Origin of the sequence: Streptacidiphilus melanogenes (genome assembly GCF_000787835.1) — a bacterium.
Lineage (GTDB): Bacteria > Actinomycetota > Actinomycetes > Streptomycetales > Streptomycetaceae > Streptacidiphilus > Streptacidiphilus melanogenes.
The window spans coordinates 172,252-228,704 of the sequence record NZ_BBPP01000001.1 but is presented as its reverse complement, the minus strand read 5'-3'; the positions used below and the strand labels follow the sequence as shown (position 1 = coordinate 228,704).

Here is a 56,453-nt window from a genome sequence, read left to right as displayed (position 1 = left end):
GCCGTCCGCCGGCAGCGGGAGCACCAGCTTGCCCGACGCGACGGCCACCGGATGCTCCACCGGAGCGCCCCAGGCGCCGCCCGTCCGCATCGACACCGCGACGGTTCCGTCTGCGCCCTGCGGGGTGACGCACAGCCACATCGGCCCGTTCCGCGCCGCACCGCCCGGCACTGCCTCCGTCCCGGCCGGCTCCACCGGCACGTCGGTGTCGGCGCCGGCCGGAATCGGCGGCAGATAGGCCAGCACCGCCTCCTCCGCATACCCGGGCGGGGCCTGCGGCGCGGGAACGGGCGCGGGAACCGGTGCCGGGAGCGGACTCCACCGCCACGCCCCCACCGCCCGCCCGCCCCGCGGGTCCGCGGGATCCGCCGTCGGCGGGCACACCCCGTCCGGGAAGTGCGGCGCGAGATACCCGGTGACATACGGATCCCGCCGCGTGTGCTGGTGTGACCACACCCCGTTCCCCTGGCCGCCGTCCGTCGCCCCGGCCTGAACGGAGTTGCCACCCTTGGTGTAGACGTCCACGGAGTCGAACCCCATCACGATCTCGGTGTGCACGTCCCCACCGAAGATCGTCAGCGCCCCGACCGACGGGTACTCCGACCACTGCCCGTGAGCCTGCGCCCACGACGCCAACTCCGCGACGGCCGCCGTCTTCGGCACGATCGCGTCCATTCCCACGTCATGGAACATGCACCACTCGAAGATCGCGCACCACGGCACGCCGTTCCACCCGTACTCGACGCCGAACGGCGTCATGTTGTCCCACCCCGTCCCGGGCACCCAGTGCTCGTAGACCCGCTCGGGGATCGACGCGACATGGTCGACCAGGCGTCTCCAGTCCGGCGGATTCGACATGGTGATCTCCCGTCAGCGCGCTTCGTACCCGGAGGACTCCATCGTGGCCCACCCCGCGACCCCCTCGCGGCGTCTCCGGCTCCCACTCACTCGGAAGCGTGAGGCTCGGCGCCGCCCCAGGGAAGTGGCCTGCGTCGACCGAACGGGATTCCCGGCGCGTGAGACTCGATGCGGCGCACTCGCCTCCACTCCGTCGCGCGCGAATGCCGGACGGCTCCTGCCTCGCCCCGTCGTTCGCCGCGTGCCCTCCAGCACGCCCTCAGGCCGGCTTGGTGACCGTCGCGTCGACCTCGCCGAGCGCCAGAGCATGGGCTCGCAGTCCCGCGGCGTCGACCACGAGCGCGCCGCCGAGCCTCGCGGGTTGATAGCCCCGCGGCATCGCGTAGACGCGCACAACGTAGTCATCCGTCGCCCCGTCCTGGGGGCAGGGCGGGTAGTAGTGGGCGACGACGCGGCCCGCCGAGGGGCCGCCCTCGGTCAGCCCCGTGGTCCCGGGCGGGATGTCGACGACGTACCAGTGCGTGAAGTCGCTCGCGGTCGGGTCCTCCATGTACAGCGCGATCCATCCGGTCCCGGCGGGGACGCCCGACCAGGCAACGGGGAGGCTGACCCCGGCCCCCTTGCAGGTGTACTTGTCCGGGATCACTCCACCCTGCCGAAAGGCGCTGCTGGTGACCGTCAGCCGGGCCGGCTCGGCCGCCACCGCGCCGGGCTTCGGTGCAGCAGAGCCGCAGCCGCCGAGCAAGGCGGAGGCCGCGGCGGCTCCCAGGACTGTCAAGACGACGGCACGACGCACCTGGCCCCCAGAACGACGGATTGGTCTGGACCAACATCCTAGGGGGTCGGCTCGCCGTCCCGCGGCCGCTTTCGGATGAACCAACAGCAGCCGCGACTTCTACACTCTGGCGCGTGGTCATCTACGCCGGCGGCCCCAGCGCCTATCAGCTCAGCGAGTTTTCAGGACAAGTGGACTTCTTTGTCTGGTTCCTTCTGTTCGTCATATGGGCCGTCGCCACCACCCGACCGAAGTCGACCCGGGCGGCGACGCCCGAGGAGCAGCAGCGCGTGAGGCAGCTCGCCCGCAGGCGGTACTGGCGGATCACAGCAGCTTGCGCGGCGGTCGCCATCCTCTGGCCAGCCCTCGCGTTCTGCATCGTGTACCACGCATGCAGCGCCGGCGCGTGCTCCTGACCCGCCGAACTTGTGAGGCCCTGCCATCCCCCGCAGACGGGGCCTCCCCGTCAGATGGTGCCGCGCAGCTTGGCCAGCGCCTCGTTGAGCAGGATCTCGCCCTCCTCCTGGGTGCGGCGCTGCCGGACGTAGCCCATGTGGGTCATGTAGGGGGCGTGACCCTCGGCCACCGGCGCGTCGTCGCGGTCGCGGCCTGCGGGCAGACCGCATCGGGGGCAGTCCCACGTCTGCGGGACCTCCGCCTCGATCGCGAAGCTGAGCTGGGTGTGGTGGTCCTTGCCGCACCAGAACGAGACCGTCGTGCGCGGAGCGAGGTCACCGCGCTCCGGCTCTCCCAGCGGTCCCGAACCGACCCGCGCACCCCTGATGCCAGAACTTCCCTGCGCCACGCTGCTCTCCTTCGGCCATTTGTCCACGCCTCGGATGTGCATGGGAAGGACCAGCCTACGGGCTCCCTCCGAGAGAGCAGCCCCCGGCCGTCCTCAAGCGGCGTTGTCGGTGCCCCGTCGTAGGCTGCTCGCCTCGGCTGCCCCGAGACGGCGGCCGCAGTGTCTTCCCGCCGGGAAGCACTGCGGCCGCCTTGCCTCGGCGCCCTTGGCGTGGCGCCCACCTCACCCGCCCGCGTCAGGCGCAGGTTCAGGAACGGACCGTCAGCTCTTGGTGGCCAGCGCGCGCAGGAAGAAGGTGAGGTTGGCCGGGCGCTCCGCGAGGCGGCGCATGAAGTAGCCGTACCACTCGTTGCCGTAGGGCAGGTAGACACGCATGGTGTTGCCCTCGGCGGTGAGGCGCTCCTGCTCCTCCGGGCGGATGCCGTAGAGCATCTGGTACTCGAAGGAGTCCGCCGCGCGGCCGTTCGACGCGGCCAGTTCGCCCGCGATGCGGATGAGGCGCGGGTCGTGGGAGGCGATCATCGGGTAGCCCTCGCCCGCCATCAGGACCTTGAGGCAGCGGACGTAGGAGAGGTCGACGTCGGACTTCTTCTGGAAGGCGACCGAGGCCGGCTCCTGGTAGGCGCCCTTGCACAGGCGGACGCGGCTGCCCGGGCCGCTGAACTCGCGGCAGTCGGCCTCGGTGCGGTGCAGGTAGGCCTGGAGGACGACGCCGAGCCAGGGGAAGTCCGCGCGCAGGTCGCGGGCGATGCCCAGGGTGGAGTCGGTGGTGGTGTGGTCCTCCATGTCGAGGGTGACCGTGGTGCCGACCGCGGCGGCCGCCTCGCAGATGCGGCGGGCGTTGTCGAGCGCGACCTTCTCGCCGTCCTGGGGCAGGAACTGGCCGACCGCCGACAGCTTGACCGAGACCTCCGCCCGGTCGGCGAGGCCGCTCTCGGACAGCGCGGCGAGCAGCTTCTCGTAGGCCTCCGCGGTGGCCGCGGCCTGGGTGGCGTCGGAGGTGTCCTCGCCGAGGTGGTCGAGGGTGATCCGGCGGCCGGTGGCGACCAGGTCGCGGGTGACGGAGACGCCGTCGACCAGGGTCTCGCCCGCGACGAAGCGGTTGACGATGGCGCGGGTGGGGGGCAGCTGCTCGATGAGCTTGCGGGAGCGCGGGGAGCGGGACGCCGCCAGCAGGGTGGAACGGAGCATGTCAAGAACTCCAGGGCACGGAGGGGAGGAGAAGCAAGAAGAGGACCTGGATGCCGCGCCCCCTCCACGGGGGGAGTTGAGGGGGCGCGGCGGCTCAGGGCGTCGCCTTCGAGCGACCTGGAACGGTCGACGTCGGGGCAGCGACGATGGGAGGGATGACGCGACGAGGCGTCAGCCCATGTGCGGGTAGCGGTGGTCCGTCGGCGGCACGAACGTCTCCTTGATGGAGCGCGCCGAGGTCCAGCGCAGCAGGTTCTGCGCGGCGCCGGCCTTGTCGTTCGTGCCGGAGGCGCGACCGCCGCCGAAGGGCTGCTGGCCGACGACGGCGCCGGTCGGCTTGTCGTTGACGTAGAAGTTGCCCGCCGCGAAGCGCAGCACCGAGGCGGCCTCCGCGATCGCCGCACGGTCGGTGGCGAAGACGGCGCCGGTCAGGCCGTAGGAGGAGACCGACTCCATCTGCGCGAGCGTCGCCTGCCACGCGTCGTCCTCGTAGACGTGGACGGCGAGGATCGGGCCGAAGTACTCGTCGCGGAAGTACTCCGCCGCCGGGTCGGCGCCGACCAGGACGGTCGGGCGGACGAAGTAGCCCTCGGAGTCGTCGCAGGTGCCGCCGGCGAGGATCTCGACCTGCGGGTCGGCGGCGGCGCGCTCCAGCGCGGCCTTGTTCTTGGCGAACGAGCGCGCGTCGATGACGGCGCCCATGAAGTTGGACAGGTCCGCCACGTCGCCCATGGTCAGGGACTCGGTGGTGGCCTTGACGTCGTCCTTGATCTGCGCCCACAGCGAGGCCGGGACGTAGGCGCGGGACAGCGCCGAGCACTTCTGGCCCTGGAACTCGAACGCGCCGCGGACCAGCGCGGTCGCCAGCGCCGCCGGGTCGGCGGACGGGTGGGCGATCAGGAAGTCCTTGCCGCCGGTCTCTCCGACCAGGCGCGGGTAGGTCCGGTACGAGGCGATGTTCTCGCCGACCGACTTCCACAGGTGCTGGAAGGTCGCGGTCGAGCCGGTGAAGTGGATGCCGGCCAGGTCCTGGTGCTTCAGCACGACCTCGGAGACGGCCAGGCCGTCGCCGGTCACCATGTTGATGACGCCCTTGGGCAGGCCCGCCTCCTCCAGCAGCTGCATCAGCAGGTGCGCGGCGAACTGCTGGGTGGGGGACGGCTTCCAGACCACCGTGTTGCCCATCAGGGCCGGGGCGGTCGGCAGGTTGCCGGCGATCGCGGTGAAGTTGAACGGCGTGATCGCGTAGACGAAGCCCTCGAGCGGGCGGTGGTCGGTGCGGTTCCACACGCCCGGCGAGGAGATCGGCTGCTCGGCCAGGATCTGGCGGGCGAAGTGGACGTTGAAGCGCCAGAAGTCGACGAGCTCGCAGGGGGTGTCGATCTCGGCCTGCTGCGCGGTCTTGGACTGGCCCAGCATGGTCGCCGCGGCCAGCGTCTCGCGCCACGGGCCGGAGAGCAGGTCGGCGGCGCGCAGGAAGACGGCGGCGCGGTCGTCGAAGGAGAGGGCGCGCCAGGCGGGGCCGGCCGCGAGGGCGGCCTCGACGGCGTCGCGGGCGTCGTCCTGGGTCGCGTTGCGCATGGTGCCGAGGACGGCGGCGTGACGGTGCGGCTGGACCACGTCGATCGGCTCGCCGCCGCCGAGGCGCTTGACGCCGCCGATGGTCATGGTGAGCTCGACCGGCGCCTGGCTGCCCAGACGCTTCAGCTCCGCCTCGAGACGGGTCCGCTCGGCGGAGCCCGGTGCGTAACTGTGCACCGGCTCGTTGACCGGCGTCGGAATCTGGGTCACAGCGTCCAACACGCGCGTGCTCCTCGTCGAGTTCTGGAGGGTTCGGGTTGTCCTCAGGATCGGACCGCCGGACGTCCGCCGCATGCAGTCGTGGTGCATGCGGTGGACATCCGCGAACGGATCTGGACGACGCGGTTCTCGCGTCGATGCTCACGCTAGGCCCGGCGGGCACGGCTCCTCTTTGTCCGGTCGCATAGCATCCAGGCATGGAGCATGTCGGATCGGACAACGAGGCCGAGGGCGTCCCACTGCCCGCACCGGCCGCCGTCGGGATCACCCTGCGGCAGCTGCTGATGTCGCTGGGCGAGCCCGTGGTCGAGCTCCAGTGCGCGCCGGCCGGGCTCGACGTGGAGACCGTCGACGTCGGGCTGCTGGATCCGGAGGACCCCCCGGCGGCCCGGCCGGGAGAGCTGGTGCTGGCCATCGGCGTGCGCGGACGTGCCGCGATCCCGGCGCTGCGCGCCGCGGCGTCGGCCGGGGCCGCGGCCGTCGCGGTGCGGATCGACTCCCCCGCCCAGCGCGACACGCTGCGCGACTTCGCCGAGCAGGCGGGCGTCGCCCTGCTGTCGGTGCGCCGCGAGGTCCGCTGGGAGCACCTCGACGCGCTGGCGCGCGCCGCGCTCGGCGGCGGGCGTCCGCTGCCCGCCGAGGGGGGCGCGGAGGAGGGCGACCTGTTCGCCCTCGCGCAGACCACGGCAGTGCTGACCGGCGGCATCGTCAGCATCGAGGACACCGCCAACCGGATCCTCGCCTACTCCCGCTCGGCGGACTCCGACGAGATCGACGACCTGCGCCGGCTCACCATCCTCGGCTGGCAGGGGCCCGAGCCGTACCTGTCGAAGCTGCGCGAGTGGGGCGTCTTCCAGCAGCTGCGGGCGGGCGACTCCGTCGTCTCCATCGACGAGCACCCGGAGCTCGGCCTGCGCCGCCGCCTGGTGGTCGCGATCCGCTCGGGCGAACGGCAGCTCGGCACGATCTGGGTGCAGGAGGGCGCGACCCCGCTCGCCGAACGAGCCGACCAGGCACTGCTGGGCGCGGCGCGCGTCGCGGCGCTGCAGCTGATGCGGCGGCGCCGCTCGGTCAGCTCGGAGCTGCGGCTCACCCAGAGCCTGCTCTCGGGGGTGCTGGAGGGCACCACGGGCGCGCAGTCGCTGGCCGGCCACCTCGGCCTGGACGCAAAGCGTCCGGCGGCCGTCCTGGGCTTCGCCCTCCCGGGCTCCGGGCCCGGCTCGGACGAACTGCACCGCGAGGAGACGCTGAGCCTGATGGCCGTCCACGCCGCCGCCCGTCACCGCAGCGCGCTGACGGCCGCCGTCGACGAGCGGGTCTACGTGCTGCTGCCGGAACTCCCGCGCGGGGTCGCCCCGGCGACGCTGCTCGGCTGGACCCGCGAGCTGGCCGAGGCGGCCACCCGCCACCTCTCCCCCGCGGGCTCCCCGCCCGTGCTGGTCAGCGGCGCGGTCGGCGAGGTGACCCCGGCGCTCTCGGGCACGGCGGCGTCACGCCGCGAGGCGGACCGGATCCTCGACGCCATGGCCTCGGGCCGGGTCGACGCGCAGGTCGCCGACCTCGCGCAGGTCCGCGCGCAGGTGCTGCTCGCGGAGACCCTCGGCCTCCTGGCCACCGCCCCCGCCGTCCGCGACCCGCGCCTCACGGCGCTCCTCGCCCACGACGCCGAGCACGGCGGCCGCCTCGCCCCCTCCGTCCTCGCCTGGCTCGACGCCTTCGGCGACGTCCGCGAGGCGGCCGCGGCGCTCCACATCCACCCCAACACCCTCCGCTACCGCGTCCGCCGCGCCGAACAGCTCACCTCGCTCGACCTCTCCCGCCCGGAGGAACGCCTCCTGGCCATGCTCCAGCTCCGCCTGCCGCCCGAAGCGTGACCAGATCTCCGGCTCAACCTCACAGCTCGCTGAGGGCGTCGCCCGCCCATCCGGACCGGCTCCTACGCGGGCGGCTCCCAGACCGCGCAGTCGTGGGCGAAGAGGACCCGGCGCGGGTCGAAGGAGAGCAGGCGGGGCAGCCAAGGGGAGTACGGCGGGAGCGGCGGCGCTGAGCCCGCTGCCGCGGCTTGGAGGGCGAGGTGGTCGCCGCCGAAGCCCGAGGCGAAGTCGTGGGCCTGACCGGCCAGGATCACCGTCCCGTCGGGGTGCCGGACGACCAGGGACTGGTGACCCGCCGTATGACCCGGGGTCGGGATGATCCACACGCCCGGCAGGATCTCGGCCTCACCGTCCAGCGCCTCGTAGCGCGCACCAGGGAAGTCGACGAGCTCGGGGAAGGTGTACCCGTCGCCTCGCGCCGAGTCGAGCTCCGCCGCCTGCGCCACGATGGGGGTCCGGGCGAACGCCGGATTGCCACCGCAGTGGTCGAAGTGGAGGTGGCAGTTGACGACCAGGGAGATCTCGCCCACGGCGACCCCGGCGTCCGCGAGTGCTTCGGGCAGCGGACGCCGACGCGGCCGGTAGTGGGCCTCGGTCTCCGGATCGGCCGCGCCGAGGCCGGTGTCGAACAGAACCAGCCCGGAGCCTGTGCGCACCAGGTAGGCGAGGACGGGCTCCACCCGCGGGTGCTCCGTTCCCGCCTCTTCGGCCGGGCGGACGAAGTAGCCGAGATCGAGGCGTCGCATCATGCCCACAGCCAAATCCCTGTCCCGACGCAGCGTCAACTGCCGTTCACTGCTGGGCGAGCCACACCCGCCACAGGTCGAGCCAGCTCGCGCGGGCCTGGAGGGTGAGCTCGTGGCGCAGGCGCAGCTCCTCCGGGGTGGCCTGCGGGGAGTCGGGGAAGGGCGGTTCGTCGAGGCGGTGCCACTGGCGGAGCCAGGCCCGCTGGGCCGGGGCGCTGGCGACCTCGCTGGCGAGGGCGGTGAAGCGGATGCTCTCCTCCACGGCGGCCTCCGCCGCGGCGGCCGTGGCCGGGGCGGCGAACCAGTCGGCGGCCTGGGCGAGGGTGACCATCTGGTTGACCAGGGCGGTCACCGACTCCTCCGCCTCCTGGCGCTCCTCCCCGGCGAGGCGCATCTGCTGACGCACCGCCTTGTCCCACAGTGCGCGCCGTTCCGTGCCCGGCGGGCCCGGGCGCGGGACGGGATAGCCGTGGGCGCGCACGTCCGCCTCGAGGCGGAGCGACTCGGCCACGGAGTAGTCGACCAGTCGGCGGTGGTCCGCCAGTCCGAGCGGCTCCTCGACCACGGGGCCGCCGGTGTCGTCCTGCCGCTTCTGCTGCGCCGCACGCCGCAGGGCCATCTCGTTGAGCAGCAGCTGACGCCCCTGCGTGTAGGGCGCGATGTCGGTGACCACGCCGAGCTCGACGTCCTCGGGTGCGACGCCGCGGGCGGTCACCACCAGCACGACCCGGCCTCCCGGCGGGCGCAGCCGCGCCACCCAGAGCCGTCCCTCGAGACGGAGCTCCGCAGGCAGCGGGGCGCCGTCCACGACCAGCTGCGCAGGGCCTGCGACGGGCCCGCCCGGCTCCGCGTCCCAGGTCCGCAGCCGCTCGCGCTCGGCGCCGAGCAGGTGCTCCAGCGGGGCCCACGCGTCCGGCGTCCCAGGGTCGACCGCCCGGATCGTGGCCACCTGGACCACCGGCCCTTCAGCGGCGAACCAGTCGCCCCGGCAGAGCTGGACCTTCACCAACTCACCGTCGGTCAGCTGGAACTCGGTCAGCGCGGCGGTCGAGAGCGCCGGCGCGGAGGGGTGGTAGAGCGGGAACGCGGCCCCCGCCAGCAGCTCCTCGTCCCGCCCGGCGGCCTGACGCCAGAGGTCGTCCGGGCCGTCGACCGGGCCGGATCCGCCGCTGCGATACCTCACCGTGCCTCCCCTTCTGTCCGCGCGGTCCACCCTAGGGACCTTCGGGCCCCGCGCGCACCATGCTCTTCGATACCCCTCCCCCGATCGGCTGACGCGCGTCCCCGGCTCCGCACGTAGACCCCGACGGCGCGTCACCGCGACGGACGGGAGGAGACATGAGGCTCCTTCGCCCCGTCGGTCTGCCCTCGAGCCGGCGTACACACCCGCAGAGGGGCGCCGCCCGGCCGGAGACCGCGGGTGAGGCCGCGCAGGGACCCCTGCCGGCCGAAGGCCGAGGGCGGGCCCCGCCACCGCGCAGCAACGCCGCGCCGAGCCCGAACCCGGCCCGGACCGGCGCACACGCCCACGGCCGAAACACCACCTGGCCGAACGCCGACGATGGGGCCCCGCCACCGCCCAGCAACGAAAGGCCGAGCCCGAACCCGGCCCGGACCGGCGCACACGCCCACGGCCAGAACACCACCCGGACGGAGGCCGGGGTGAGACCGCGCAGGGCCACGAGCCCATGCCACGCAACGGCACCCGCCGGCCGAAGGCCGAACGCTGACGGTGAGCCCCGCCACCGCGCGGCAGCGCCGGGGCCCCGGGGGCGACCACGGAGGGCCCTGCTACCCCGTCCGCGCGGCGACGCCGTCCAGGAGCAGGCGCAGGCCCAGCTCGAAGCCCCGGTCGTCGAGCCCCGCCGCGCCCCCGCCGCGGGCGAAGGACGCGTCCAGGGCGTCGGCCAGCGCCGGGTAGTCCGGACGGTAGACGGCCGGCGCACGGGTGAAGCCCGCGGTGAAGGTCTCCAGGGCGGAGCCGAGGACCAGGTAGTCCAGGGCCGCCGCGACCTCCGCGGCGTCCGCCGCGGGCAGCCCGGCGCCGCCGAGGAGGGCGAGGAGGGCGTCGTAGCCGCGGAGCGCGCGGTCCGCCTCGACACGGCGGCGGGCGAGCAGGGCGATGGTGTTCGGGTGGCGCAGGAAGACCGCGCGATAGCCCCGCGCGTACGCGGCAAGGCCCGCGCGCCAGTCGGGGTCGGCGAGCGGGGTGTGGTCGATCTCCTCGTTGACCAGCTCCGAGACCGCGTCGACCAGCGCGTCCTTGCTCTCGACGTGGTTGTAGAGCGACGCGGCCTTCACCCCGAGCCGCTCGGCGAGGGCCCGCATGGTGAGGCCGTCGGGGCCCTCCTCGTCCACCACCTGGAGCGCCGCCAGTGCGATCCGCTCGCGGGTCAGCAGCGCCCTGCTCGGTCGGCCCACCCCGAAATCCCCTCTTCCGCTCTCCGCTTCCGGCGGCTATCGTCCCACCTCAACACCAGTGACTAACTTAGTTAGTTTTTCGAGGAGGCGCCACGCATGGCCGACCACGTCCCCACCGATGCCGACCGGCTGGCCGCCCTCGGCTACCGCCAGGAGCTGAGACGCAGCCTGAGCGTGCTCGGCAACATCTCCATGGGCTTCGCCGTGGTCTCTCCCGTCGTCGGGCTCTACGCCGCCGCACAGGTCGGGATGAGCGTCGCGGGCGGGGCCTGGATCTGGGCGCTGCCGCTGTGCCTGCTCGGGCAGTGCCTGGTCGTGGCGGTCTACTCGGAGCTCGCCTCGCAGTGGCCGCTGGCGGGCGGCGCCTACCAGTGGAGCCGACGGCTGGCGAGCCCGGCCGTGGCCTGGCTGAGCGGCTGGATGTGGCAGTTCGCGGTGATGTTCGGCAACACCACGGTTGCCTACCTCGCCTCACCCTGGCTGTTCGCGCTCTTCGGAGCCGTCCCGACGCCCACCGAGCAGGTGCTGGCCTCGGTCGGCTTCATGCTCTTCTGCACCTTCGTCAACGCCTACGGCATCGACTTCCTGCGCTGGTTCGTCAGCCTGGGCATCGCCGCCGAGGCGGTGGCGTCCGTCCTGGTCGGCTTCACGCTGCTGCTGGTCTTCCGTCAGCACGGCTTCTCGCTGCTGACCGACTTCCTCCACGCGCCGGCCGCGCTCGGCGTCAGCGACACCGGCGCGCTGCTGGCCGCGGTGGCCGTCGCCGGTTGGGCGTTCATCGGCTTCGACGCCTGCGTGTCGACGGCCGAGGAGACCAAGGACGCCGCCCGGCAGGTGCCCAGGGCGATGTGGTGGTCGCTGCTCAGCGTCGGACTGGTGGTGATCCTCAACGCGATCTCGGTCGAACTGGCGCACCCGAACCCGGCCGACGTCGTCTCCGGCAAGGACCTCGACCCGGTGACCACGGCGGTCACCCATGCCTTCGGCGGCTGGGCCGACAAGCCGTTCGTCGTGGTCGTCCTGGTCAGCTTCACCGCGTGCCTGATGGCCTCCCAGGGCGGCGCCGCGCGCGGGCTGTACTCCCTCGCCCGCGACGACGTCTTCCCGTTCTCACGTCAGGTCCGCCGGGTCAACCGCCACAAGGCGCCGATCGGCGGCCTCGCCGCGGCGACGCTGATCAGCTGCGCCGCACTGCCGTTGGGCCTGAGCACCTCGGCCATGGGCAGCCTGATCACCTTCGGGAGCGCGGCGACCTTCGTGCCGTTCTTCCTGCTCACGCTCGTCTCGCTGGTCGCACGGCTGCGCGGGGCCTGGAAGCCGGCCGGCGCGGTCGGCTACGGGCGTCTGGGCACCCCGCTCAACCTGCTCGCGGTGCTGTGGACCGGCTTCGAGGTGGTCAACATCTGCTGGCCGCGCAGCATCCTCGCGCCGGCGGGCGCGCCCTGGTACCAGATCTGGGCCGCCGTCCTCGGCGTCGGCACGGTCGCCCTGGCGGGCGGCGCCTACCTGCTGCTGCGCCGCCCGGACCGCCGCATGCGCGACGGGGACCAGGACCGCCCCCTGGGCGACGAACTGGCCCCCGCCGTGCTGTAGTCGTGCCGCCCGCTACCGTCGCGTGCCGCAGTGGGGACAGAACGCGGCCCCCTGTGGCAGCTCGCTCTGGCAGGAACCGCAGGCGTCCTGCCCGCCGAGCTTGTGACCGCAGCCCGGACAGAAGTTGGCGCCGTGCGTCTCGGTGTGGCACTGCGGGCAGACGAGCTGGAACGGGCGGTCCAGGTTGTACTGCGCGCCCTGGCTGCCGCCCAGGTCGTACGCGCGCGAGGTGGCCACGTCGTTCAGCCCCCGCTGCTGGGCCGCCGCGACCTCGGCGGCGGTGTCGGGCGCGCAGCCGTGACACAGGCCCTGGGCCGGGTTGAAGCACCGCTCGCAGACGTAACTGGTGCACCGGGCGCAGCGGTTGAAGTGCCCCTGGGCGTCCGCGATCGCCCGCCGGAAGGCGGCGTCCTTCGCGGGCCCCCAGTTGGCGCCGACCAAACCGTCCAGTGCGGCCGACGCCTCGCTGCCCGCCCGGCCGAGCGCGCCCCAGGCGCTGCCGACGGCCTTGTCCAGCCAGCCGGAGACCCGGCCGCTGGCGTAGGGCTGGAACGCGGAACGCCACGTGTCGTGGCAGCGCGAGCAGCCGAACTCGAACTGGAAACCGGCACCGGTGCCGTACTGCTGGCACAGGTCGTGGTAGTTGTTGCTGAAATAGATCTCGCCCGGCGTGTTCTGACCGTTCATCCCTGTTCGCCCCCTCCACAGAACCGGCGCACACTGTGGCACACGCGCTCGGACCGGGGCCAGTTCCGTTCGCGCGGGAACAGCTTCACCCGGGGGTTGACCGAGGTGAGGGGCTCAGGCGGAGCGCGACGCCCCGGAGTCACGCCCGGCGGGGGACGGGCAGCGTGAGCCAGGTCTTGAGGCGGCCGGCGAGGGGCCGCTCCACGAAGCGGTGGACCAGATAGGCGCCGAGCAGCATCAGCAGGATCACACCGGCCAGCAGCTCCGTCGGGGGCACCCGGCCGGCCAGCCGCCCGATGACCAGCCAGCCGAGCTGTTCGTGCAGCAGGTAGAGGGGGTACGTCAGCGCCCCGGCGGTGACCAGCCAGCGGCGGTTGAGAACGTTCAGCCGGCCGAGCGCGATCGCGAGGATCACGGCGTAGCAGGCGGACACCAGCACCACGCCCGCGGTCCAGGACAGGTGTAGGTGGGCGGACCAGCCGCCCTCCTCCTTGAGCAGGGCCAGCAACTGGTGCTGCGCCAGCAGCCAGGACGCGCCCAGCATCAGCCAGAGCAGCGGGCTGGGCCGGAACCGGTGCATCAGGAACATCACGATGCCGCCGACGAAGAAGGGGGCGTACTCCGGCTGGAACAGCGTCACCAGCAGCGGCAGCCCGGAGGCGGGCGCCAGCACCGAGCCGACCAGCCAGATCGCGCAGAAGCCCAGCACCCGCTGGTAGGTCAGGCCCATCAGCACCACGACCGAGAAGATGAGGTAGAACCGCATCTCCGCCCAGAGGGACCAGTAGACCGGGTCCACATGCCCCACTCCGAGCGGCTCGTGAAGCATGGTCAGATTGGTCAGGATCCGCTCCGGGGTCATCGTCCAGTCACCGTTCAGGCGGCACACGACGCCGGTGACCAGCACGCAGCACCAGTACGCCGGGTAGAGGCGCATGACCCGGGAGACCGCGAAGTCCCGGACCGAACGGCCCCAGCAGGACATGCAGATGACGAACCCGCTGAGCAGGAAGAAGAACTCGACGCCGAGCCAGCCGTAGGAGGCGACCCGGTGCAGCGTCGGAAAGACCACACCCGTCGGCTTGTGCCAGGCGCCCTGGTAGCCGAGGTGGTCGTATCCCACGAAGTGGAAGACGACCACCGCCAGCGCCGCCACCAACCGCAGCCCGTCGAGGGCGTAGAGCCGCGGCCGGCGCGACTGCGGGATGATCCGCCCCGACGCGGGCCGCGGCTGAGGCGACGTCAGCTCCCGCAACTGCGCGGTGGGCGACTCGGGGAACGAGGGGCGGGACAAGAGGGCCTCTTTCTGCTCGACCCGCGCACCCTACTATGCAGTAGTCCGTACCCCGACGACCGGCTCCGGCCTGCGGCGCGAAGAGGCTGTGATGATCGTCACCGCCCCTGCGACTTGGCCTTGTACGCCGCCTTCCGTGCCATCTTCGCCACCGACTTGTCCGGGTGGAGCTCCCCCACCGCCTCGAGCACGGCGCGGGTGTAGGTGTGGTCGACCCGCCACAGGTCCTCGAAGAAGCGGTCCGGTCCGTCCGGGCCGGGCAGCATCTCGACGAGTTCGCGCATCGCCTCCGCCTGGCCGCCGGTGTCGATCAGCTGGGCGGCCAGCGCGTCGACGGTGGTCCACAGGACGGTGGCGCGCTCGGGCTGCGGCAGGTCCGTCGCACCCAGCTCGGTGAGCCAGGCCCCGGCGATGCCGACCAGCTCCGGATCTCCCAGCACCTCCCGCACCGCGGGCACCGCGGGCTCGCCGAGGCGACGCAGCGCCACCTGGCAGTACAGCCGGCGGACCGGCGCGACGAGGTCGTCACCGCGCGCCGCGGCCAGCAACTCGGCGGCCGCGGTCTGCGGCTCCTTGCCCTGGAGCCACTCGACGATCTCCTCCTCGGGCAGCACGTTCGCCGACTCGCAGATGCCGCGCAGCAGCTCCGCAGCGTCGCCCTGGGCGTGCGCGCCCACCAGCGGGGCGTCGATGCCGTCCTCCAGCAGCCACTCGCGGACGCCGAAGAGGCCGAGATCGGTCAGCCGGACGTGGCCGAAGCGGTCGACCTCCTCCGGGTCCAACTCCTCCAGCTCCACCCCTTCGGCCGCCGCGCCGTCCTCCTCGCTCTCCTCGAAGAGGCTCGGGTCGATCGGGCGGTAGTCGAGCATGCCCAGGTCGGCCAGCTCCTGGAGCATCGGGTCGAGCAGCACCATCGTCTCGGTGATCTCGCCGAGCAGCTCCTCGGTCGGGTCCTCGCCCTCGGGGACGACGAGAAGCGCGGCCAGCACGCCCAGCGGCAGCGTCTGCTCGACCGGGGTCGGGGCCAGCGCACGCGTCTCGTAGAGCACCTGGAGAGCGTCGTCGAGCAGACCCTGCGCCTCCTCGCGCGCCTCCTCCAGGCGGGCGTACTCCTCCTCCGACTCGTCCTCGGCGTCCAGTTCGGCGGCCGTGCCGGCCGCTTCCGTCGCCCCGGCCGAGGCTTCCGCCCCCGCCTCCTCGCCGTCCGCCTCGTCCTCGTCCTCGTCCTCGCGCTGCGCGGCCTCGATGTCCTCGATCGCGGCCTCGACCGCCGTCTGTGCGATCACCGACGCGGCGGTCAGCCACGCATCGAGAACGGCCTCCGGCTCGCCCGCCTCCAGCCGCGCCAGCTCCGGGCCGGCGAGCGCCCGCTCCGGCGCGTCCTCGGCGGAGTCGGCACCGGACTCCAGCGCGATCAGCTCCAGGTCGACGGCGAGCGCCCAGGCCCGCTCGACCTCGCCGACGTCGTCCGGCTCCACGCCCATCGCGGCAGCCGCCTGGGCGGCGTGCTCCTCGGACAGCTCGCCCCACTCGTCCACGGGCTTGCCGTCGCCGACCCAGCGCGCCAGCTTGAGGGTGTGCCCGACCAGCGGCGCGGCCAGCGCCGCTGCGGCCAGCTCCTCCGAGGGGGCCAGGCGCACCGGCGGCACCAGGACGAGGTCGTCCTCGTCCGTCGCGTCCGGATCCGTCTCGTCGGCGTACTCCGCCACCGCACCCGCGCCGTACAGGGTCTCCAGATCCAGGTCGGCGGGCAGGGGTACGCCCTCGCCGACGGGGCCGTCCTTACGACTGCGCGTTGCCATGTTCCCGACCGTCCTTCGCACCTGGTGACGCACAAACACCGCTCCTGACGCCGAGGGTAGTCCCTGGCGGGGGCGGGCGTCGTTTCCCTTGACGTGTGACCAGCACGTATCCTCCGCTGGGCTGAAGCGCACACCCACGCGCTGACAACCCGCACGCCCCCCGCACACCCGCTCCACCCGGACCGCCCCCGGCACACCCCGCCGGAACGGCCCGGAGCCCTGACGCCAGGAGATCCCTGCCATGGCGGACCTGACCCCGGTCGGCGCACGTCTGACCGAGGCCCTGCTCCCTCTCGAACTCGCCCCGCGCGAGCGCCTGCGCCTCCGTTCGCTGAGCCGCTGGAACGCGCTGCGCGGCGTCCGTGTCGGCCTCACCGTCGCCGTCCTGCTGCTCCTGCTGATCGGCGCGAACCTGGCGACGCCCCTCTACCCCGCGCTCCAGGCCCGCCTCGGCCTGACCCCGGTGGACACGACCGTCCTGTTCACGGTCTACGTCTTCGCGCTCGTCCCCGTCCTCGCCGCCGTCGGCCACTGGTCCGACCAGCTCGGCCGACGCGCCCTGGTACTGCCCGCCGTGGTGCTCGCGTCCGTGGGCGACCTGGTCTTCGCCTCCGCGTCGAACCTCGGCGAGCTGGCACTCGGCCGGGCCGTCCAGGGCATCGCCGTCGGCCTCGCCACCGGCGCGGCGGGCGCGGCCCTGGCCGACCTGCTGCCCGACCGCCCCTCCGTCGCCGCGAAGCTGACGCTGGCCGCGTCCGCCGGCGGCGTCGCCCTCGGCCCACTGCTGGGCGCGGCGCTGGCGAGCGGCAAGGACCCGGTGGTCACCCCGTTCCTGCTGCACGCGATCGCCCTGCTGGCGCTGTGCGTGCCGCTGGCCCTGCTCCACCCCCGCTCCCCCGGCCAGGACGCGGTCGCCGCGCCCGCCCTCACCCGCACCAGCCTGCGCCCGCGCGCGCTGAGCCTGCCGCGGCAGGGCCGCGGCGTCTTCCTGCTGGCCGCGGCGACCGGCTTCGTCTCCTACGCCGTGTTCGGCGTCTACCTCAGCCTGGCCCCCAGCTACGCCGCGTCGCTCCTGCACACCCGCGCGCCGTTGGCGGGCGCGGGCGTCGCCGCGCTGCTGCTCGGCAGCTCGGCCGCTGCGCAGCTGCTCGCCCGCCCCACCCGCGCCCGCGCGGTCCCCGCCCTGGGCATGACGGGCCTGGCCCTCGGCCTCGGCCTGGTCGTCCTGGCGGGCTACGCCCACGTTCCCGCCCTGCTGTTCGCCGGCAGCATGCTCGCTGGCGCGTGCCAGGGCATCGCCTTCCGCGCCCTCTTCACCCGGGCGTCTGCGGCCCTGGAACCGGACCTGCGCGGCTCGCAGCTGAGCACCCTGTGGGTCGTCGTCTACCTGGGCAGCTCCCTGCCGATCATCGCTGTCGGCTTCCTCGCCCGCGCGTACGGCATCCTCCCGGCGTTCGCCACCTTCGCCGCCATCGCCGCCACCGCCTGCCTCACCCTCGGCGCAGCAACCCTGCGCGCGAAGAGGTAGTCGCAGCACGCCGGGGGCACGGGGCTCTGCCCAAGCACGGCTCCCCCAGCCTCCGGCCGGGAGGTGCCCCAACGTGGGCGCGACCGACCCGGGGATGCGCTACCGCAGTTCGTCGCAACCCGCTCAGGGGCGCTGGGAATTGCGCGAGACACCACCGCGTGCGGATGGCCCCGCGCACCCCGGACCATCTGCTCATCGGACGAGGGCACCGCCCGGCCGAAGGCTGAGGGATTCTCGCGCTTTCGCGCGCCCCTGGCGGTGCAACCACAGGCAGCAGCGCCTCCGACCCGTCGCGCCCACGCGGCGGAGCCGCCTGTCGGGCACAGCCGCGCGCCCCTGGCGGTGCAACCACAGACGGCAGCGCCTCGACCCGTCGCGTCCACGCGGCGGCGACTCACCCCTCTGGTCCCGGGCGGTCCTCGCGGCGTTGGAGGACGTCGCCGCGGACGACCCAGGGGCGGTCGTGGCGCCAGGAGAGGCCCGCGCGGCGTTCAGCCGCCATGCGGGCGTGGATGACGAGCAGGTCCACCGCCGCGACCAGTGCGAGCACCGCGCACACCGCGGCGAAGCCGATCCACGTGTTCCGCGCCGCGACGTCGCCCGGTTTCGCGACCGCCGCCATCCAGGCGAACAGCACCGCGCCGGCCAGGTAGACGGGGCCGAAGATGCCCGCCAGCATCCGTCGCGCGGGGAGATCGCTGAGTGCCGTGCTCGGTTCGCTGCCCGTGCGGGCGAGCCAGCGGCGGTGGGTGCGGACGTGGGACCCGCGCGCAGGCGGGGGCTGTACCCCCGCAGGGGTGGTGAGGGCAGGGCGGCCGGGACCGCCGTGGTGGGCTCGGCCGAGAGCGATGTGCATGGCCGCCTCCTGCTGGACCCCCTACCCGCCGGGCCGGGGCTCGAACACGCGGAGGTCAGTACCGCTCGACCGGGCGACGGTCCTGCGGGCGGCGCGGCGGGATGGGCGTGGCCGGGAAGTCGCGCGGGCCGCTCCACAGAGCCGGGACGGCGTCGGTCCAGCGGGCGAGCTCGTAGATGATGCCCTCGTAGTTGATCCGCCAGCCGCGGAAGTGACCCCAGGCCTCCTCGACCGTGCGTTCCTTGGCGAAGCCCGTCGCGACGATCATCGCCACGGCCGCGTCGAACTCGGCGAAGGTGAGCCGGATCGGTGCGGACGGCTCCGGGTCCGGGTCGAACGGGACCCGCATCGTCCGGGCGATGTCGCGCAGCGAGCTGAAGCCCGCGCGGAGCACGAGCCGGGCCTCGGCGGGTGCGGACTTGGGTGCGATGGCGAGCTGGATCGCCGCCGCGTCCATGACCGCCAGCAGCGCGACGACCCAGCTGCGCTGGGCCCTGGGCGAGCGGAAGGAGAGCAGCAGCGGGTAGTTGGAGTGGCTCTCACCGATGTCCGCGGCGAGCCGCTCCCAGTCGCGGTAGAGGGTCGGCAGGGCCGTCTGGGTGTCGACGAGCCACTGGCGCGCCAGCAGCTCGGGGCCCCAGGCGGGCTCGCCGGCGCGGGACTCCAGCAGCGTCACCTCCGTCTCGCGGCGGTTGTACGCGCTGTAGAGGGTGGGCAGGTAAGCGATCTGCAACGCGATGACCAGCGGGCCGGTGGCCGCGGCGAGGAAGTCCAGCCCGGAGAGCTTCAGTCGCGCGCCGCTGGCGAAGCCCAGGGTGAACAGGCTCGACCCGGCCTCGCGCAGGGCCGTGCCGAAGCTCAGGTCGGACAGGCCGTACAGCAGCAGCGAGTAGGCGACGAGCATCCCGCCGAGCCAGGCGGTGAGCATGCCCAGCAGCACCAGCGGCGCGAGCCACGCCTGCGCCCGGTCCATGGCCCGGAAGGTGCCGAGCGGCGCGGCGGTCCAGCGCAGGACGGTGCGCAGCGACTTCGTCAGGCGGAACACGAGCGCCGAGTAGAGGCCGCGCGGGACCACGAGCGTCCGGAGCACGCTGCTGACGACGGTGACGAGCAGCAGGACGCCGAGGGCGACACACAGGAACCTCATGAGTCACATTGTGTTGCAAACGCCACGGGCGCGGGGCTCAGCAGAGCCCCGCGCCCATAACGGTGTGACTACCTCGAGCGAGGTCAGACGTTGAAGCCGAGCGCCCGCAGCTGGTCGCGGCCGTCGTCGGTGATCTTGTCCGGGCCCCACGGCGGCATCCAGACCCAGTTGATCCGCAGGTCCTTCACGAGGCCGTCGGTGGCCGTGCGGGCCTGGTCCTCGATGACGTCGGTCAGCGGGCAGGCCGCGGACGTCAGCGTCATGTCGACGGTGGCGACGTCGCCCTCGTCGATGTGGACGCCGTAGATCAGGCCCAGGTTGACGACGTCGATGCCCAGCTCCGGGTCGACGACGTCCATCAGGGCCTCCATCAGGTCGTCGACCGCGACGGAGCCCTTGCTGACACTCTCGAACTCGGTTGCCTCGGTTGCGGCAGCCTCAGTCGAGGCAGCCTCGGTCTCGCTCATGCGCTCTCCTTGACGGGCGCTCCGGCCAGGGCCTGCGCCGTGGCGTCCTTCCAGGCCATCCAGCTCAGCAGGGCGCACTTGACGCGCGCCGGGTACTTGGAGACGCCGGCGAACGCGATCGCGTCCTCCAGCACCTCCTCGTCGCCCTCCAGCTGCCCCTTGGACTGCATCAGCTCCAGGAAGGCCTCCTGGATCTGCTGGGCCTCGCCCAGCTCCTTGCCGACCAGCAGGTCGTTCAGCACCGACGCGCTGGCCTGGCTGATCGAGCACCCCTGGCCCTCGTAGGAGACGTCGGTGAGGACGTTCCCGTCGAGCTTGACCCGCAGCGTGATCTCGTCGCCGCAGGTCGGGTTGACGTGGTGCACCTCGGCGTCGCCGTCGCGCAGGCCACGGCCGTGTGGGTGCTTGTAGTGGTCCAGGATGATGTCCTGGTACATCGAGTCGAGCTTCATCGACCGCCGCTCCTCATCCGACTGACCAGCCGACTAACCGAAGAAGGCGCGGACGTGGTGCAGCCCGTCGATCAGGGCGTCCACCTCCGCCTCGGTGGAGTACAGATAGAACGACGCCCGCGTGGTCGCCGGAATTCCGTAGCGCAGGCAGACCGGACGCGCGCAGTGGTGGCCGACGCGCACGGCGATGCCCTGCTCGTCCAGCACCTGGCCCACGTCGTGCGGGTGGATGTCGCCCAGGGTGAAGGAGATCGCCGCGGCGCGGTCCTCGGCCGTGGTCGGGCCGATCACCCGGAGGTCCGGGACCTCGGCGAGCCGGCTCAGCGCGTACTCGGTGATCCGGTGCTCGTGGGCCGCGATCGCGTCCATGCCGACGCCGTTGAGGTACTCGATGGCCGCGCCCAGCCCGACCGCCTGCGCGATCGGCGGGGTGCCCGCCTCGAACTTGTGCGGCGCGGGGGCGTAGGTCGAGGACTGCATGGAGACGGTCTCGATCATCTCGCCGCCGCCCAGGAACGGCGGGAGGTCCTCCAGCAGCTCCTGGCGGCCCCACAGCACGCCGATGCCGGTCGGGGCCAGCATCTTGTGCCCGGTGAAGGCGACGAAGTCGGCCTCCAGCGCCTGCACGTCCAGCACCATGTGCGGGGCGGCCTGCGAGGCGTCGATGACGACCAGCGCGCCCACGTCCTGGGCCCGGCGCACGATCGCCTCGACCGGGTTGACGGTGCCCAGGATGTTGGAGACCAGCACGAACGAGACGACCTTGGTCTTCTCGGTGATGATCTCGTCGATGTGGGACAGGTCGAGCCGGCCGTCGTCGGTCAGGCCGAACCACTTCAGCTTCGCGCCGGTGCGCTGCGCCAGCAGCTGCCACGGCACGATGTTGGAGTGGTGCTCCATCTCCGTGATGACGATCTCGGAGTCGGCGTCGACCTTGTACGGCTCCTCGGCCCAGCCGAGCATGTTCGCGACCAGGTTCAGCGACTCGGACGCGTTCTTGGTGAACACGACCTCGTCGCGGCTCGGCGCGTTGATGAAGGACGCGACGGCGTCACGCGCGCCCTCGTACAGCGCCGTGGCCTCCTCGGCGAGCGTGTGCACGCCGCGGTGGACGTTGGCGTTGTGCAGCTCGTAGTAGGCCGTCAGCGCGTCGAGGACCTGCTTGGGCTTCTGCGAGGTGGCCGCGTTGTCCAGGTAGACCAGTGGCTTGCCGTTCGGCAGGATCCGGCCGAGGACGGGGAAGTCCTTGCGGATCGCGTCCACGTCCAGCGTGCGAGAGGTAGGGATCACTCGGCTGCACCGCCCTTCACGTACTGCTCGTAGCCGTTCTCCTCCAGCTGGTCGGCCAGCTCGGGGCCACCGGAGGCGACGATCTTGCCGCCGGCGAAGACGTGGACGAAGTCCGGCTTGATGTAGCGCAGGATGCGCGTGTAGTGGGTGATCAGCAGGGTGCCGACCTCGCCGGTCTCGCGGACGCGGTTGACGCCCTCGGAGACGATGCGCAGCGCGTCGACGTCGAGGCCGGAGTCGGTCTCGTCGAGGATCGCGATCTTCGGCTTGAGCAGCTCCATCTGGAGGATCTCGTGGCGCTTCTTCTCACCGCCGGAGAAACCCTCGTTGACGTTGCGCTCGGCGAACGCCGGGTCCATCTGGAGGTCGGCCATGGCCTCCTTGACCTCCTTGACCCAGGTGCGGAGCTTGGGGGCCTCGCCGCGGATCGCGGTGGCGGAGGTGCGGAGGAAGTTGGAGACCGAGACGCCGGGGACCTCGACCGGGTACTGCATGGCCAGGAAGACGCCGGCACGGGCGCGCTCGTCGACGGACATGGCCAGCACGTCCTCGCCGTCCAGCAGCACCTCGCCGGAGGTGATGGTGTACTTCGGGTGGCCGGCCAGCGAGTAGGCCAGGGTCGACTTGCCGGAGCCGTTCGGGCCCATGATCGCGTGGGTCTCGCCCTGCTTCACGACCAGGTCGACGCCCTTGAGGATCTCGCGCGGGCCGTTCTCGGCGTCGACGGAGACGTGCAGGTCGCGGATTTCAAGCGTTGCCATGGACTCAGGACTCCTGGGTGACGGAGACGAGCACATCGTCCCCTTCGATCTTTACGGGGTACACGGGGACGGGCCGGGTCGCGGGGAGGCCCGAGGGCTTGCCGGTGCGGAGGTCGAAGCGCGAGCCGTGGAGCCAGCACTCGATCATGCAGTCCTCCACCTCGCCCTCGGACAGCGACACGTTCGCGTGCGAGCAGACGTCGTTGATGGCGAAGACCTCGCCCTCGGCGGAGACGATCGACACGGCGACGCCGTCGACCTCGACCCGCTTCGGGGTGTCCTCCTCCAGCTCGCTCAGCGCCGCGACGCGCACGAAACCGGCGGTCATGCGACACCAGCGCCGACGGACGCCTCCAGCTCCGCGTCGATCTTCTCGATCAGGCGGTCCTGGAGCTCCGGGAGGCCGATCTGCTGGACCAGCTCGGCGAAGAAGCCGCGGACCACCAGGCGACGGGCCTCGTCGGCCGGGATGCCGCGCGACTGCAGGTAGAAGAGCTGCTCGTCGTCGAAGCGGCCGGTCGCGGAGGCGTGGCCGGCGCCGACGATCTCGCCGGTCTCGATCTCCAGGTTCGGGACCGAGTCGACCCGCGCGCCGTCGGTGAGCAGCAGGTTGCGGTTGAGCTCGTAGGTGTCGGTGCCCTCGGCCTCGGCGCGGATCAGCACGTCGCCGATCCACACCGCGTGCGCGTCCTGGCCCTGCAGCGCGCCCTTGTAGGCGACGTTGGAGCGGCAGTGCGGCGTGTCGTGGTCGACGAAGAGGCGGTGCTCGAGGTGCTGGCCGGCGTCGGCGAAGTACAGGCCGTAGAGCTCGGCCTCGCCGCCGGTGCCGCCGTAGATCACCCGGGGGTGCAGACGCACCACGTCGCCGCCGAAGGTGACGACGACGGACTTGAAGGTCGCGTCGCGGCCGACCAGCGCGGTGTGCTGGGCGACGTGGACGGCGGTGTCCTCCCAGTCCTGGACCGAGACGACGGTCAGCTTGGCGCCGTCGCCGATCAGGTACTCGACGTTGGCGGCCACCACCGCGTCACCGGTGTGCTCGATCACGACCACGGCCTCGGCGAACGCGCCGACCTCGATCACCTGGTGGCCGTAGCGGACGCCGCCCTGGCCGTGGACGGTGATCCGGATCGGCTCGGTCAGCTGGGTGTCCTTGGGGATGGACACCAGACCGGCCTTGTCGATGCTGCTGAACGCCTGCGCGGCGACGCGGTCGACCGGCTTGCCGGCGGCGCCCACGCGGGCGTCGTCGCGGCCGACGGTGGTGACGAGGACGCCCTCGGGGGCGGTCACGTCGACCTTGACCGCGTCCGAGGTCGCCTCGGCGGTGCCGTCGTGCAGGCCCTTGAGGCGGTGCAGCGGCGTGAAGCGCCAGTTCTCCTCGCGGCCGTGCGGGACCGGGAAGTCGTTCACGTCGTAGGACGCGAGGACCTCGGTACGCGCGTCGCCCGGCTGGGCGGAGAACTCGCCGGGCACACCGGCGACCTGGATCGAGCCGGAGGTGGTGGCCCCTCCGGGGGTGGTGGTGACGTCAGCCATGGCTGTCGTGCTACTCGCTTTCTGGAAAGGACTAAGGGCAGCTGGGGTGGGCGTCGGGCTGTGCGTCAGCCGACAGCACCCTCCATCTGCAGCTCGATCAGCCGGTTGAGCTCCAGCGCGTACTCCATCGGCAGCTCCTTGGCGATCGGCTCCACGAAGCCGCGGACGATCATCGCCATCGCCTCGAACTCCGTCAGGCCGCGGCTCATCAGGTAGAAGAGCTGGTCCTCGGAGACCTTGGAGACCGTCGCCTCGTGACCCATGGAGACGTCGTCCTCACGGACGTCGACGTACGGGTAGGTGTCGGAGCGGGAGATCGTGTCCACCAGCAGGGCGTCGCAGAGCACGTTGGACTTGGCGCCCTTGGAGCCCTCGCCGATCTCGATCAGGCCGCGGTAGGAGGTGCGGCCGCCGCCTCGCGCCACCGACTTGGAGACGATGTTGGAGGAGGTGTTGGGCGCCATGTGCACCATCTTGGCGCCGGCGTCCTGGTGCTGGCCCTCGCCCGCGAACGCGATGGAGAGCGTCTCGCCCTTGGCGTGCTCGCCCATCAGGTACACGGCCGGGTACTTCATGGTGACCTTGGAACCGATGTTGCCGTCGATCCACTCCATGGTCGCGCCCTCGTACGCCACGGCGCGCTTGGTGACCAGGTTGTAGACGTTGTTCGACCAGTTCTGGATCGTCGTGTAGCGGCAGCGGCCGCCCTTCTTGACGATGATCTCGACGACGGCGCTGTGCAGCGAGTCCGAGGAGTAGATCGGGGCGGTGCAGCCCTCGACGTAGTGGACGTAGGCGTCCTCGTCGACGATGATCAGCGTCCGCTCGAACTGGCCCATGTTCTCGGTGTTGATCCGGAAGTAGGCCTGCAGCGGGATCTCGACGTGCACGCCCTTCGGCACGTAGATGAACGATCCGCCGGACCACACGGCCGTGTTCAGCGAGGCGAACTTGTTGTCGCCGACCGGGATCACGGTGCCGAAGTACTCCTGGAACAGCTCCGGGTGCTCCTTCAGCGCGGTGTCGGTGTCCAGGAAGATGACACCCTGCTCCTCCAGGTCCTCGCGGATCTGGTGGTAGACGACCTCCGACTCGTACTGCGCGGCGACACCGGCGACCAGGCGCTGCTTCTCCGCCTCCGGGATGCCGAGCTTGTCGTAGGTGTTCTTGATGTCCTCGGGCAGGTCCTCCCAGGACTCCGCCTGCTTCTCCGTGGAGCGCACGAAGTACTTGATGTTGTCGAAGTCGATGCCGGTGAGGTCCGAGCCCCAGGTCGGCATGGGCTTCTTGCCGAAGAGCTTCAGGCCCTTGAGGCGGAGCTTGAGCATCCACTCGGGCTCGTTCTTCTTCGCCGAGATGTCCCGGACGACGTCCTCGTTCAGACCTCGCTTGGCAGCCGCGCCGGCCGCGTCGGAGTCGGCCCAGCCGTACTCGTACTTGCCCAGGCCTTCGAGCTCCGGGTGAGCGGTGGTGGTCATGCGGGGTTCCTCCCGGATGCGGCGGTTGCGTCGTTCGTAGCGGTCTCGTGGTGGGGCGGCGGAGCCGCCCTGGGGACGAAGGTGGTGCAGACCCCGTCGCCGTGGGCGATGGTGGCCAGCCGTTGCACGTGGGTGCCCAGCAGCTGCGAGAACAGCTCGGTCTCGGCCTCGCAGAACTGCGGGAACTGCTCAGCGATGTGCGCGACCGGGCAGTGGTGCTGGCAGAGCTGCTCCCCGAGCGGCGCGCTGCGCACCGTGGCAGCGTAACCGTCCTCGGTGAGCGCGCCTGCCAGGGCCTGGGCCCTGGCCTCGGCGTCCCCGCAGTCCCCCAGGGTGCTGCGGTAGCGCTCGGCGTCGCGGGCGAGCCGCGCGCGGGCGAAGGCGGCGAGGGCCTCCTTGCCCTTCTCGCCGCCGCCGGCCGCCTCCGCGAGGAAGCCGAGGGCGTCGGCGGCGAGCTGGTCGTAAGCCTGGTAGAAGGTGCTGCGGCCGGAGTCCGTCAGCAGGAACACCCGCGCGGGGCGTCCGCGACCGCGGTGGCCGTACACCTTCTGCTCGCGCGACGTGACGAGGCCGGCCGCGGTCAGCGCGTCCAGGTGCCTGCGGACGGCGGCCTGAGTCAGGCCGAGGCGCTCCGCGAGGTCGGCGGCGCTGGAGGGGCCGTGGTCGAGAATGGACCGGGCCACACGTTCGCGCGACGACGTGACGCGGGCGGTCGCATCGACCGCCTCGTGCCCCTCAGCCATCTCGCGCACGTTTTTCACAACACCATTGTTGCGTAATTCCTTCCGGACAAACAAGCGGCGCTGGTCGGCGCGGAAAGTGCACTCCGTCACTAAGGGTTACCTAATCTGCCGGACGCGGCCCGGTGGTTCGTAGACTCGTCCGCATGCATGACCACGCCCCCGCCGTAGAGATTCGGGGCCTCATCAAGCGCTACGGCGCCAAGACCGCCGTGGACGGGCTGGACCTGACCGTCGGGCGCGGCAGCCTGACCGCGGTGCTGGGTCCCAACGGCGCGGGGAAGACCACGACCATCGAGACCTGCGAGGGTTACCGGCGTCCCGACGCCGGGACGGTGCGGGTGCTCGGGCTGGATCCGGTGGCCCAGGCGGCGGAGCTGAAGCCCCGGATCGGCGTGATGCTCCAGTCGGGTGGCGTCTACCCCGGCGCGCGGGCGATGGAGATGCTGCGGCACACGGCCGCCCTGCACGCGGACCCCCTCGACGTCGACGAGCTCGCCGAGCGCCTCGGCCTCGGCTCCTGCGGGCGGACCGTCTACCGGCGGCTCTCCGGCGGCCAGCAGCAGCGGCTCGCGCTCGCCATGGCCGTCGTCGGACGGCCGGAGCTGGTCTTCCTGGACGAGCCGACCGCGGGGCTGGACCCGCAGGCCAGACGCGCGACCTGGGACCTGGTCCGCGACCTGCGCCGGGACGGCGTCAGCATCGTGCTCACCACGCACCACATGGACGAGGCCGAGCGGCTCGCCGACGACGTCGCGATCGTCGACGGGGGCAAGGTCATCGCGCAGGGCAGCCCGGAGCAGCTCTGCCGCGGCGGCGCCGCGAACACCCTGCGCTTCCAGGGCCGCTCCGGCCTGGACCTCGGGGCGCTGCTGAAGGCGCTGCCGGACGGCTCCTCCGCCGCGGAGCTGACGCCCGGCAGCTACCTCATCGAGGGCCCGGTCGACCCGCAGCTGCTCGCCACGGTGACCAGCTGGTGCGCCCAGGCCGGTGTGCTCCCGGAGAACCTCTCGGTCGAGCGCCGCACCCTCGAAGACGTCTTTCTCGAACTCACCGGACGGGACCTGCGCTCGTGACGACCTACACCCCCGCTCCGGGCGCGGCCCCGCTGGGCCGCATGCTGCGCGCGCAGACCGCGCTGGAGACCAAGCTGCTGCTGCGCAACGGCGAGCAGCTGCTGCTCACCGTCGTCATCCCGAGCGTGCTGCTGGTGCTGTTCAGCGCCGTGGACATCGTGTCCACCACCGGTCCTGGCAAGCGCGTCGACTTCCTCGCGCCGGGCCTGCTGGCGCTGGCCGTGATGTCCACCGCCTTCACCGGCCAGGCCATCGCGACGGGCTTCGAGCGCCGCTACGGCGTCCTGAAGCGCCTCGGCGCCAGCCCCCTGCCGCGCTGGGCGCTGATGACCGCGAAGACCGGCAGCGTGCTCGTCACCGAGGTGCTCCAGGTCGTCCTGCTCACCGTCATCGCCCTCGCCCTCGGCTGGAGCCCGCAGGGCAACCCTCTGGCGGTCCTGCTCCTGCTCGTGGCCGGCACCGCCGCCTTCTCCGGTCTCGGCCTGCTCATGGCCGGGACCCTGAAGGCCGAGGCGACCCTCGCCGCGGCGAACCTGGTCTTCATCCTGCTGCTGCTGGCCGGCGGCGTGATCGTCCCGCTCTCGAAGTTCCCCTCCGCCGTCCGCCCGGTGCTGGAGGCGCTGCCCATCAGCGCCCTCTCGGACGGCCTCCGCGCCGTCCTCCAGCAGGGTGCGGCGATGCCGTGGGGCGACCTCGGCATCCTCGCCGTCTGGGCCGTCCTCGGCCTGGCCGCCGCGGCGCGCTTCTTCCGCTGGGAGTAGGCGCGCGCCGTCACGGTCGGCTGTCGCTCCAGGCGCAGCCGGAGACCGCGACGACCAGGAAGACCACAAAGGCGCCGAGCACGCCCGACTCGTAGGAACCGCGCCGGACGGGACGGCTGCGACCGGGCGGCCGAGCACCGGCGACAGGTACGCCACGACGACCGGCACCACGACCGAGTCCGCGACCACGCCGTCGACGAGCAACGAGCCGGCCACCCTGCACACTCCCCGGAACCGACCGGCAACCCGGGCGGGAGCCGAGACGGTGAGCGCAGGAGGGTCCGGGACGGCAAAAGCCGTGCTCACGTCATGTGGACCCGCGTTGACGGCCGCTGCGGTCACCTGAAAAACTGCCCGCGCCCGGAGCACGTTCAGGAGGGTGGCACCGGTGAAAGAGTCCTCTCACCCGGAGCGCGGTGGCACCCAGGACGGTCCGAGACCGTCGGGTCGGCACGCCTGGTTCCAGCCCTTTCGCGGCAATCCCCGCCGCCGCACGCTGGTGCTGCTGATCGGCACCGGCGTGGCCGTCCTCGGCGTGAACCTCGCCGTCGAGAACCACGGCGACGCCAGCGCCAAGGCCGCGGGACCGCAGGTGCCGACGTACTACGTCAGCGCGAACGGGAGCGACAGCGCGGCGGGCACCACGCCTGCGACGGCGTGGCGCACCCTGTCCCGCGTCGACCAGCACGTCTTCAAGCCCGGCGAGAGGCTGCTGCTGCACGGCGGAGACCGGTTCACGGGCCATCTGACGCTCAGGGCCGGTGAGGCCGGCCAGGCCGCCAAACCGGTGCAGGTCGGCTCGTACGGGAGCGGCCGGGCCACCGTCGTAGGGACGGACACGCCCGCCGTGTCGGTCTTCGACACCGGGGGCGTGGAGATCGACGACCTGGTGCTCACCGGGCCCGGTGTGACCAGGAGCCTCGCGGCCGGCATCGACGTCTACTCGGACCTGACCACCGGAGAACGGCTGGCCCATGTCGCCGTCACCCGCGTCGACGTCTCCGGATTCCGTGACGGGATCGCCGTCAGCGCCGCGGACAACGCGGTCGGCTTCCGCGACGTCGAGGTGAGCGACAGCACCCTGCACGGCAACCGCGACAACGGGATGGTCAGCTACGGCAGCCCGCTGGATCCCGCGGCGCCGCGGTACGCGGTGCAGGACCTGCGGATCACCGGGGTCCAGGCCTACGCGAACCTCGGCGACCCGCACAACAAGACCAGCAACTCCGGCAGCGGGATCGCCGTCGGCAGCACCGACGGCGCCACCGTCCAGAACTGCGTCGCCTACGGCAACGGCACCCACGGGGTGGCCTCCAACGGCCCCGTGGGCATCTGGGCCTACGACGCGACGCGCGTCGTGATGCAGCACAACGTCTCGCACGACAACCACACCGGCGGGAGCGCCGACGGCGGCGGCTTCGACCTGGACCGCAACACCACCGACTCCGTCCTCCAGGCCAACCTGTCGTTCGACAACGACGGCCCCGGGTACATGGACTTCTCGGCGGTGAAGACCCAGCCCTCGCAGCGCAACACGATCCGCTACAACGTGAGCCGGGACGACTCGCGCAAGTTCGCCGGCTACGGCTCCGTCGACCTGTCCGGCTGGCTGAGCGGAATCGACGTCCACCACAACACCGTCGTCCAGACGAAGACCGGCTCCAAGGCGCCGCTGCTCAAGTTCGGCCTGCACATCACGCAGTCCACCGTCCGCGACAACCTGCTCTCCCCGCGAGGCGGTGCGGTCGCCGCGTCGCACCAGGCGTACACCACGGCTGAACTGCTGCTGCAGGGCAACGAGTACGACACCCCCGCCGCGGCCTGGCAGGTCACCTGGGGCGCGCAGACCTACTCCACGCTGACGGCCTGGCGTGCCGTCACCCACCAGGAGCTGGCACAGGGCAAGCCCTCGGCGACGATCGCCCCGGCCAAGCTGCTCTGGACCCGCGCGGCGTCCTGGGATCCGACCCACACCCCGGCCCCGGAACTCCCCGCGGGCTCCGCCCTCGGCACCGCCGGCCTGGACCTCAAGACCCTCTTCGCCCAGGACCCGGGCCCCGCCGACTACTTCGGCACCGCGATCACCGACGGCACCGCCGTGGGCGCCGCCCAGCCGGCGAACTGACGCCCCCCGACGGACGAGCCGGCCGACCGAGGTCGCGGCCGGGTCCGCGAGGCGACGGCCGCCCCTTGGGCGGCGGGAGCCGCCATTCCGGGACTGCCGCCATTCCGGGACTGCCGAAGCCGGGGCGACCATCTCCTCGCCGACGGTTCCCCCGGCGGGAATCGCCGCCTGACAGGCACGGCCCGGCTCCCGCTGCGAGGCGGGGCCGGGCCGAAGCAGTGCTGAGGTGGAGTCAGGAGGCCGGGGCGGGGGCCGGCTTGCCGAGGAGGCGGAGGGTCCAGCCGGCGGCGGCCCAGCGGGGGGCGTCGAGGGCGTTGCGGCCGTCGAGGAGGCGCGGGGCGCGCACCCAGGTCGCGACCTCGGCGGGGTCGAGCTCGCGGTACTGACGCCACGGCGTCAGGTGCAGCAGCAGGTCCGCGCCCGCGCAGGCGTCCTCGACCGACTCGACGCACTCCAGCTCGGGGTGCGCGGACTTGGCGTTGGCCAGCCCCTCGGGGTCGTGCACGCGCACCTCGGCACCCTCGGCCGCGATCATCCGGGCCACGTGCAGGGAGGGCGAGTCGCGGATGTCGTCGCTGTCCGGCTTGAAGGTGACGCCGAGGACCGTGACCCGTCGACCGGCGAACTCTCCGCCCAGCAGCTCGCGGGCGGCCTCGACGGTACGCGTCCGCTGCCGCAGGTTGATCGTGTCGACGTGGGACAGGAAGTCCAGCGCCGAGCCGACGCCGAGCTCCTGCGCCCGGGCGTGGAACGCGCGGATGTCCTTGGGCAGGCAGCCGCCGCCGAAGCCGAGCCCGGCGTCGAGGAAGCGGCGGCCGATGCGGGCGTCGTGGCCGATGGCGTCCGCCAGGGTGGTGACGTTCGCGCCGGTGGCGTCGCAGATCTCCGCCATCGCGTTGATGAAGGAGATCTTCGTGGCCAGGAAGGAGTTGGCGGCGGTCTTGACGAGCTCGGCGGTGGCGAGGTCGGTGCTGATCCACGGCGTGCCCAGGGCCAGGACCGGGGCGTACACCTCGCGCAGCACCGCCTCGGCGTGCTCGCCGGTGACGCCGACCACGAGCCGGTCCGGCCGCAGGGTGTCCTCCACGGCGAAGCCCTCCCGCAGGAACTCCGGGTTCCACGCCAGCTCGGCCTCGGCGCCGACGGGGGCGAGCTCCGCGAGCTTCGCGGCCAGGACCGCGGCCGTGCCGACGGGGACGGTGGACTTGCCGACGACCAGACAGGGCCGGTGCAGGTGCGGGGCGAGCGCCTCCACCGCGGCGTGCAGGTAGCGCAGGTCGGCCGCGTTCGAGCCGGGCTGCTGCGGGGTGCCGACGCACAGGAAGTGCACCTCGCCGAAGGCCGCGGCCTCGGCCGGGTCCGTGGTGAAGGACAGGCGGCCGGAGTCCAGCCCCTCGCCGAGCAGCTCCGGCAGGCCGGGCTCGAAGAAGGGCGCCCGCCCGGCCGACAGCGCGTCGATCTTGGCGGCGTCCATGTCGAGGCCCAGCACCTCGTGACCGGCCTGGGCCATGCAGACCGCGTGCACCGCGCCCAGGTAGCCGGTCCCGATGACGGTGATCCGCATGGTTGTTCTCCTCAGCCGGTGGTTCGGGCAGATGGTTCGGACGGGGGCGGGCGCGGCCCTACGCGCCGTAGCCCATGGGGTTCGCCTGCTGGAAGCGCCAGGCGTCGGCGCACATGTCGTCGAGGGTCCGGGTGGTCCGCCAGCCCCAGGCGGCGGCGACCGCGCCGGGGTCGGCGACCAGGCGGGTGACGTCGCCCTCGCGGCGTCCGACGATCGCGTGCGGGATCGGCTGTCCGCAGGCGCGGCCGACGGCCGCGACCAGCTCCAGCACGGAGGTGCCGACGCCGGTGCCGAGGTTGAGCACGCGCAGGCCGGTCGTCGCGGCGCCCGGCTCGCCGTCCGCTTCGGGGCGGATGCCGAGCTGCTCCAGTGCCACCCGGTGCCCGTCGGCCACGTCCACGACGTGGATGTAGTCGCGCACCGCGGTGCCGTCCTCGGTCGGGTAGTCGCCGCCGAAGACGTTCAGGAGCTCCCGGCGTCCCACCGCCACCTGCATGGCGAAGGGCATGACGTTGTTGGGGACCCCGCGCGGGTCCTCGCCGAGCAGACCGGAGGGATGGGCGCCGACGGGGTTGAAGTAGCGCAGCGCCAGCGCGGACAGCTCCGGCCAGGCGCGGCAGGTGTCGGCGAGCACCTGCTCGCACATCCACTTCGAACGGGCGTAGGGGTTGGTCGGCCGGGCGGGCTCGTTCTCGTCCAGCGGCACCGGCCTGGCGTCGCCGTAGATGGAGCAGGACGAGGAGAAGACCAGCCGCTCCACGCCGTGCTCCCGCATCACCCGCAGCAGGGAGACGGTCGCACCGACGTTGACCTCGTAGTAGTCGAGGGGGATCTGCACCGACTCGCCGACGGCCTTCTTCGCGGCGAAGTGCACCACGGCGTCGATCGGGTGGGCGCGGAAGACCTCGGCGAGGGCCTCGGCGTCCCGCATGTCGAGGATGTGGACCGCGTGCAGGGGCCGTCCGGCGGTCTTCTCGATCCGCAGCAGCGCCTCGGGCGAGCTGTTGGAGTGGTCGTCGACGACGACCACCCGGTAGCCGTGCGCCAGCAGCTCCACACAGGTGTGGCTGCCGATGAAACCGGCGCCGCCGGTGACCAGCACCGTGGGCGCGCCGGACGGGTCGGACGACGGGGAAAGCGTGGACATCTCTGGCCTCTCGGGAGGGCTAGGGCAGGTGCACGTTCAGCACGGCCGCGATGTGGGGCACGTAGTGCGCCACCGCGAAGCCGAGCGGAACCAGGGTGGCGAGGCCGAGGAGGAGCGGCAGCCGGGCCGTGCGCAGCGCCTTGCTCCACCGGGCCCCGGCGGCCTTCGCGGCCTCGCGGATGTGCAGCAGCGGGACCAGGACGCTGACCACGCTGTAGGAGGTCGCGGCGAAGATGCACAGCAGCACGTAGCCGAGGACGTGGCCGCGGTACTCGCCGTAGAGGGCCACCGACGAGAGGAACAGCGTGAAGGCCAGGTAGGGGGTGAGCAGCTTGGCGGGCAGCTCCGGCATCCCGTCGAACCCCTTGGGGGTGACCTTGAAGGTGATCTGCTTCGGCCGGATCACGCTCATCGCCCCGGCCACCACGCCGCGCACCACATAGGGCCAACCGGTCAGCGTGAACAGCCAGTTCTCCCAGCTGAGCACGGGCGCCGAGACCGGACGCAGCAGGCCGCGCCGCCGCAGCAGCCGGACCAGCAGCAGCAGCCAGACCGAGACCGACGCCATGTGCAGCACGAACGACAGGTAGTCGATGTGCACCCACTGGATGCCCGCCAGCACCGCGACCGGCGCCAGCAGCAGGCCGGACGTCAGCACCGTGGCGTTGAGCGGGTAGTAGACCAGCGAGAAGCCGAAGCGCACCTTCAACGGGCCGCGCATCCGCGGCAGATGCCGTGGCAGCAGACCGAACAGCACGGTGGTGAGGCTGCGCGACCACTGGAACTCCTGGGTCAGCGCGTCCGCGAGGGTCAGCGGGCCGTCACCGTGGGCCTCCGCGTCGATGGCGAAGGCGCCCTGCCAGCCGGCCGAGTTGAGCAGGAAGGTGGTGGAGAAGTCCTCGGCGAGCTCGGGGCCGATGCCGCCGATCTCGCGCAGCGCCTGGGTCCGGACGGCGTAGTGGGAGCCGATGCACATCGGCGCCAGCCCGCCGTTGTGACCGAGCTGCACCGGACCGTGCCAGACCGCCTCGCGGTAGAGGCGGCCGCGCGCGGCCCAGGAGACGTCCGCATTGGCGTCGCACATGCTGGGCGCCGCGACGTAGCCGACGGCGGGGTCCGCGAACGGGCGCACCATGGCCGCGAGGTAGCCGCGCTCGGGCACGTGGTCGCAGTCGAGCTGGGCGACCACGTCGTAGTACTCGTAGCCGTAGCCGTCGTAGAAGTAGGCGAGGTTGCCCTCCTTGCAGCGGGTCCGCCGCGGCCAGGTGGTGCGGTGGTACGCCTCGACGCCCTTGCGGGTGGAGATGCCCACGTAGTGGTTGCGGCACCACTCCACCACCTCGTCGGTGGGGTCCTCGTCGCAGAGCCAGACGTGGTAGGCGTGCGGGTAGTCCTGCGCCAGCATGCACTCGAGCGTGCGCCGCGCGGTGTCCCAGGGCTCCGAGGGCGCCTTGGTCACCACGAACGCGACCCGCAGCTCCGGCACCGGCGACTTGGGGTCCGGCTTGCGGAGCCAGGCCACCGACAGCAGGAAGTAGAGCGGGATCGCGGTGACGTAGAGCAGCACGGCGCTGTTCAGCACCATGCCGGTCCAGCTGCTGCGGTTCTGCGGCTCGAGCCACCACTGCCAGAAGAAGACGAAGCAGACCATCCAGCCGACGGACATCAGCGCGATCTGGATCCGGTCGCCGCGCCGCAGCGCGGGCGTCATCAGGCCGGCGTCCAGCGCGCGGAGCTCCAGCTTCTCGCCGAAGGTCGGGCCGCTGGGCCGGATGTCCCTGACGTTGCCGCCGGACAGCTCGTGGATCTCGCGGGCCAGCCGGTCGGGCTCGGACCGCTGGTTCTCGTCCTGTCGCGAAGGAGACGACATCACCACGTACGGCCCCGGTTCAGCCGGCGAGCAGCGCGGCGTGCTGGTCGTGTCCGCCGCGCGCCTCGCCCAGCTGGCCGCCGCGCAGGTCGGCGGCGGCCGCCGCGACCTCCTCGGGGCGGGAGGCGAACCAGGCGGCGGTGCGCCGCAGCCCGTCCTCGATCTCGACCTGCGGGGACCAGCCGAGGCGGGTGCGGGCCAGGGCGATGTCCGGGCGGCGGCGGGTCGGGTCGTCCTGCGGCAGGTCGTGATGCTCCGTCACCACCGGGCAGCCGGCGATCTCGCCGACCAGGCGGGCCAGTTCGGCCACGGTGCGCTCCGCCGGGTTGCCGCAGTTGATCGGGCCGGCCTCGTCGCTCTCCATCATCGCGAGCAGGGCGGTGACCAGGTCTTCGACGTAGCAGAAGCTGCGCGTCTGGCTGCCGTCACCGTAGATGGTCAGCGGCTCGCCGCTGAGCGCCTGCACCAGGAAGCTGGAGACGACGCGGCCGTCGTCGGCCCGCATGCGCGGGCCGTAGGTGTTGAAGATGCGCACGATGCCGGTGTCGACGCCGAGGGTGCGGCGGTAGGCGGAGGTGACCGCCTCGGCGTAGCGCTTCGCCTCGTCGTAGACACTGCGCGGGCCGATGGGGTTGACGTTGCCCCAGTAGTCCTCGCGCTGCGGGTGGATCGCCGGGTCGCCGTAGACCTCGCTGGTGGAGGCGAGCACGAAGCGCGCGCCGTGGCGGCGGGCCAGGCGCAGGGCGTTCTCCGTGCCGCGGCTGCCGACCGCCAGGGTCTCCAGGGGGCGGCGCAGGTAGTCCGGCGGGGAGGCGGGGCTCGCGAGGTGCATCACCGCGTCCACCGGACCGTCGACGTCGAGCCGTTCGGTGATGTCCTGCTTCAGGAACTCGAAGCGGTCCGAGCCGAGCAGGTCGGCGATGTTGTCGTGGCGGCCGGAGGAGAGGTCGTCCACGCAGACCACCTGGTCCCCGCGTGAGATCAGTCGCTCGCAGAGGTGCGAGCCGATGAATCCTGCCCCGCCGGTGACCAGTACGCGCATGACCGCGCCTCCCCATGTCGTGCTCAGGTGCAACGGCGGCCACACGCGCACCACCGCGAACCTGGAACGTAAGGAAGATGTGAACGAAGTGTCAACGTTCTGCGGTGGCAATCGTCAGCCGATATCCCTTTTGTCCGGAAGGATTGAGTCCATTTGTTATCTGCCGAGGTCAGACGGGTCGTCAGATTCGACGCCTTCGGCGGCTGTGTAACAGTTCCTCAGATCGGCCGCCAACGGGCCACGCGAAACCCTCCATTTCACTACGATCCCGGCATCACCGAGAGCGCTGTGACGACCCAGCCGCATCCCGCCGACATTGTCATGTCCAAGAACATCCGGGGCATGGGCGCGGAACGAGCCGCCGGCGCCTCGGGCCGCGCAAGGGGAGAGGGCACGTAACAGATGTTGGGATTCTCGGCCCGTGGAAGGGCGGTCCGCGCCGCAGCGGGCCTGCTGGCCGCGGGAGTCTTCGCGCTCGGTTCGACGCTCGCGGTCGCAGGCACGGCGCTCGCCGACCAGAACGGCGGTGCCACCGCGGTACTGGGCGACTTCCTGCACGCCGGAAGGATCGACGTCGACGGCGGCGTCGCCTACGGCGGCACGGTCGCCCTGCAGGACGACGGCCGACAGCTCGCCGTCTACTGCATCGACCTGCACCACGACACGCATGACGGCGTCCGGTACCAGGAGACCGGTTGGGCCCGGTCGACGCTCTCCCAGAACCCGGACCGCGGCAAGATCCAGTGGATCCTGGAGCACTCCTACCCGGTGGTCACCGCCGCCACGCTGGCCGGGGACATCGGCGCGTCCCACCTGACGGACGACCAGGCCGCCGCCGCGACCCAGGCCGCGATCTGGCACTACTCCGACCACGTCGACGCGCAGCCGGAGAATCCGGCCGCCGCCGAGCTGACCGCCTGGCTGGAGCAGCACGCCCGGGACACCGCCGAGCCGGCTCCCTCGCTCGCCCTCTCCCCCGCCTCCGTCGCCGGCCGCGGCGGCATGCTCGGCCCGGTGACGGTCGCCACCAGCGGCTCCTCCGTCCACGTCTCGCTCACCGGCCCGGCCGGCGTGCGGTTGGTCGACGCCGCGGGCAGGCTGGTCACCGGCGCGGTCGACGGCGAGAAGCTCTACGTCGACGTCCCCAAGGGCGCGGCGGCCGGCTCCGCCGAGGTGGACGCGTCGACCACCACCGCCCTCCCGGTCGGCCGCGCCTTCAAGGCCGTCGACGGCTCCAGCCAGACGATGATCCTCGCGGGCACCGCGCCGGTCTCGGTCAAGGCCGCGGCGCAGGCGCAGTGGGCCCCGCAGGGTCCCGTCCCGGCGGCGGTCGCCAGGGAGGACTGCGGGAGGAGCGGCGTCGACGTGACCCTGACCAACGGCGGCGACCAGCCCTGGACCGCGAAGGTCGGCACCCTCACCGAGACCGTCGCGCCGGGCGCGACGAAGACCGTGCTGGTCAAGGAGAAGGAGGGCCAGACGTACACGATCACCGTCACCGGCCCGAACCTCACCAGGACCTTCACCGGCGCGCTCACCTGCCGGCCCACCGGCGGCAGCCACCTGCCGAGCCCCATGCCGACCCCGTCGGCCTCGTCCTCCCACCCGCCGCTGGCCGAGACCGGCGCCGGCGGCGCCACCCCGGTGATCGCCGCCATCGGTGCAGGCCTCGTCCTGGTCGGCGGCGCGGCGGTCCTCGTGGTGCGCAAGCGCCGCGGTCGCCACACTGCCTGACGCGTCCTCGATGTGACGCGCCCCACGGAGCCTGACGTCGGGTTTCGTGGGACGCGTCACCCCGGGCAAAGTTCAAGAAAAGCGACACCTACGATGGACGTCGTGCGTACCCCCTTCTCCTACCTCGCCGAGCGGGTGACCGTGCCGGACCAGTGGGTCCGCCGCGCGGCGCTGGCCACGCTGGTGTGCAGCGTGCTGATCATCGTGACGGGCGGCGCGGTCCGCCTCACGGGTTCGGGCCTCGGCTGCCCGACGTGGCCGACCTGCACCTCGACGACGCTCGCCCCGACGTCCGCCATGGGCGTGCACGGCGTCATCGAGTTCAGCAACCGCATGCTGACCGACGTCATCTGCATCGTCGTCGGCCTGGCGATCCTCGCCTCGCGGTGCGCCAAGCCGTGGCGCAAGGAGGTCACGCGCCTCGGGTGGTACCAGTTCTGGATCATCGTCGGCGACGCGGTCGTCGGCGGGATCACGGTGCTGACGCACCTGAACCCCTACGTGGTGTCCTGTCACTTCCTGCTGTCGATGCTGCAGATCCTCGCCTCGCTGGCGATGTGGCAGCGCACCCGGGAGGGTGACGGCGAGCCGGTCCGCACCGTCGGCCGCCCGATCATCCACGTGTCCCGCGTCACCGTCGCCATGACGGCCCTGCTGATCGCCGCCGGGACGCTGGTCACCGGCTCCGGTCCGCACCCGGGCGACAGCAGCGACGTCAAGCGCATGCCGTTCAACTGGGACAAGATCACCCAGTTCCACGCCGACTTCGCGATGATCTCCGTCGGCCTGGCCGTCGCCATGATCTTCGTGCTGCTGGCGGTGGACGCCCCGGCCGCGCCGCGCCGCCTGGCCAAGGAGTTCCTGGTCGTACTGCTGGCCCAGGGCGTGCTGGGCTTCGTCCAGTACTTCACGCACGTGCCCGAGCTGCTCGTCGGCATCCACATGCTCGGCGCGGCGCTGTGCTGGGTCGCCGTGCTGCGCCTGCACCTCTCGCTGCGTGTGCGGCCCCAGGTCGGCTCGCTGGACCGCCCGGCCGACATCGAGACGCTGGTCGCGACCGCCTGACCCGCGCGTACGACGGAGCCCCCGGCCAGTGGCCGGGGGCTCCGTCGTACGCGCGGGAGGATCGCTCAGATCTGGATGCCGGCCATCCGCTTCCACTCGTACGCGCCGGTCTTGACCTTCAGGCCCAACTCGCCCTCGAAGTTCTCGTGCCTGGTGACGCCCGCCAGCTCCACCGCACGCTCCGCGACGGCCACGGACGGGGCGACCTGGTCGCCCCACGCGCCGTCCGCGCCGACCAGCGCGATCCGGGTCGCGATCTTGCCGACGTACTCGACGACGCCGTCGGCGCTGCCACCGTGCGCGGCGGCGAAGGCCTTGACGTTCTTGGCGATGCGCTGCGCGCGCTTCTCGTCCTTCGGAGAGAGGACGGCGGTGGTCTCTTCGGTGGTCATAGCAGCAGATTACTCAGCGGTATGGCGACATACGACTGGGCCCCGATGTGCGTTATTGCACATCGGGGCCCAGAGCGAAGAACTACTTCAGGAACGGGTCGATCGCGATCTCGACGAACAGCAGCGTCAGATAGGTGATCGACCAGTGGAACAGCCGCATTTCCTTGAGCTTCGCGCCCACGATCCCGGCCTTGGCGCGGGCCAGCAGACCGTGCGCCTCCTTCAGCCACAGCGCCCCCAGCAGCACCGCCGTGACCGGGTAGACCACGCTGGTGTGGCCCAGCGGCCACAGCGTCAGCGACACCGCGACCATGACCCAGCTGTACGCGACGATCTGCTTGGCCACGGCCTCGTTCGTCGCGAGGACGGGCAGCATCGGCACGCCGGCGTTCGCGTAGTCGTCCTTCACCTTCATCGACAGCGGCCAGTAGTGAGGCGGCGTCCAGAAGAAGATGACAAGGAACAGCACGACCGGCGGCCAGGCCAGCGAGTTGGTGACGGCGGACCAGCCGATGAAGACCGGCATGCAGCCGGCGATCCCGCCCCAGACGATGTTCTGCGCCGTCCGGCGCTTGAGGCCCATCGTGTAGACGACGACGTAGAAGAGCAGCGCCGCCAGCGACAGCGCCGCGCTCAGCGGGTTGACCAGGGCCCAGAACCACAGCGTCGAGCCGATCGCGAGCGCGATGCCGAAGACCAGGGCCTCAGGCGGGGAGACCATGCCGGTCACCAGCGGGCGCCGCTCGGTGCGGGTCATCAGCGCGTCGATGTCGCGGTCGATGTACATGTTGAGCGCGTTGGCGCCACCGGCGGACAGGTAACCGCCGACGACCACCTCCAGCACCAGCAGCAGGTCGGGGACACCCCGCTGCGCCAGGAACATCACCGGAACGGTGGTGATCAGCAGCAGCTCGATGATCCGCGGCTTGGTCAGTGCGATGAAGGCCCCGAGGCGGGCCGTCAGCGGCCGATGCCCGGGGGTCCCCTCGACCAGACCGGCCGGACGGGATTCGACGGCGGTCACGAACACCCCTGGTTGATGAAGCTCAGCAGTACCACGCCACCTTAGACGCTCCATATCTCCGCTATTGCGGCGGGGGGCCGTGTCGGGACAAACGCCGTGTTCAGCAGGGTGAACGCGGAGCGAACAGCGCTCGCGCCCCGTAACCGGTCTGCCATGTTCAGCGGGAACGCACGCATCCATCAGCGGTAGGCTCGCGTCTGTAAAGAGGGTCAACGCACTGTGACAAGTAACCGCCGCCGTTGTCGGACTTGGCGCGAGTCGGAAGACGTTACGGAAGGAGCCCTGATTCAGGGTGAGCACGACGCCGAGTAACACCTTCGAATGGACCGAACTCGACCAGCGCGCGGTGGACACCGTGCGCGTTCTGGCGGCGGACGCGGTCCAGAAGGTCGGAAACGGTCACCCCGGCACGGCGATGAGCCTGGCCCCCGCCGCCTACCTGATCTACCAGCGCTTTCTGCGCCACGACCCGGCGGACGCGCAGTGGGTCGGCCGTGACCGCTTCGTGCTGTCGCCCGGCCACACCTCGCTCACGCTCTACATCCAGCTCTACCTGTCCGGCTACGGCCTGACCCTTGAGGACCTGGAGTCCTTCCGCACCTGGGGCTCGCTGACGCCGGGTCACCCCGAGCACGGTCACACCGTGGGCGTCGAGACCACCACCGGCCCGCTGGGCCAGGGTGTCGGCAACGCGGTCGGCATGGCCATGGCCAGCCGCTACGAGCGCGGCCTGTTCGACCCGGAGGCGCCCGAGGGCGCCTCTCCGTTCGACCAGACCATCTGGGCGATCGTCTCCGACGGCGACCTGGAGGAGGGCATCGCCTCCGAGGCCTCCTCGCTGGCCGGCCACCAGAAGCTGGGCAACCTCGTCTTCCTGTACGACGACAACCACATCTCCATCGAGGGCGACACCGAGACCGCGTTCTCCGAGGACGTCCTTCGGCGCTACGAGGCCTACGACTGGCACGTGCAGCGCATCGAGCCGTCCGCGAGCGGCGACATCGACGTCAAGGCCCTGAACGACGCGCTGACCGCCGCCAGGAACGAGACCGGCAAGCCGTCGATCATCGCGATGCGCACGATCATCGCCTGGCCGGCCCCGACCAAGCAGAACACCGAGGCGGCCCACGGCTCCGCGCTCGGCGCGGACGAGGTCGCCGCCACCAAGCGCGTGCTCGGCTTCGACCCGGAGCAGTCCTTCGTCGTCGAGCCGGAGGTGCTCGCGCACGCCCGCAAGGTGGGCGAGCGCGGCGCCGAGGCCCACGCCGAGTGGGAGAAGCAGCTCGCCGACTGGCGCACCGCCAACCCGGAGCGCGCCGCCCTCTTCGACCGCGTCCAGGCCGGCGCGCTGCCGGAGGGCTGGGAGCGGTCCGTCCCGGCCTTCGAGGTCGGCTCCTCCATCGCCACCCGCGCGGCGTCCGGCAAGGTGCTGCAGGGCCTGGGCAAGGTGCTGCCCGAGCTGTGGGGCGGCTCGGCCGACCTGGCCGGCTCGAACAACACCACCATCGACGCCTCCTCGTCGTTCCTCCCGGTCGGCAACCCGCTGCCGGAGGCGAGCCCGTACGGCCGCACGATCCACTTCGGCATCCGCGAGCACGCCATGGGCTCGGCGATGAACGGCATCGCGCTGCACGGGAACACCCGCGTCTACGGCGGGACGTTCCTGACCTTCTCCGACTACATGCGCGGTGCGGTCCGCCTGGCCGCGCTGATGAAGCTGCCGGTCACCTACGTGTGGACGCACGACTCCATCGGCCTCGGCGAGGACGGCCCGACCCACCAGCCGGTCGAGCACATGGCCGCGCTGCGCGCGATCCCTGGCCTGAACATGGTCCGCCCGGCCGACGCCAACGAGACCGCGGTGGCGTGGGAGGAGATCACCCGCCGCCACACCGCCGACCCGGCCCCGCACGGCCTGGCGCTGACCCGCCAGGGCGTCCCCACCTACGTCCGCAACGAGGACGCGGCCAAGGGCGGCTACGTCCACACCGAGGCCGAGGGCGGCACCGCGCAGGTCATCCTCATCGGCACCGGCTCCGAGCTCCAGCTCGCCGTCGCGGCCCGCGAGGCGCTCCAGGCCGAGGGCGTCCCGACCCGCGTGGTCTCGATGCCGTCCGTCGAGTGGTTCGACGAGCAGACCCAGGAGTACCGCGACAGCGTGCTGCCGCGGTCGGTCAAGGCGCGCGTGGCGGTCGAGGCCGGCATCGCGCTGACCTGGTACCGCTTCGTCGGCGACGCCGGCCGCATCGTCTCCCTGGAGCACTTCGGCGCCAGCGCCGACGCCAAGGTGCTCTTCCGCGAGTTCGGCTTCACCGCCGAGCACGTGGTCGCCGCCGCGAAGGAATCCCTGGCCGCCGCCGGTCGCTGAACCTTACGTATCGCAGAGGAAAGAGCTTCAAAATGACTGACTCCCTGGCGCGCCTCAGCGACGAAGGCGTGGCGATCTGGCTGGACGACCTGTCCCGCAAGCGGCTCACCTCCGGCAACCTGGCCGAGCTGGTCCGCGACAAGCACGTGGTGGGCGTGACGACCAATCCGTCGATCTTCCAGAAGGCGATCGGCTCCGGCGACGGCTACGAGGCCCAGCTGGCCGACCTGGCCGTGCGCGGCGTCACCGTCGACGAGGCCGTGCGGATGATGACCTCCGCCGACGTCCGCGACGCGGCCGACGTGCTGCGCCCGGTCTACGACGCGAGCAACGGGCGCGACGGCCGGGTCTCCATCGAGGTGGACCCGCGTCTGGCGCACGAGACGGCGCCGACCATCGCCGAGGCCAAGCAGCTGTGGTGGCTGGTCGACCGTCCGAACACCTTCATCAAGATCCCGGCCACGGTGGCGGGCCTGCCGGCCATCAGCGCCGTGCTGGGCGAGGGCATCAGCGTCAACGTCACGTTGATCTTCTCGCTGGACCGCTACAAGGCCGTCATGGACGCCTTCCTGACCGGTCTGGAGCAGGCCAAGGCCAACGGCCACGACCTCTCCACGATCGAGTCGGTCGCCTCCTTCTTCGTCTCCCGCGTGGACACGGAGATCGACAAGCGCCTGACGAAGATCGGCACCGAGGAGGCTCTGGCCCTCAAGGGCAAGGCGGCCATCGCCAACGCCCGCCTGGCCTACCAGGCGTACGAGGAGGTCTTCTCCTCCGACCGCTGGAAGGCGCTGGCCGCCGCAGGCGCCAAGCCCCAGCGTCCGCTGTGGGCCTCCACCGGCGTCAAGGACCCGAACTACGACGACACCATGTACGTCGTGGACCTGGTCGCCCCGGGCACGGTCAACACCATGCCGGAGGCCACCCTGGACGCCGTCGCCGACCACGGCGTGGTCAGCGGCGACACGGTGACGCCGAACTACGCCGACGCCAAGGCCGTGCTGGACCGGGTCGAGGCCCTCGGCATCTCCTACGACGACGTCGTCCAGGTGCTGGAGGACGAGGGCGTCGAGAAGTTCGAGATCTCCTGGAAGGAGTTGCTGGAGACCGTGCAGCAGTCCCTCGACGCGAAGGGTGGCGCGACGAAGTGACCGACCCCGCAGCGGTGTCCGACGACCCCGTCCTCGACGACGTGGCGCCGGAGAACTTCGGCGAGACCAATGTATGGATCAACCCGCTGCGTGACCCGGCGGACCGACGGCTCCCGCGTATCGCGGGGCCGTCGGGCCTGGTCATCTTCGGAGTCACCGGCGACCTGTCCCGCAAGAAGCTGATGCCGGCGATCTACGACCTGGCCAATCGCGGCCTGCTGCCGCCGGGCTTCTCGCTCGTCGGCTTCGCCCGCCGCGACTGGGAGGACGAGGACTTCGCCCAGGTCGTGCACGACTCCGTCAAGGAGCACTCGCGCACGCCCTTCCGCGAGGAGGTCTGGCAGCAGCTCGCCAAGGGCATGCGGTTCGTCCAGGGCGAGTTCGTCGACGACCAGGCCTTCGACAAGCTGCGCGAGACCATCGAGGAGCTCGACAAGGCGCAGGGGACGGGCGGCAACTTCGCCTTCTACCTCTCCGTCCCGCCGAAGTTCTTCCCGCAGGTGGTCCAGCAGCTCAAGGCCCACGGCCTGGCCGACCCGCCGAAGGGCTCCTGGCGCCGTGCCGTCATCGAGAAGCCGTTCGGTCACGACCTCGCCTCCGCGCAGGAGCTGAACAAGGTCGTGCACGAGGTCTTCCCGCGCGACGAGGTCTTCCGGATCGACCACTACCTGGGCAAGGAGACGGTCCAGAACATCCTGGCGCTGCGCTTCGCCAACGCGATGTTCGAGCCGATCTGGAACCGCGGCTACGTCGACCACGTGCAGATCACCATGGCCGAGGACATCGGCATCGGCGGTCGCGCCGGATACTACGACGGCATCGGCGCGGCCCGTGACGTCATCCAGAACCACCTGCTCCAGCTGATGGCGCTGACCGCGATGGAGGAGCCCGCCTCCTTCCACCCCAAGGCGCTGGTGGCGGAGAAGCTCAAGGTGCTGACCTCGGTCAAGATCCCCGACGACCTGGGCAAGCACACCGTGCGGGCGCAGTACGCGCACGGCTGGCAGGGCGGCGAGGAGGTGCCGGGCTACCTGGAGGAGGAGGGGATCAACCCCAAGTCCAAGACCGACACCTTCGCCGCCATCAAGCTGGAGATCAACAACCGCCGCTGGGCGGGCGTGCCGTTCTACCTGCGCACCGGCAAGCGGCTGGGCCGCCGGGTCACCGAGATCGCGGTCGTCTTCCAGCGGGCCCCCTACCTGCCTTTCGACGCCGCGGCGACGGAGGAGCTGGGCCAGAACGCGCTGGTCATCCGCGTCCAGCCGGACGAGGGCGTGACGGTGCGCTTCGGCTCCAAGGTGCCGGGCACCTCCATGGAGGTGCGGGACGTGACGATGGACTTCGCCTACGGCGAGTCCTTCACCGAGTCCAGCCCGGAGGCCTACGAGCGGCTGATCCTGGACGTGCTGCTCGGGGACGCCAACCTGTTCCCGCGCCACCAGGAGGTCGAGGAGTCCTGGCGGATCCTGGACCCGATCGAGAAGTACTGGGACGCCCACGGCAAGCCCGCACAGTACGAGGCCGGCACCTGGGGCCCGGCCGAGGCGGACGAGATGCTCGCACGAGACGGCAGGAGCTGGCGCCGGCCATGAAGATCGATCTCACCGACACCACCTCCAGCAAGATCAACGCGACGTTGATCGACGCCCGCCGCGCCATCGGCACGGCGACCGTCGGCATGGTGCTCACCCTCGTCATCGTCACCGACGAGGGCAGCGCCTACGACGCGCTCAAGGCCGCCTCCGACGCGTCGCGCGAGCACCCTTCGCGCATCCTGGCCGTGATCAAGCGTCCGGGGCGCTCGCCCCGGGCACGGTCCCAGGCGCGTCTGGACGCCGAGGTCCGGGTCGGCTCCGACTCGGGCACCGGCGAGACGGTGGTGCTGCGGCTCCACGGCGAGCTGGCCGCGCAGGCGCAGTCGGTCGTGCTGCCGCTGCTGCTGCCGGACGCGCCGGTCGTGGTCTGGTGGCCGGAGAACGCGCCGGTCAACCCCGAGAAGGACCCGCTCGGCACGCTGGCCCAGCGCCGGATCACCGACGCCGTCGCGGCGGAGAGCCCGGTCGAGCAGCTGGCCACGCGGGCCGCGTCCTACGCGCCCGGCGACACCGACCTGGCCTGGACCCGGATCACCCCGTGGCGTTCGATGCTCGCCGCGGCCCTGGACCAGAAGCACGTCCGCGTCGACTCGGCGACGGTCGAGGGCGAGTCCGACAACCCCTCCACCGAGCTGCTGGCCCTGTGGCTGGCGGAGCGGCTGAAGATCAAGGTCGAGCGCAAGGTCAGCGAGGGCCCCGGCATCACGGCCGTGCGGATGCACACCGTGGACGGCGACGTCTGCCTGGACCGCCCCGACGGCCTGCTGGCCAAGCTGTCCATGCCCGGCCAGCCGGACCGGATGGTCGCGCTCAAGCGGCGCGAGACCTCGGAGCTCATCGCCGAGGAGCTGCGCCGCCTGGACCCGGACCTGATCTACGCGTCGGCGGTGCGCTACGGCGTGGAGAACCTCCACTCCGCCTCGTCCGTCCGCGAGGTCGTCGAGGCCCCGGAGGCGGCCACCGCTCCCACTTCGTCCAAGACGGCGAAGAAGACCGCTTCGCCCTCGCGGACGCGGAAGTGACGCCGCAGCTGGTCGTCCACCGCGACAAGGAGCTGATGGCCCTTGCCGCGGCGGCACGGCTGATCACCCGGATCGTGGACGCCCAGTCCGCGCGCGGCTCCGCCTCGGTGGTGCTGACGGGCGGGCGGAACGGCAACGCGCTGCTCGCGGCCGTCGCCTCCTCCCCGGCCCGGGACGCGATCGACTGGTCCCGGCTGGACCTGTGGTGGGGCGACGAGCGGTTCCTGCCGGAGGGCGACCCTGAGCGCAACTACACCCAGGCGCGCGACGAGCTGCTCGACGCGGTGCCGCTGGACCCGGCGCGGGTGCACCCGATGCCGGCCTCCGGCGGCGCGTTCGGCGACGACGCTGAGGCGGCGGCCGCCGCCTACGCGCGGGAGCTGGCCAAGGCCGCGTCGCCGACCGACCGAGTGGCGGTGCCGAGCTTCGACGTGCTGCTGCTCGGCGTCGGGCCGGACACGCACGTGGCCTCGCTCTTCCCGGAGCACCCGGGCGTGCGGGAGACCGAGCTCACCGTCGTCGGCGTCCGCGGCGCGCCCAAGCCGCCGCCGACCCGCGTCTCGCTCACCCTCCCGGCGATCCGCAACGCCCGCGAGGTCTGGCTGCTGGCCGCCGGCGACGACAAGGCCGACGCCGTCGCCCTGGCCCTCTCGGGCCCCGGCCCGATCCAGGCCCCGGCCTCCGGGGCGACCGGCCGCCAGCGCACCCTCTGGCTCCTGGACCGCGCGGCAGCGTCCAGGATCCCGCCCCAGCTCTACCCGCCGGACGTCGCGTAGGACGACGGCTGTCCGACCGCAGGGGGACCGGTTCTGACCGGTCCCCCTGCGGCGTTTCCGGCCTAGACTGCTCCCCCATGGGAGAGGTGACGGTACGTCAGGCAATCGGGGCGGACCTGGCCGGGCTCGTGGGCGTGCTGGCGCGCGCGTTCTACGAGGACCCGCAGTTCCTGTGGTCGCTGCCGGACCAGCGGGGCCGGCTGCGGCGGATTGAGCGGATCTTCGACACCATCCTGCGTCACGAGGCGCTGCGGCACGGCACGGTGCAGCTCGCCGAGGACGATGCGGGGACGACCCTGGGCGGTGCGGTCTGGCTGCCGCCGCACCACTGGCGGGACCCGCTGAGCCGGCAGCTGATCACCGCGCCCGGCTTCCTGCGCGGGTACGGCCGGCGGATCGGGTACGGCAACGCCTTCCAGGGGGCCTGCTGGAAGGCGCACCCGCGCGAGCCGCACTGGTACCTGTACATCCTCGGCGTGGAGCCCGACCTCCAGGGCCGGGGCGTCGGCGCCGCGCTGCTCCGGGCCGGGTTGGAGCGTTCCGACGCGGCCGGACTGCCCGCCTACCTGGAGTCCAGCAACCTGGCCAACGTGCCCCTCTACCAGCACTTCGGCTTCACCGTCACGGGGAGGCTGGCCCTGCCGCCGGGCGCGCCGGAGATCCCGACGATGTGGCGGCCCGTCGACAAGGTGTCAGGGATGCGGACAGACAGCTGACGGGGTGCGAACTGCCCTGACCGGCGAAAAGACGGAGATAATCCTTCCGCTCGTCTGTTCATCGCTTGCTAGATCGGGGTGGGAATGCCACCGACCGCCGCAGTTCCGGCCGTGACGTCTCTGCCCTCGCCCCGCCGGGTGAAGCTGATGCCCCTGGTGGCGCTGATCTTCTTCAGCGTCTCCGGCGGCGCCTACGGCGTCGAAGGGCTGTTCTCCACCTCCGGGCCCGGGATGGGCCTGCTGCTGATCGTGCTCACGCCGCTGATCTACAGCATTCCGCATGCGCTGGTCTGCGCGGAGCTCGGCACCGCGATCCCCGTCGACGGCGGCTTCTACCACTGGGTCCGCCGCGGACTGGGCGACTTCTGGGGCTTCCAGCAGGGCGTGTTGCGCTGGCTGTGCAGCTTTGTCGACATGGCGGTCTATCCGGTGCTGTTCACCAGCTACCTGCAGTCCATGGCCGCCTGGGTCGCCCCCGGCCGACACGTGCTGTTCACCGTCGGCCACTTCGCCTTCGACCTGAACTGGTTCATCTGCCTCGCCGTCATCGCGGTCTTCACGCTGGTCAACCTGATGGGCGCGGCCTGGGTCGGCGACTCCAGCGTGCTGTTCGCGATCGTCTGCCTCACCCCGATGCTGCTGCTCAGCGTCGTCGGCTTCGTGCACCTGCTCGCCCACGGCACCGACCCGGTGGGGGCGATGACGAGCGCCCCTGGCCAGTCGATGTGGAACGCCTCCGGCGCCGGACTGTTCCTGGCCATGTGGAACTACAGCGGCTGGGACAGCGTGTCGACCGTCGCCGGCGAGATGGAGAACCCGCGCAAGCACCTGCCCAAGGCCCTCGCCGTCTCCGTCGTGCTCATCGCCGTCGGCTACCTGCTGCCCTCCCTCGCCTCCCTCGCCGTCGGCGCGGACGGCCCGGCCGGCTGGAAGAACTGGGACAGCGGTTCCTTCTCCGACGTCGCCAAGGCCCTCGCCGGACCCTGGCTGCAGATCACCGTCACCGTCGGCGGCATGTTCGCCTCGGTGGCGATGTTCTCCGCGCTGCTCGCCTCCAACGCCCGCCTGCCCTTCGTCCTCGCGGAGGACGGCTACTTCCCGCAGTGGGTCGCCAGGCGCAGCGCCCGGCGTCAGGTACCGGTGGTCTCCATCGTCGGTTCGTCGGTGATCTACGCGCTGTTCTGCCTCAGCAGCTTCAGCAACCTGATCATCGTGGACGTCTTCCTGACCAACATCTCCCTGCTGCTCCAGGTCGCCGCGCTGATCGCGCTGCGGATCCGCGAGCCGGAGCTGGAGCGTCCCTACCGCATCCCCGGCGGCGCGCTCTCGCTCTCCCTGATCACGCTGAGCCTGACCGGCGTGTGTGCCTGGGCGGCCTGGCAGCAGTACGTACAGAACGGCACGCAGGCGGTGACGTACTGCCTCTTCGCCGTGGGCGGCTCGACGCTGCTGTACTTCCCGCTGGCCTGGCGCAGGCGGCGCAACGCGGCTGCGGCACCGTCGGCCGACGTGGACACCGGCGCGGAGACCGGCGCGGAGACCGTGCGGGAGCCGGAGACGGTGTCGCTCTGACCGCGGCTCAGTCGAGGAACTTCAGCATCCAGGTCAGCCCGAGTTCCTGCGCCGTCGACAGAGCCGCCTCCCGCATCAGGTCGCGCTCGGGGCCCTCGGGCAGCTCCTGCCAGAGGGTCATCTGCGCCGCCGCCACCTGCGGACGGGCACCGAGCGCGGCCCGCAGGTGCAGCGAGCGGCGCAGCAGCGGCAGGGGATCCGGCTCGTAGCCCGAGAGGTGGCGGACGACATAGGACTCGAGCAGCAGGTCGCCGTCCGCGCGACAGCGCACCAGCGCCTCGTCGAAGTACGGTCGCGCGGCCTCCTCGTCCTCGGCGATGTTCTGCCGCAGCACGCCGAGCCAGAACGTCCCCCAGTCGGCCGTGGTCGGCTCCTCCGTGGCAGCCCGGAATCCCGCCTCGGCCACCGCCTCGTCGCCGCCCTGCGCCTGCAGGCCGAACAGCAGGCGCGTGTAGGCGAGTTGCGCGCCGAGGAAGGCCGCCTGCGGCGAGGTCTCCGGCAGCGCCCGCACCGCGGCCAGCGCGGCGGCCGGATCGTCGAGACACCACCAGTTCCGCTCGACCAGGATCTGCGCCCGCACCTCGGGCGCGCCGTCCGGGTCGGCTCCGTCCAGCAGGGCCAGCGCAAGATCCCAGGCGCCGGACAGCGACAGCCGTCCGGCGGCCGCCACCCGCGCCGCGGTGTAGGGGTCGTCAGATACCATGGCGCCTACGCTATGGATCTTCGTGTAGGCGGTCAAGTGCAGTACGTCGACTACTTGGGCAACGTGACCCGCTTCGCGGTCGAGCTCGTGAACACGGGCCACGCGGACGAGTTGACGGCCGATTCGGCCGAGATGCTCTCACAGCACGGGATCGCCCGCCCCGGGCGCGAGGAGCTCGCGCCGTTGGTGGGGCTGATCCAGGAGGCGCTCCAGCAGTTGGTGGACCAGGCGCCGCCGAAGGCCGTCGAGCGGCTGCTCGACCTGCACCCGCCCCAGCTGCGCCTCTCCGACCACGACGGGGCCGGAGTGCCGCACATCCACTTCGCCCCGGACAACTCCCCTGCCGCGCCGTGGATCGGACGGACCGTCGCCGCGACGCTGGCCCATCTCGCCACCCGCGACCCCGGACTCACGCTCGGCCGCTGCGCGGCGGACGGCTGCCCGCGGTTCTTCGTCGACCAGTCCCGCAACCGCACCCGCCGCTTCTGCGGCAACTCCTGCGCGAGCCGCACCACCGTCGCCGCATACCGGGCCCGGGCAGCGGGCCGCTGAGCACGCAACGGCCGGGATGGCCCGGCGGGACTCAGGCGGACGGGTGCCCCTCGACGTCCAACTCCGCGAGGGCGGCGTCAAGGCGGTCGCGCTCGGCGGCATGGGCGCGGGCGGCGAGGCGGAGGGCGTGGGCGGCGTGGGACAGCTCGGGGCTGTCGGAGAGGCTGATGGCGTCCGCCTCGGCGTGGGCGCGGAGCTTGTCCGCGACGGCGCGGGCGGCGCGGAGGGACTCGCGCAGGCGGGCGGGGTCCTGGAGATGGCCGAGCCAGAGGCGGAAGGCGGCCGGGAGGGGCGCGCGGGCGAGCCAGCCACGGAGCGCGTCCTCCCCGGATGGGGTGAGCCGGTAGCGCCGCCTGGCGCCCAGTTCGCCCGGGAGGGTTTCGACGGCGACGTAGCCCGCCGCCTCGAGGCGGAACAGCTCCCGGTAGATGTCGCCGGACGAGGGGCTCCAGTAGAAGTGAGCCAGCGTCTGCCCGGCCCACTTCTTCAGCTCGTAGCCCGTCAGCTCTCGCCCGAAGGAGAGCAGCCCGAGCACGGCCCAGGAAGTCGTCGGCAGCGACTCAGCATCCACCAAGAAATTTTAGGTGCACCGACAAGCGGCCTTCTCTTCGCGGGATGCCAAGGGAGGTGACGTCCCGTCCGAGAAGGCCCTCGGGGGGCACCGCTCAGATCTCGCCGCGGAGCTTGGCGAGCGCCTCGGCCAGGATCGCCTCGCCGTCGGCGTCGCTGCGGCGCTCCCGCACGTAGGCGAGGTGGGTCTTGTACGGCTCCGTACGCGGCGGCGCGGGCGGGTTCTCCTCGTCCTGGCCGGCCGGGAAGCCACAGCGCGGGCAGTCCCAGGTGTCCGGGATCTGGGCGTCGGAGGCAAAGCTGGGCTTCGTCTCGTGCCCGTTGGCGCACCAGAAGGAGATCCGGAGGCGCGGGGCGGACTCGCCGCGCTCGGCCTCTCCCATCGGGCCGGCCCCGACCCTGCTGCCACGAATGGCGTTGCCACTTGCCACGGTCTGACTCCCTGCGTGATGGTGCGGTACTGCGAAAGTCGTCCCGGTGGCTCGCCCCGGGCGAAGGTCGTCCTAGTGTACGGAACGCATAAGCGTCGCCCCACACCCGCGTCGGTGACGACCGTCACCCATGATAGGCGTGGAGGCGACGCTCCGTCAGAACTCCTGACTTCACCCCGCTGAGCTGCTGGAACTCAGCCGTTCTTGGCCTTCATCAGCAGCGACAGGACGATGATGCAGACGAACCAGCCGACGCCCATGAAGATGGTGATGCGGTCCAGGTTGCGCTCGGCCACCGCCGAACCACCACCCGTGGAGGACATGCCTCCACCGAACATGTCGGACAGGCCGCCGCCCTTGCCCTTGTGGAGCAGGACCAGGATGACCATCATCACGCTGAAGAAGATCAGCGCGATGGAGAAACCGAGGATCACAGCCGGACCTATCTTGTCGATGCGGGACTGCTGGCGGTAAGGACCCGAGCCTGTTGGTTCGGGCCCTACCACCTTAGGCGTGCGACAGCCTACGGGAAAGCGGCCGCCCCCAGATACCTCTGCGGGGCAGCCCGGCTACGAGACGGCCTGGTCGCGGTACCGGACGATGCGGACGAACTCCTCCGCGTCGAGCGAGGCGCCGCCGACCAGCGCGCCGTCCACGTCGGGCTTGGCCATGATGCCGGCCGCGTTGCTGCCCTTGACGGAGCCGCCGTACAGCACGCGGACGGCGTCCGCGACGCCCTGGTCGTACAGCTCGGCCAGTCGGGTCCGGATCGCGCCGCAGACCTCCTGCGCATCCTCGGGCGTGGCCACCTCGCCGGTGCCGATGGCCCAGACGGGCTCGTAGGCGATGACGATCGTGGCGACCTGCTCGGCCGTGACGTCGGCGAGCGCACCGTCGACCTGGGCGAGGGTGTAGCCGACCTGGTTGCCGGCCTTGCGGACGTCCAGGCCCTCGCCGACGCAGAGGATCGGCGTGATGCCGTTCCGGAACGCCGCCTTGACCTTGGCGTTCACGACCTCCTCGTTCTCGTCGTGGTACTGCCGGCGCTCCGAGTGGCCGATCACCGCGTAGGCGCACTTCAGCTTGGCCAGCATCGGGCCGGAGATCTCGCCCGTGTAGGCGCCGGAATCGTGCGCGGAGATGTCCTGGGAGCCGTACTTGATCTTCAGCTTGTCGCCGTCGACCAGGGTCTGCACCGAGCGCAGGTCGGTGAACGGGGTCAGCACCGCCACCTCCACCGCCTCGTAGTCCTTGTCGTTGAGCGCGAAAGCGAGCTTCTGGGTGTGGGCGATGGCCTCGAGGTGGTTGAGGTTCATCTTCCAGTTGCCGGCCATCAGCGGCTTGCGGGTGACGCCTGTGTCGGTCATGTCTGAGGTGCTCACTTCTCCAGTGCGGCCAGACCCGGCAGGGCCTTGCCTTCGAGGTACTCCAGGCTGGCGCCGCCACCCGTGGAGATGTGGCCGAACTTCGACTCGTCGAAGCCGAGCAGGCGCACGGCCGCGGCCGAGTCGCCGCCGCCGACGACGGTGAAGGCGTCCGAGTCGAGCAGGCCCTGTGCGACGGCGCGGGTGCCGTCGGCGAAGGCCGGGTGCTCGAAGACGCCCATCGGACCGTTCCAGAAGACCGTCTTCGCGTCGGCCAGCTTGGCCGCGAACAGCTCCTCGGTCTTCGGGCCCACGTCCAGGCCCATCTTGCCCGCAGGCATGGCGTCCACGCCGACGACCTCGACGTCGCCGACCGGGGCCTTGGTCTTCAGGTCGGGGAAGCTGCCCGAGACGCGCGCGTCGACGGGGAGCACGAACTCCACGCCCTCGCGCTCGGCACGGGCCAGGTACTCGCGGACCACCGGAATCTGGTCCTCCTGCAGCAGCGAGCTGCCGACCTCGTGGCCCTGGGCCGCGAGGAAGGTGAACATCATGCCGCCGCCGACCAGAATCCGGTCGGCCTTGCCCAGCAGGTTGTCGATCACGGCCAGCTTGTCGGAGACCTTGGCGCCGCCGAGCACGACGACGTAGGGGCGCTCCACGTCCTCGGTGAGGCGCTTGAGCACGCCCACCTCGGTGCCGATGAGCAGGCCGGCCGCGTGCGGCAGACGGGCTGGCAGGTCGTAGACGGAGGCGTGCTTGCGGTGCACCGCGCCGAAGCCGTCGCCGACGTAGAGGTCGGCTAGGGCCGCGAGCTGGTCGGCGAACTCGCCGCGCTCGGCGTCGTCCTTGCTGGTCTCGCCGGGGTTGAAGCGCAGGTTCTCGATCACGGCCACCTGGCCGGGCTCGAGGCCCTTCACGGCGTCGTGGGCGGCCGGGCCGACGGTGTCCTGGGCGAAGGCCACCGGCTTGCCGAGCAGCTCGGCGAGCCGCTCGGCTGCCTGGAGCAGCGAGAACGCCGGATCCGGGGCGCCCTTCGGGCGGCCCAGGTGCGAGGCGACGATCACCTTGGCGTCGGCCTCGACCAGCTTGGAGATGGTGGGCAGCACGGCGCGGATGCGGCCGTCGTCGGTGATCAGGCCGTCCGACATCGGCACGTTCAGGTCGGCGCGGACGAAGACGCGCTTGCCGGCGACACCGGGGCCGGCGATCAGGTCGTCGATGGTCTGCATGGTCGGGCTGAATCCCTCTTCTGGTTCTCGGGGGCGTGGGCGTTTCTCGGTCAACTTAGGTCAACTCGGTCAATGAGTGCAGCGCACGCACACAGGGTCCGGACGATATCGCCCGGACCCTGTCTGCTTCACACTGGCTTACCCGTCGTCCTCGCTCGTCAGAGCTGGTTGCCGACCGCGACGGTCAGGTCGACGAGGCGGTTGGAGTAGCCCCACTCGTTGTCGTACCAGCCGAAGACCTTGACCTGGTTGCCCTGGACCATGGTCAGCGGCGCGTCGAAGATGCAGGAGAAGGGCGAGTTGACGATGTCGCGGGAGACGATCGGGTCCTCGTTGTAGGACAGGATGCCCTTCAACTGCCCCTCGGCGGCCTTCTGGTAGGCGGCGTTGACCTCGTCCTTGGTGACCTCGCGCTGCAGGGTCACCACCAGGTCGGTGATCGAACCGGTCGGCACCGGGACGCGCAGCGAGGTGCCGTCCAGCTTGCCCTTCAGCTCCGGCAGCACCAGCGCGGTGGCCTTGGCGGCGCCGGTCGACGTCGGGATGATGCTCAGCGCGGCGGCGCGCGCACGACGCAGGTCCTTGTGCGGGAAGTCCAGCGTGACCTGGTCGTTGGTGTACGCGTGCACGGTCGTCATGAAGCCGGTGACGATCCCGAACGCCTCGTGCAGCACCTTCGCCAGCGGCGCAACACAGTTGGTGGTGCAGGACGCGTTGGAGATGATGCTCTGCGCGGCCACGTCGAGCTTGTCGTCGTTGACGCCCATGACGACGGTGATGTCCTCGCCCGAGGCCGGGGCGGAGATGAGGACCTTCTTGGCGCCGGCCTCCAGGTGCTTCTTCGCACCGTCGGCACTGGTGAAGTGGCCGGTGGACTCGATCACGATGTCCGCGCCCAGCTCGCGCCAGGGCAAGTTGGCGGGGTCGCGCTCGGCGGTGACCTTGAAGGTCTTCCCGTCGACGGTGATGGTGTCATCCGTGTGGGTGACCTCCGCGTGGAAGGTTCCCAGGGTCGAGTCGTACTTCAGCAGGTGCGCCAGGGTCTTGGTGTCGGTCAGGTCGTTGACACCGACGATCTCGATGTCGGCGCCCTGGGACGCGATCGCTCGGAAGTAGTTGCGGCCGATTCGGCCAAAACCGTTGATGCCTACCCGGATCGTCACGAACCGATCTCCTCGCTGGTACGTCGGCCTTCGCCGGCCGACGAGCTGGAAATTTTGGGATGTCCCCGACCGCTTACGACCCTACCTCCGCAAGGTGTTCTTGAGCACATCCGCCCGGCTTGTGGACAGCTGAGTTTTGGCAGTACAGACAGTTGCGGATGGCCGGGTGATCCACTTCGAGCCGCGGGTCGGGCGCCGGGTCCATGGCCGCGGTGAGGCGCCGGCGCAGCGGCGGGCCCAGCCTGCGGTCCACCCACCGGTCCAACCCCGCGGCCAGCAGCAGGGAGAAGGCCAGACCCGACGCGACCGCGGGCAGCAGCCCGACACCGGGCAGCACCTTGAGCACACCGCGGGCCACGGGCACGCCGAGACTCTGGTGGACCAGGTAGAAGGGGTAGGTGAGCGCACCGGCGACGACCAGGACCCGTGAGCGCACCCCGCGGAGCGGCCCGGGGCCGGCCAGCGCCAGCAGGAGCAGGAACCCCGTCAGCACGGCCGCGCTGACGGGCCAGCTCGGGCTCGCGCCGCGCCCGGCGGGGACGACGTGCTCGGCGACGCGGTCGTGCAGCACCGTCAGCGCGTAGCACCACGCGAAGCCGGCCAGCAGCCACAGCAGCAGGTTGGCGCCGAAGCGGTGCATCAAATAGAGCGCGATGCCGGTGACGAAGAGGCCCGTGTACTGGCTGAGCAGGAACTCGTCCAGGACGGCCGAGTGCAGCTCGCGGCCGATGGCGGCCAGGGTCAGCCAGAGGAAGCCGAAGGCGACGGCGCGCCGGTAGGTCAGCCCGACCAGCAGCAGCCCGCCCATCAGCAGGTAGAAGCGGGCCTCCACCCACAGCGTCCAGGCGACGCCGTCGGTGGCCCGCAGCCCCAGCGGGCCCGGAATCATCGTCAGATTACCCAGGCTGGTGCGCAGATCGGTGGGGGCGCCCGAACGCTGGCCTGCCAGCACGGCGAGGCTGCCGACGAGCACGATCAGGACGACGACGGTCCAGTAGAGCGGGAAGAGCCGGGCGATCCGGGAGACGGCGAACTGCGCGGGGGTGCGGCCCCAGCAGCTCATGCAGATGACGAAGCCGCTGATCAGGAAGAACGCCTCGACGCCGAGCCAGCCGTAGCCGCTGACGGCGTGCAACAGCGGTGCGGCCTGCGGCAGGTCGCGGCCCTTGCCCCAGAAGTCCGGGGTCGGCGTGCCCAGGTAGTGGTAGGCGGCGACGGCCGCGGCCGCCAGCAGCCGGAGCCCGTCGACGGCCGCCAACCGGGGCGCGGCCACGGCGGAGCGCGGCCGGAGCCTGGCGCGGAGCGGCTCGGAGCGAGGCTCGGAGCGAGGGAAA

General features: G+C 71.7%; 52 protein-coding genes (2 of these 52 only partly in view). 17 read left to right on the top strand and 35 right to left on the bottom strand.

Annotated features, from left to right (window positions below):
* Together TR49_RS39540 and TR49_RS39535 are read right to left on the bottom strand one after the other, a co-directional pair.
* On the bottom strand, positions 1-858 hold the 5' portion of the coding sequence (locus TR49_RS39540; RefSeq protein WP_052433842.1) for a hypothetical protein. The gene continues 72 nt to the left of window position 1, outside the view; only the first 858 of its 930 coding nucleotides appear in the window; the start codon lies at positions 856-858; the stop codon falls past the left edge of the window.
* Between the two features lie 259 nt (positions 859-1,117).
* Positions 1,118-1,636, bottom strand: a complete 519-nt coding sequence (locus tag TR49_RS39535) for a YbhB/YbcL family Raf kinase inhibitor-like protein (RefSeq protein WP_160311522.1) — start codon at positions 1,634-1,636, stop codon at positions 1,118-1,120.
* Positions 1,637-1,767: 131 nt separating this feature from the next.
* Between TR49_RS39535 and TR49_RS01010 the strand changes: the two genes are divergently transcribed.
* On the top strand, positions 1,768-2,049 hold the full coding sequence (locus tag TR49_RS01010; RefSeq protein WP_042376038.1) for a hypothetical protein: 282 nt from the start codon (positions 1,768-1,770) through the stop codon (positions 2,047-2,049).
* 50 nt (positions 2,050-2,099) lie between these two features.
* On the opposite strand, the gene TR49_RS01005 is transcribed toward TR49_RS01010, so the two are convergent.
* The 3 genes from TR49_RS01005 to pruA all read right to left on the bottom strand — a co-directional run bounded on the left by TR49_RS01005 (position 2,100) and on the right by pruA (position 5,429).
* Positions 2,100-2,438: an RNA polymerase-binding protein RbpA gene (locus tag TR49_RS01005; protein WP_042376036.1), complete on the bottom strand. Its 339-nt coding sequence runs from the start codon at positions 2,436-2,438 to the stop codon at positions 2,100-2,102.
* Positions 2,439-2,699: 261 nt separating this feature from the next.
* Complete coding sequence (locus tag TR49_RS01000; RefSeq protein ID WP_042376034.1) at positions 2,700-3,629, bottom strand: proline dehydrogenase family protein; 930 nt, start codon at positions 3,627-3,629, stop codon at positions 2,700-2,702.
* A gap of 171 nt (positions 3,630-3,800) precedes the next feature.
* On the bottom strand, positions 3,801-5,429 hold the full coding sequence (pruA, locus tag TR49_RS00995; RefSeq protein ID WP_042376321.1) for an L-glutamate gamma-semialdehyde dehydrogenase: 1,629 nt from the start codon (positions 5,427-5,429) through the stop codon (positions 3,801-3,803).
* A 197-nt stretch (positions 5,430-5,626) separates the two neighbouring features.
* On the opposite strand from pruA, the gene TR49_RS00990 reads away from it, so the two are divergent.
* Positions 5,627-7,303 carry a PucR family transcriptional regulator gene (locus TR49_RS00990; protein WP_236653156.1) on the top strand — a complete coding sequence of 559 codons (1,677 nt, stop codon included), beginning with the start codon at positions 5,627-5,629 and terminating at the stop codon, positions 7,301-7,303.
* A 62-nt stretch (positions 7,304-7,365) separates the two neighbouring features.
* Here TR49_RS00990 and TR49_RS00985 read toward each other — a convergent pair whose 3' ends face one another.
* From TR49_RS00985 to TR49_RS00975, 3 genes are all read right to left on the bottom strand, one after another.
* Entirely contained in the window at positions 7,366-8,049 is a 684-nt protein-coding gene (locus TR49_RS00985; protein ID WP_042376317.1) for an N-acyl homoserine lactonase family protein, read from the bottom strand.
* Positions 8,050-8,095: 46 nt separating this feature from the next.
* The gene (locus TR49_RS00980; RefSeq protein WP_042376032.1) at positions 8,096-9,232 is read right to left on the bottom strand and encodes a hypothetical protein; all 1,137 of its coding nucleotides are present in this window, start codon (positions 9,230-9,232) and stop codon (positions 8,096-8,098) included.
* 608 nt (positions 9,233-9,840) lie between these two features.
* Complete coding sequence (locus TR49_RS00975) at positions 9,841-10,470, bottom strand: TetR/AcrR family transcriptional regulator (protein ID WP_042376029.1); 630 nt, start codon at positions 10,468-10,470, stop codon at positions 9,841-9,843.
* 96 nt (positions 10,471-10,566) lie between these two features.
* On the opposite strand from TR49_RS00975, the gene TR49_RS00970 reads away from it, so the two are divergent.
* The gene (locus TR49_RS00970) at positions 10,567-12,063 is read left to right on the top strand and encodes an APC family permease (RefSeq protein ID WP_042376027.1); all 1,497 of its coding nucleotides are present in this window, start codon (positions 10,567-10,569) and stop codon (positions 12,061-12,063) included.
* Positions 12,064-12,075: 12 nt separating this feature from the next.
* Here TR49_RS00970 and TR49_RS00965 read toward each other — a convergent pair whose 3' ends face one another.
* The 3 genes from TR49_RS00965 to TR49_RS00955 all read right to left on the bottom strand — a co-directional run bounded on the left by TR49_RS00965 (position 12,076) and on the right by TR49_RS00955 (position 15,846).
* Complete coding sequence (locus TR49_RS00965; protein WP_042376025.1) at positions 12,076-12,750, bottom strand: zinc ribbon domain-containing protein; 675 nt, start codon at positions 12,748-12,750, stop codon at positions 12,076-12,078.
* Positions 12,751-12,889: 139 nt separating this feature from the next.
* On the bottom strand, positions 12,890-14,044 hold the full coding sequence (locus TR49_RS00960) for an acyltransferase family protein (RefSeq protein ID WP_052433839.1): 1,155 nt from the start codon (positions 14,042-14,044) through the stop codon (positions 12,890-12,892).
* Positions 14,045-14,142: 98 nt separating this feature from the next.
* Entirely contained in the window at positions 14,143-15,846 is a 1,704-nt protein-coding gene (locus TR49_RS00955; RefSeq protein WP_084724431.1) for a hypothetical protein, read from the bottom strand.
* A 241-nt stretch (positions 15,847-16,087) separates the two neighbouring features.
* On the opposite strand from TR49_RS00955, the gene TR49_RS00950 reads away from it, so the two are divergent.
* Entirely contained in the window at positions 16,088-17,374 is a 1,287-nt protein-coding gene (locus tag TR49_RS00950; protein ID WP_084724430.1) for an MFS transporter, read from the top strand.
* Positions 17,375-17,768: 394 nt separating this feature from the next.
* On the opposite strand, the gene TR49_RS44685 is transcribed toward TR49_RS00950, so the two are convergent.
* From TR49_RS44685 to TR49_RS00900, 10 genes are all read right to left on the bottom strand, one after another.
* Positions 17,769-18,230: a hypothetical protein gene (locus TR49_RS44685; RefSeq protein ID WP_174501531.1), complete on the bottom strand. Its 462-nt coding sequence runs from the start codon at positions 18,228-18,230 to the stop codon at positions 17,769-17,771.
* Positions 18,231-18,285: 55 nt separating this feature from the next.
* Positions 18,286-19,377, bottom strand: coding sequence for a hypothetical protein (locus tag TR49_RS00940; RefSeq protein ID WP_042376023.1), 1,092 nt, complete (start codon positions 19,375-19,377; stop codon positions 18,286-18,288).
* Positions 19,378-19,460: 83 nt separating this feature from the next.
* The gene (locus TR49_RS00935; RefSeq protein ID WP_042363931.1) at positions 19,461-19,748 is read right to left on the bottom strand and encodes a metal-sulfur cluster assembly factor; all 288 of its coding nucleotides are present in this window, start codon (positions 19,746-19,748) and stop codon (positions 19,461-19,463) included.
* Positions 19,749-19,840: 92 nt separating this feature from the next.
* On the bottom strand, positions 19,841-20,296 hold the full coding sequence (sufU, locus tag TR49_RS00930; protein ID WP_042376021.1) for a Fe-S cluster assembly sulfur transfer protein SufU: 456 nt from the start codon (positions 20,294-20,296) through the stop codon (positions 19,841-19,843).
* A gap of 33 nt (positions 20,297-20,329) precedes the next feature.
* Entirely contained in the window at positions 20,330-21,586 is a 1,257-nt protein-coding gene (locus tag TR49_RS00925; RefSeq protein ID WP_042376019.1) for a cysteine desulfurase, read from the bottom strand.
* Positions 21,583-22,347: a Fe-S cluster assembly ATPase SufC gene (sufC, locus tag TR49_RS00920; RefSeq protein ID WP_042376018.1), complete on the bottom strand. Its 765-nt coding sequence runs from the start codon at positions 22,345-22,347 to the stop codon at positions 21,583-21,585. Before sufC ends, TR49_RS00925 begins: the two co-directional genes overlap by 4 nt.
* Positions 22,348-22,351: 4 nt before the next feature.
* Positions 22,352-22,675 carry a non-heme iron oxygenase ferredoxin subunit gene (locus TR49_RS00915; protein WP_042363828.1) on the bottom strand — a complete coding sequence of 108 codons (324 nt, stop codon included), beginning with the start codon at positions 22,673-22,675 and terminating at the stop codon, positions 22,352-22,354.
* Entirely contained in the window at positions 22,672-23,886 is a 1,215-nt protein-coding gene (sufD, locus tag TR49_RS00910) for a Fe-S cluster assembly protein SufD (protein WP_042376016.1), read from the bottom strand. Before sufD ends, TR49_RS00915 begins: the two co-directional genes overlap by 4 nt.
* A 65-nt stretch (positions 23,887-23,951) precedes the next feature.
* Positions 23,952-25,364, bottom strand: coding sequence for a Fe-S cluster assembly protein SufB (sufB, locus tag TR49_RS00905; RefSeq protein ID WP_042376014.1), 1,413 nt, complete (start codon positions 25,362-25,364; stop codon positions 23,952-23,954).
* Positions 25,361-26,107, bottom strand: a complete 747-nt coding sequence (locus TR49_RS00900) for a helix-turn-helix transcriptional regulator (RefSeq protein WP_042376307.1) — start codon at positions 26,105-26,107, stop codon at positions 25,361-25,363. Before TR49_RS00900 ends, sufB begins: the two co-directional genes overlap by 4 nt.
* 143 nt (positions 26,108-26,250) lie before the next feature.
* On the opposite strand from TR49_RS00900, the gene TR49_RS00895 reads away from it, so the two are divergent.
* The 3 genes from TR49_RS00895 to TR49_RS46240 all read left to right on the top strand — a co-directional run bounded on the left by TR49_RS00895 (position 26,251) and on the right by TR49_RS46240 (position 30,066).
* On the top strand, positions 26,251-27,180 hold the full coding sequence (locus TR49_RS00895; protein ID WP_042376013.1) for an ABC transporter ATP-binding protein: 930 nt from the start codon (positions 26,251-26,253) through the stop codon (positions 27,178-27,180).
* Between the two features lie 41 nt (positions 27,181-27,221).
* Complete coding sequence (locus TR49_RS00890; RefSeq protein WP_042376305.1) at positions 27,222-27,941, top strand: ABC transporter permease; 720 nt, start codon at positions 27,222-27,224, stop codon at positions 27,939-27,941.
* A gap of 388 nt (positions 27,942-28,329) precedes the next feature.
* Entirely contained in the window at positions 28,330-30,066 is a 1,737-nt protein-coding gene (locus TR49_RS46240; RefSeq protein ID WP_052433835.1) for a right-handed parallel beta-helix repeat-containing protein, read from the top strand.
* Between the two features lie 232 nt (positions 30,067-30,298).
* Here TR49_RS46240 and TR49_RS00880 read toward each other — a convergent pair whose 3' ends face one another.
* The 4 genes from TR49_RS00880 to TR49_RS00865 are packed head-to-tail and all read right to left on the bottom strand — an operon-like array spanning position 30,299 to position 35,689.
* Positions 30,299-31,630 (bottom strand): UDP-glucose dehydrogenase family protein, encoded by a 1,332-nt coding sequence (locus TR49_RS00880; RefSeq protein ID WP_042376012.1) that lies wholly within the window; start codon positions 31,628-31,630, stop codon positions 30,299-30,301.
* 58 nt (positions 31,631-31,688) lie between these two features.
* Positions 31,689-32,777: a UDP-glucose 4-epimerase GalE gene (gene galE, locus TR49_RS00875; RefSeq protein WP_174501530.1), complete on the bottom strand. Its 1,089-nt coding sequence runs from the start codon at positions 32,775-32,777 to the stop codon at positions 31,689-31,691.
* Positions 32,778-32,796: 19 nt separating this feature from the next.
* The gene (locus TR49_RS00870; protein WP_042376011.1) at positions 32,797-34,647 is read right to left on the bottom strand and encodes a glycosyltransferase family 2 protein; all 1,851 of its coding nucleotides are present in this window, start codon (positions 34,645-34,647) and stop codon (positions 32,797-32,799) included.
* Between the two features lie 19 nt (positions 34,648-34,666).
* Positions 34,667-35,689, bottom strand: coding sequence for a UDP-glucuronic acid decarboxylase family protein (locus tag TR49_RS00865; RefSeq protein WP_084724428.1), 1,023 nt, complete (start codon positions 35,687-35,689; stop codon positions 34,667-34,669).
* Between the two features lie 402 nt (positions 35,690-36,091).
* Here TR49_RS00865 and TR49_RS00860 point away from each other — a divergent pair, with 402 nt between their 5' ends.
* Together TR49_RS00860 and TR49_RS00855 are read left to right on the top strand one after the other, a co-directional pair.
* Positions 36,092-37,423, top strand: coding sequence for a thioester domain-containing protein (locus TR49_RS00860; protein ID WP_042376010.1), 1,332 nt, complete (start codon positions 36,092-36,094; stop codon positions 37,421-37,423).
* Between the two features lie 93 nt (positions 37,424-37,516).
* Complete coding sequence (locus TR49_RS00855) at positions 37,517-38,488, top strand: COX15/CtaA family protein (RefSeq protein ID WP_042376008.1); 972 nt, start codon at positions 37,517-37,519, stop codon at positions 38,486-38,488.
* 65 nt (positions 38,489-38,553) lie between these two features.
* On the opposite strand, the gene TR49_RS00850 is transcribed toward TR49_RS00855, so the two are convergent.
* Both TR49_RS00850 and TR49_RS00845 read right to left on the bottom strand, forming a co-directional pair.
* Positions 38,554-38,880, bottom strand: a complete 327-nt coding sequence (locus tag TR49_RS00850; RefSeq protein WP_042376007.1) for a hypothetical protein — start codon at positions 38,878-38,880, stop codon at positions 38,554-38,556.
* Positions 38,881-38,962: 82 nt separating this feature from the next.
* Positions 38,963-39,904 carry a heme o synthase gene (locus TR49_RS00845; protein ID WP_042376298.1) on the bottom strand — a complete coding sequence of 314 codons (942 nt, stop codon included), beginning with the start codon at positions 39,902-39,904 and terminating at the stop codon, positions 38,963-38,965.
* 292 nt (positions 39,905-40,196) lie between these two features.
* On the opposite strand from TR49_RS00845, the gene tkt reads away from it, so the two are divergent.
* The 7 genes from tkt (at position 40,197) to TR49_RS00810 (ending at position 49,104) form a co-directional block, all read left to right on the top strand.
* The gene (tkt, locus tag TR49_RS00840) at positions 40,197-42,272 is read left to right on the top strand and encodes a transketolase (protein WP_042376005.1); all 2,076 of its coding nucleotides are present in this window, start codon (positions 40,197-40,199) and stop codon (positions 42,270-42,272) included.
* Positions 42,273-42,304: 32 nt separating this feature from the next.
* Complete coding sequence (gene tal / locus TR49_RS00835) at positions 42,305-43,423, top strand: transaldolase (protein WP_042376004.1); 1,119 nt, start codon at positions 42,305-42,307, stop codon at positions 43,421-43,423.
* 41 nt (positions 43,424-43,464) lie between these two features.
* Complete coding sequence (gene zwf / locus TR49_RS00830; RefSeq protein WP_236653177.1) at positions 43,465-45,015, top strand: glucose-6-phosphate dehydrogenase; 1,551 nt, start codon at positions 43,465-43,467, stop codon at positions 45,013-45,015.
* A complete protein-coding gene (opcA, locus tag TR49_RS00825; protein ID WP_042376002.1) occupies positions 45,012-46,040 on the top strand; it encodes a glucose-6-phosphate dehydrogenase assembly protein OpcA in 1,029 nt (342 codons plus the stop codon). Before zwf ends, opcA begins: the two co-directional genes overlap by 4 nt.
* Positions 46,037-46,816, top strand: a complete 780-nt coding sequence (gene pgl, locus TR49_RS00820) for a 6-phosphogluconolactonase (protein ID WP_268874042.1) — start codon at positions 46,037-46,039, stop codon at positions 46,814-46,816. The genes opcA and pgl overlap by 4 nt, the downstream gene beginning before the upstream one ends.
* A gap of 77 nt (positions 46,817-46,893) precedes the next feature.
* Entirely contained in the window at positions 46,894-47,532 is a 639-nt protein-coding gene (locus TR49_RS00815) for a GNAT family N-acetyltransferase (RefSeq protein WP_042375996.1), read from the top strand.
* 111 nt (positions 47,533-47,643) lie between these two features.
* Positions 47,644-49,104: an APC family permease gene (locus TR49_RS00810; protein WP_236653155.1), complete on the top strand. Its 1,461-nt coding sequence runs from the start codon at positions 47,644-47,646 to the stop codon at positions 49,102-49,104.
* Between the two features lie 7 nt (positions 49,105-49,111).
* On the opposite strand, the gene TR49_RS00805 is transcribed toward TR49_RS00810, so the two are convergent.
* Positions 49,112-49,807, bottom strand: a complete 696-nt coding sequence (locus TR49_RS00805; RefSeq protein WP_042375994.1) for a hypothetical protein — start codon at positions 49,805-49,807, stop codon at positions 49,112-49,114.
* Positions 49,808-49,819: 12 nt separating this feature from the next.
* Here TR49_RS00805 and TR49_RS00800 point away from each other — a divergent pair, with 12 nt between their 5' ends.
* Complete coding sequence (locus TR49_RS00800; RefSeq protein ID WP_201776137.1) at positions 49,820-50,359, top strand: CGNR zinc finger domain-containing protein; 540 nt, start codon at positions 49,820-49,822, stop codon at positions 50,357-50,359.
* A gap of 31 nt (positions 50,360-50,390) precedes the next feature.
* On the opposite strand, the gene TR49_RS00795 is transcribed toward TR49_RS00800, so the two are convergent.
* From TR49_RS00795 to TR49_RS00765, 7 genes are all read right to left on the bottom strand, one after another.
* The gene (locus TR49_RS00795) at positions 50,391-50,930 is read right to left on the bottom strand and encodes a PadR family transcriptional regulator (RefSeq protein WP_052433830.1); all 540 of its coding nucleotides are present in this window, start codon (positions 50,928-50,930) and stop codon (positions 50,391-50,393) included.
* 94 nt (positions 50,931-51,024) lie between these two features.
* Positions 51,025-51,312: an RNA polymerase-binding protein RbpA gene (locus TR49_RS00790; protein ID WP_042363813.1), complete on the bottom strand. Its 288-nt coding sequence runs from the start codon at positions 51,310-51,312 to the stop codon at positions 51,025-51,027.
* Positions 51,313-51,554: 242 nt separating this feature from the next.
* On the bottom strand, positions 51,555-51,794 hold the full coding sequence (gene secG, locus TR49_RS00785) for a preprotein translocase subunit SecG (protein WP_042363812.1): 240 nt from the start codon (positions 51,792-51,794) through the stop codon (positions 51,555-51,557).
* 135 nt (positions 51,795-51,929) lie between these two features.
* On the bottom strand, positions 51,930-52,727 hold the full coding sequence (tpiA, locus tag TR49_RS00780; protein ID WP_042375990.1) for a triose-phosphate isomerase: 798 nt from the start codon (positions 52,725-52,727) through the stop codon (positions 51,930-51,932).
* Positions 52,728-52,738: 11 nt separating this feature from the next.
* Complete coding sequence (locus tag TR49_RS00775) at positions 52,739-53,956, bottom strand: phosphoglycerate kinase (protein ID WP_042375988.1); 1,218 nt, start codon at positions 53,954-53,956, stop codon at positions 52,739-52,741.
* 158 nt (positions 53,957-54,114) lie between these two features.
* The gene (gene gap, locus TR49_RS00770) at positions 54,115-55,119 is read right to left on the bottom strand and encodes a type I glyceraldehyde-3-phosphate dehydrogenase (protein ID WP_042375987.1); all 1,005 of its coding nucleotides are present in this window, start codon (positions 55,117-55,119) and stop codon (positions 54,115-54,117) included.
* Positions 55,120-55,192: 73 nt separating this feature from the next.
* A protein-coding gene (locus tag TR49_RS00765) for an acyltransferase family protein (RefSeq protein WP_084724426.1) crosses the window boundary here: on the bottom strand, positions 55,193-56,453 show its 3' portion. Its footprint extends 8 nt past the window's final position; 1,261 of the gene's 1,269 nt are visible here — the last part of the coding sequence; its start codon lies beyond the right edge, outside the window; the stop codon is at positions 55,193-55,195.

What these genes read in the sequence shown, in the direction of transcription:
- TR49_RS00895 (WP_042376013.1), top strand. Translation starts at nt 26,251, where the DNA reads ATGCATGACCACGCCCCCGCCGTAGAGATTCGGGGCCTCATCAAGCGC.
- TR49_RS00900 (WP_042376307.1), bottom strand. Translation starts at nt 26,107, where the DNA reads ATGGCTGAGGGGCACGAGGCGGTCGATGCGACCGCCCGCGTCACGTCG.
- sufD (WP_042376016.1), bottom strand. Translation starts at nt 23,886, where the DNA reads ATGGCTGACGTCACCACCACCCCCGGAGGGGCCACCACCTCCGGCTCG.
- TR49_RS00890 (WP_042376305.1), top strand. Translation starts at nt 27,222, where the DNA reads ATGCTGCGCGCGCAGACCGCGCTGGAGACCAAGCTGCTGCTGCGCAAC.
- TR49_RS00805 (WP_042375994.1), bottom strand. Translation starts at nt 49,807, where the DNA reads ATGGTATCTGACGACCCCTACACCGCGGCGCGGGTGGCGGCCGCCGGA.
- galE (WP_174501530.1), bottom strand. Translation starts at nt 32,777, where the DNA reads ATGTCCACGCTTTCCCCGTCGTCCGACCCGTCCGGCGCGCCCACGGTG.
- sufB (WP_042376014.1), bottom strand. Translation starts at nt 25,364, where the DNA reads ATGACCACCACCGCTCACCCGGAGCTCGAAGGCCTGGGCAAGTACGAG.
- tal (WP_042376004.1), top strand. Translation starts at nt 42,305, where the DNA reads ATGACTGACTCCCTGGCGCGCCTCAGCGACGAAGGCGTGGCGATCTGG.
- TR49_RS00865 (WP_084724428.1), bottom strand. Translation starts at nt 35,689, where the DNA reads ATGCGCGTACTGGTCACCGGCGGGGCAGGATTCATCGGCTCGCACCTC.
- TR49_RS00955 (WP_084724431.1), bottom strand. Translation starts at nt 15,846, where the DNA reads ATGGCAACGCGCAGTCGTAAGGACGGCCCCGTCGGCGAGGGCGTACCC.
- TR49_RS00990 (WP_236653156.1), top strand. Translation starts at nt 5,627, where the DNA reads ATGGAGCATGTCGGATCGGACAACGAGGCCGAGGGCGTCCCACTGCCC.
- opcA (WP_042376002.1), top strand. Translation starts at nt 45,012, where the DNA reads ATGAAGATCGATCTCACCGACACCACCTCCAGCAAGATCAACGCGACG.
- TR49_RS00850 (WP_042376007.1), bottom strand. Translation starts at nt 38,880, where the DNA reads ATGACCACCGAAGAGACCACCGCCGTCCTCTCTCCGAAGGACGAGAAG.
- TR49_RS00950 (WP_084724430.1), top strand. Translation starts at nt 16,088, where the DNA reads ATGGCGGACCTGACCCCGGTCGGCGCACGTCTGACCGAGGCCCTGCTC.
- TR49_RS00915 (WP_042363828.1), bottom strand. Translation starts at nt 22,675, where the DNA reads ATGACCGCCGGTTTCGTGCGCGTCGCGGCGCTGAGCGAGCTGGAGGAG.
- TR49_RS00935 (WP_042363931.1), bottom strand. Translation starts at nt 19,748, where the DNA reads ATGGAGGCCCTGATGGACGTCGTCGACCCGGAGCTGGGCATCGACGTC.
- TR49_RS00880 (WP_042376012.1), bottom strand. Translation starts at nt 31,630, where the DNA reads ATGCGGATCACCGTCATCGGGACCGGCTACCTGGGCGCGGTGCACGCG.
- TR49_RS01000 (WP_042376034.1), bottom strand. Translation starts at nt 3,629, where the DNA reads ATGCTCCGTTCCACCCTGCTGGCGGCGTCCCGCTCCCCGCGCTCCCGC.
- TR49_RS00815 (WP_042375996.1), top strand. Translation starts at nt 46,894, where the DNA reads ATGGGAGAGGTGACGGTACGTCAGGCAATCGGGGCGGACCTGGCCGGG.
- TR49_RS00970 (WP_042376027.1), top strand. Translation starts at nt 10,567, where the DNA reads ATGGCCGACCACGTCCCCACCGATGCCGACCGGCTGGCCGCCCTCGGC.
- TR49_RS00870 (WP_042376011.1), bottom strand. Translation starts at nt 34,647, where the DNA reads ATGTCGTCTCCTTCGCGACAGGACGAGAACCAGCGGTCCGAGCCCGAC.
- TR49_RS44685 (WP_174501531.1), bottom strand. Translation starts at nt 18,230, where the DNA reads ATGCACATCGCTCTCGGCCGAGCCCACCACGGCGGTCCCGGCCGCCCT.
- sufC (WP_042376018.1), bottom strand. Translation starts at nt 22,347, where the DNA reads ATGGCAACGCTTGAAATCCGCGACCTGCACGTCTCCGTCGACGCCGAG.
- TR49_RS00775 (WP_042375988.1), bottom strand. Translation starts at nt 53,956, where the DNA reads ATGCAGACCATCGACGACCTGATCGCCGGCCCCGGTGTCGCCGGCAAG.
- TR49_RS00940 (WP_042376023.1), bottom strand. Translation starts at nt 19,377, where the DNA reads ATGAGGTTCCTGTGTGTCGCCCTCGGCGTCCTGCTGCTCGTCACCGTC.
- TR49_RS00790 (WP_042363813.1), bottom strand. Translation starts at nt 51,312, where the DNA reads ATGGGAGAGGCCGAGCGCGGCGAGTCCGCCCCGCGCCTCCGGATCTCC.
- tpiA (WP_042375990.1), bottom strand. Translation starts at nt 52,727, where the DNA reads ATGACCGACACAGGCGTCACCCGCAAGCCGCTGATGGCCGGCAACTGG.
- TR49_RS00965 (WP_042376025.1), bottom strand. Translation starts at nt 12,750, where the DNA reads ATGAACGGTCAGAACACGCCGGGCGAGATCTATTTCAGCAACAACTAC.
- sufU (WP_042376021.1), bottom strand. Translation starts at nt 20,296, where the DNA reads ATGAAGCTCGACTCGATGTACCAGGACATCATCCTGGACCACTACAAG.
- TR49_RS00855 (WP_042376008.1), top strand. Translation starts at nt 37,517, where the DNA reads ATGGACGTCGTGCGTACCCCCTTCTCCTACCTCGCCGAGCGGGTGACC.
- TR49_RS00985 (WP_042376317.1), bottom strand. Translation starts at nt 8,049, where the DNA reads ATGCGACGCCTCGATCTCGGCTACTTCGTCCGCCCGGCCGAAGAGGCG.
- TR49_RS00800 (WP_201776137.1), top strand. Translation starts at nt 49,820, where the DNA reads ATGGATCTTCGTGTAGGCGGTCAAGTGCAGTACGTCGACTACTTGGGC.
- TR49_RS00860 (WP_042376010.1), top strand. Translation starts at nt 36,092, where the DNA reads ATGTTGGGATTCTCGGCCCGTGGAAGGGCGGTCCGCGCCGCAGCGGGC.